Below are 57,671 nucleotides of genomic sequence, written 5' to 3'. Positions count from 1 at the left end.
CCTGATAGAGGCTGTCGCTGCCGTGCACCGGGTCCAGCGGGAAATCCTCGACTCGGCTTTGCGCCAATGCTCGCAGCGCCGATGTCGACTTGGGCGGAACGTCATACGGCATCGGGGGCGTCGCCGTCTCTGGCAGCGCGCTGGCGGTGTGGCCCCAGGGCCATTCGCCGAAAATCTTCATGCCGCCCCGCAGGCCGGGACGCGCGACCGGTTGCCATTTCAGCGCCTCGTTCAGGCGCACTGGCACATTGCGATAAAACGAATGCGGATGAAGCGGATCGACGATGACCCAGCCGCGGATCTGCTCGACGTAACGCACCGCATAGAACCCATCGCTGCCAGCGCGACGCATATAGATGTAATGCTTGCCGGACGCAGTGGTGATGATCTCCTGGAATTTCGGGCTATCGGTCTGGACCATCGTGGCTTCGCCGACCGTGGTCTTGAAGGCCGCGAGAAAGTCCTCCGGGGCAGCCGGGAGCACCTGTTTCGGGGCGATCTCCTGCAGTGTCGGCAGTGGCGTCCGGGCCTGCTCGGCAAACAGCAGATGCTCTTCTTCCTCGATGAGCATCGAGGTCTCGGCGATTTCCGGAAGCTCCGGGCCCTTGAGGAACGTGGCGTTGAACAGCGTGTCGATGGCGGTGAAAATCGCTGCGGTCACCGCCGATTTGCGCGCGCCCGGGGTTTTGCCGTTGACCGCCTGGTCGATCTGCAGGCCAACGTTGGCGATACCCGCACCGACGACCGCCAGAGCGACCGGCCAGCCCACGGCGGCCATGGGACCGAACATTTTGTTGAAGGCGTTGAGGTAGCCGATCCACAGTTTTTTACGCAACTCGCCATTGGAGTGCAGCATGAACTCGGCGTCGCTGATCATGCGCGCATGGGTGGCGCTCGCCAGAAAGGTGAAGGCATCGCCGTCCAGGGCTTCGGCGCTGTGTTCCACCAGTTGGTGATCGTTGCTGTCCCAGGTGCTGACCAGCAGGTCCAGCACGTGATTGAGCCCGACGTTCTCGATGTGCGGCTCACGGAACAACAGGGCGACGAGGTTCACGCCCGGATTCTCCAGGGAGAGCCAGCTGTGCTTGGCACTCTGGCGCGAGGCCGTGTCTTGCATGATGTCGTGGTCGGCGACCTGGAAGTGCGCCATGAAACGTTTGCGGTCCGATGGCTTGCCGATTTTCGACAGGACCCACCAATGCACATGGCGATCGGACTGCAAGGCGTGCACGCCCCAGATTTCGCCAGGGGTGTAGATCATTTTCCGGCCCTGGGCATCGACGATGCACAGGATGTCGGTGGCCACGAACCCGCCGATCTTCAGCAGGCTGACACGCACGCCCTTGGCTGGCGGTGCTTCGTCTTCGAGCATCTGTCGCGTCACCGGCCAACGGATGTTTCCCGCGACGGCGCTGACCACCGTCTTGAAGTTTTGATCGGATAGCCGGCCGCTTTCACGGTCTTCCATGGCCTTGGCGAGGAAGGTGCACTTGGCCAGCGCGCGGAAGGTCTTGCTGTGCTTGTTCCAGAACGACTTGATCTTTTGCCGGTAGTGATCGGCGAAGTCGATCTCCCAGAAAGCCTTCAACACGTCCTTGGCGTGCAGCCGGACTTCATTGCTTTCGTCATAGTTTTGCGCGTCCGGCCCGGCGCTGTAGAAACCGGCGTCGGCGTCGAGCAGGTCGGCGTTGTCCTGGTCATGCACGTTGAAGCGCTGGATCACCAGTTGCGGCAGGGTCATCGATTCGCGCGGGGTTTCGAGCCGGTGTTCCCAGCCGGTAAAGGTGCGCGGGCTGCTTTGGGCGGCGCGAAAGCGGTGGAAATAAACCTGCTCGGGCTCCAGGTGGGCAAGGTCATGTTTGACAAGAATGTCCCGGGCGATGGCGCAGGCCATTTCATACAGGTCGGGGCAGGCTTCGACCATGGTCGGAACCAGCGCCTTGAGTGCCTCTCTGTCAGCGGCGTTGGGCAGTGCGGGGTCTTTTTGAGTGTCCACAGGCTTTCCTTGATCGTGGGTGGGTGAAAACAGCCGCGATCATTTCAGGCCGGAGGGCGATGGGTCTGTCAGACGTCAGGGCACCGTGATGTCGGATCAAGGATGGGGTGCATAGGAAAACGTCGCGCCAGACGAGCGAATCCTGAACCCGCACAGGCCGAACACGGCCCGGCGGGTCATTGAACATCGAGCAGGCTGATCAACTCGGGATACGGTTCTGCAGCACCAGCCCCATGCCATTGAGTGCGTTCGACAGCTGATCGATGCTGGCGAACGGCTTGCCGCTGACCTGGGTCCACGCCGGGCGATTGATGCAGACGTTGCCATCGGCCATGGGCTCCACGGCGGTTCGCACAAGGGAGCCACTGGTACCGCGATGGACGAGGGTGTACGCATCCCCGGCCTTCTCGAACAGGTACATCCCCTTGCGATACAGCAAGCGCTGGAGATACTCGTCGGTGCGTGTCAGCTGAGGCGCTTCCACTTGCAGGCGCAAGTCCGCCTGCAGCGTATCGGCGGTTCCGCGCGTGTTGTCGTCGGTGAAAAAGGGCCCGCGATCGACGTCGATACCAGGATCGATCTCCAGGCGCTGCCCTTGCCCCGGGTTGACGTCTTCGATCCGCACACCGATGCCACCTTCCAGCTCGGCGAGCCCTGCCAGGCCTCTGAAGGTGTTGGTGCTCTCGGCACCGGTCAGTATCAGCCACTTGCCATGGCCGTTCAGTAACTTGTCGGTGAACATGATTTCGTTGGTCAGGTGATTGGCCATCATCTGTTCGTCCACGGCGGTTTGCGGGACCGGTCTGCGATAGTTCGCCGCGCAATCCAGGGCCTGAACGCGAACCCCATTGGCCTGTGCGCTCTTGACCAGTTCCAGCTGGTTGAATCGGCCGGTGGGGTCGGTGCCCAGACGTCGCAGATAGCTCAGCAGGTCCTCGGACATGACACCGCTGGTGAAGTAGTCGTTGAGATCTGCCTGGGCAAAATCGGCCAGCAATCGACGCATGTAAATGGTTTTCAGCCCTTGGGCCGCCATCGAGGGCATGTTCTCGATCACCAGACGCATGCTGGTGAGCCGGTCAAGGGTTTCACCGATGACCAGGCCGGGCGCTTCGATGAACACACGTTCCACCAACGCACTGAACGATGTCGAGGGCTCCAGGGTGGGGATTGTCGGGCGCACAGGCAGGTTTTGCCACTGCAGGTTTGCATAGAAGCGCCTGCTCGACAGCAGCAGTGCCCGCGCTTTCTCGGCAAAGTTCGGGGCATAGCGGTCGGGCACGACCAGTGCGCCGCCGGGGCCGATCTGCACTCGAACGTGGGTTTCGGGAATGCCCAGTGCCCAGCGTTTCAGACGGGGCAAGGCGTGCCTGTCGACATCGTAGGCGGTCGTCACCAGCCGCGGGGCCGAAGCGTCGGATAACTCTGTTTCTTCAGTGCGGGACGGCAGGGTGTCCAGCGAGTTTTCCGTCTGCGAACCTTCCAGCGATGAGTCCAGTTCGAGCACACAGCCTTTGCCAAAGCATTGCCCGCCCGCCGGCAAACGCAGCCTGGGCATCCGTTCCCATTGGCCTTCGGCGTTCAGGTGCACGGGCAGTGAGTGGATGAACTGGTTGGGCCTGGCGGGATCGACGATGGCCCAGTACCCGCCGCCCTGGGCGTCAGGAAAGTAGCGCACGTAGTAGGCGCTGTCGTCGATCAGGATGGCGTGGGGCGGATCGCCGTCGAGCGTGTAGATGCCCTGGAATTTTCCGGGCTCGCTGATCGGGGTTTTGCCGTCCAGCAGTTCGTTGGTTTGAAATTTTTGCGGTATGTCGCGGGGGCGAACCGGTTCTGCGGGCGCGCGGGGGATTTCCCCCGGAATCGGCAAAGCCGCCTCGGTCTGTACCTCAGGCTTGCTGGGAGGCGCGGGTTCTTCCGGTGGTCGCAGCGCTTCGGAATACTCATCCCATTCCGCCGCTTCGGCCGCCTCGACCTCGGCACCGACCTCGGCCATCGGGCCGACCCCTTTGAGAAACGGCAGGTTGAACAGCACGTCGATGGCATTGAAGATCGCCCCGATCACGCCGTCCTTGCGCTCGGCGGCCGTCTTGCCGTTGACCGCCTGGTCGATGTTCAGGCCCATGCTGGCCACCCCGGCGCCGATCACCGGCAGCGCCACCGGCCAGCCGACGGCGGCCATCGGGCCGAACACCTTCAGGCCGGCACTCAGGTAACCGATCCAGAGCTTTTTGCGCAGATCACCATTGGAGGTCAGCGCCAGATCGGCTTCATGGGTCATGGCGCGGCGGGTCGAATCACGCAGCCAGCCGAAGGCGTCCCCGGCGATGGCCTGGTCTTTCTGATTGATCAACTGATGATCGGCATGACCCCAGGTGTTCACCAGGCGATTCATCAGGTCGGCGAGGTGATCGTCGATGGCCTGGCGTTCGGACAGCGGGAAGTGATTCATGAAGGCGCGGCGAAGCGCTTCATCGTTCATTTGAGTCAGGATCCACCCGTGCAGGTCCGAGGGCGTTTCGAACACATGGAACGCCTGGCTTTCGCCCGGCACATAGAGGATCTGCCGGCCCTTGGCGTCGATGATGCGCAGGATGTTGCTGGCGGCATGCCCGGCGATATCCAGTGCCGCGACACGCAGGTGCGGGCCGGGCTCGGCATCGGTTTGCAACAGCTTCAACGTGATGGGCCAGGTGAGGGGGCCGATGACGGCATCGAGTGCGGTTTGCCAATCATCGTCGCTCAACTGCCCGTTGTCCCGGGCCTCGATGGCTTTGCCGAGGAAGGTGCATTTGGCCAGCGTGCGGAAATCGCCGGCCCAGGCGTCCCAGAACGCATGCAGTTGATGGCGGTACAACTGGCTGAAGTCGATGTCCCAGAAGGCCTTCAGCACCTCGTTGCCCCGCAACTGCACCTCGTTGCTGGCATCGAAGTTTTCCGCCTCGGGGCCTGCGGTATAGAACCCGCCGTACAGGTCCAGCAGGTCGGCGTTGTCCTGGTCGGTGGCGCGGAATCGGTGGATCACCAGTTGCGTCAGGGTCAGGGAGTCGTAAGGCTTTTCGCCGTAATGCTGCCAACCGGTGAACGAAGATTCCAGGCTTTGCGCGGACTTGAAACGGTGGAAATACACCTGGTCGGGGTCCAGATGGCTGAGGCCATGCTGGACCAGCAGGTGGGCGGCGACTTCGTGGGCCGCATCGTGCAGGCTCGGACAGGCCTTGACGACATGGGCGGCGAGCACCTTGAGGGCCGCCTTGTCGGCGGCGTTGGGCAAGGGACGGGGTTGTTTCGGGTTCATTGGCTCGATTCCTTGAGAACAGGGACGGCGAGGGTGAACCATTCGATCCGGGGCGGTGCGCTACATATGTACCGCACCCGCGCCTGCGTCCATCCGCCGCGCCGCCCTTACTGTTTCGCAACCGCAGGTGTATCGTATTCGCCTTTTGCAGGCCTGCGGGTTTGCGCTGGAAACGTAAGGTGGTTGAGTTCATGTCCTTTACCCGTCGCCAAATCCTCGGTGGCCTGGCCGGTCTTGTTGTCGTTGGCGTCGGTGCGGGCGGCGCGTCGCGCTACTGGCTGGGCAAGAGGGCCGATGCCGAGGCGGGCCACGACTATGAGCTGATTGCCGCGCCATTGGACGTCGAACTGGTCGCCGGCCACAAAACCCCGGCCTGGGCGTTCGGGCCGTCGGCGCCGGGCACCGAATTGCGGGTGCGTCAGGGCGAATGGCTGCGGGTGCGTTTCATCAATCATCTGCCGGTGGCCACCACCATTCACTGGCACGGCATTCGCCTGCCGCTGGAGATGGACGGCGTGCCCTACGTCTCGCAGCTTCCGGTGTTGCCGGGGGAATATTTCGATTACAAATTCCGCGTACCGGACGCCGGCAGCTACTGGTATCACCCCCACGTGAACAGCAGCGAGGAACTGGGGCGCGGGCTGGTCGGGCCGTTGATAGTCGAGGAACGCGAACCCACCGGTTTCAAATACGAACAGACCCTCAGCCTGAAAAACTGGCACGTCGATGAGCAAGGCAACTTCGTCGAGTTCAGCATTCCCCGGGAAGCCGCCAGGGGCGGTACCGCCGGGCGCCTGTCGACGATCAACGGGGTCCCCACGCCGGTCATCGACCTGCCTGCCGGGCAGATTACCCGGGTGCGCCTGCTCAACCTCGACAACACCCTGACGTACCGCATCAACATCCCCGGTGTCGAAGCGCAGATCTATGCACTGGACGGCAACCCCGTCGAACCTCGGTCGTTGGGCAAGGAGTACTGGCTCGGCCCGGGCATGCGCATCTGCCTGGCGATCAAGGCACCACCGGCCGGCGAGGAATTGTCCCTGCGCAACGGTCCCGTGCGCCTGGGCACCTTGCGCTCGGTGCCCAACAACGACGCCCCGACCGCCTGGCCAGCGGCGCTGCCGGCCAACCCGGTGGCCGAGCCGGACCTGGCCAATGCCGAGAAACTCAACTTCAATTTCGAATGGGTCGGCTCGGTGTCGGTCAACGTCGATAATGGCAAGCCGCCGAGCCTGTGGCAGATCAACGGCAAGGCCTGGGACATCACCGACAAGACCTGCGCCGACCGCCCGATCGCCAAGCTCGAAAAGGGCAAGAGCTACATTTTCGAATTGAAGAACATGACCCAGTACCAGCACCCGATCCACCTGCACGGCATGAGCTTCAAGGTGATCGCCTCGAACCGGCACAAGGTGATTCCGTATTTCACCGACACCTACCTGCTGGGCAAGAACGAGCGGGCGCAAGTCGCGCTGGTGGCGGATAACCCGGGGGTATGGATGTTCCATTGCCATGTGATCGACCACATGGAAACCGGCCTGATGGCCGCCATCGAGGTGGCGTGATGCGGCAGATTCGTCCCGCCGCGATCATCGATCGCAGCCGTGATCGCGAGTTCATGCACGAGGCCCTGGCCCTGGCCGCACAAGGCGCGGCGCTGGGTGAAGTGCCGGTGGGCGCGGTGCTGGTGCAGGACGGCGAAATCATCGGTCGCGGCTTCAACTGCCCGATCAGCGGCAACGACCCGAGCGCCCATGCGGAGATGGTCGCGATCCGCGCCGCCGCGTTGGCGGTGAGCAATTATCGTCTGCCCGGCAGCACGCTCTACGTGACACTGGAACCGTGCAGCATGTGCGCCGGGCTGATCGTGCATTCGCGCATCGCGCGCGTGGTGTACGGTGCGCTGGAGCCCAAGGCCGGGATTGTGCAGAGTCAGGGGCAGTTCTTTACCCAGGGCTTTTTGAATCACCGGGTGCTGTTTGAAGGCGGCGTGCTGGCGCAAGAGTGCGGGACGGTGTTGAGCGAGTTCTTCAAGGCGCGCAGGGCGAAGCCCACAGACTGAACATCGATCAAAGTGTGGGAGCGGGCTTGCTCGCGAATGCGGTGTATCAGCAACCTTTTTGTGGGCTGACACACCGCATTCGCGAGCAAGCCCGCTCCCACAGTTGATCTCCATGGGCGGGAAGATTGATTTACTTCTTCGCCACAATCACCGCCCGCATCGGTGCCGGCAACCCTTCAATCGTCTTGCTGTGATCCTCGGGGTCGAGGAAATCGCTGAGCGACTGGTACTTCATCCACTCCGTCCCGCGTTGTTCCTCGACCGTGGTCACGCTGACGTCCACGCACTTCACCTCACTGAACCCGGCACGGCGCAGCCACAATTCCAGCGCCGGCACGGACGGCAGGAACCACACGTTGCGCATCTGTGCATAGCGGTCTTCCGGCACCAGCACCTGCTGCTGGTCGCCTTCGATCACCAGGGTTTCCAGCACCAGTTCACCGCCCTTGACCAGGCAATCCTTCAGCGCCAGCAAATGTTCGATGGGCGAACGGCGATGGTAGAACACGCCCATGGAAAACACCGTGTCGAAGCCTTCCAGGTTGGGCGGCAGGTCTTCGAAGGGAAACGGCAGGTGCCAGGCGTTCGGTTCCGACAGGTAGCGCTGCACCGCCTGGAACTGGCAGAAGAACAGCCAGTTCGGATCGACGCCGATCACGCTGTCGGCGCCGGCACCGAGCATGCGCCACATGTAGTAGCCGTTGCCGCAACCGACGTCGAGGATGCGTTTGCCTTTCAGGTCCAGGTGCTTCGACACCCGCGACCATTTCCAGTCCGAACGCCACTCGGTGTCGACATGCACGCCAAACAGGTCGAACGGCCCCTTGCGCCACGGCGACAGGCCCATCAGCGCGGTGCGCATCTGCGCGCGGGTGGCCTCGTCGCAGTCGGTGTCCAGCGTCAGGCCGTCGAGCAGATCGACTTGGCTGGGCTGCAGCTTCGGCAGGGCGTCCAGCGCACTCTGCCAGCGCTCCAGGTCGCCGTGACCCTTTTCCATTTTCTTGTCGAGCTGGGCTTGCAGGGTGTTGGCCCAATCGGCCAGCGGCGTGCCGGCCAGACGGCGGGCGAGGGGAGACAGATCGATCATGGCAAGGCAATCAACGAGGCAAAGTTAAGGCACTGGAACCACGGCACGACCTTGGAGAACCCGGCCGCCAGCAGGCGTTCGCGGTGTTCTTCGAGGCTGTCGGGCTTCATGACGTTTTCGATGGCGCTGCGCTTCTGGGCGATTTCCAGTTCGCTGTAGCCGTTGGCGCGTTTGAACGCCACGTGCAGGTCAGTGAGCAGCGCGTGTTCCTGTTCGTCTTCGAAGCGCAGTTTCTCCGACAGGATCAACGCGCCACCGGGCAGCAGCGAGCGACGAATGCGCGAGAGCAGCTCGGTACGCTGCGCCGGGGCAATGAATTGCAGGGTGAAGTTCAGGGCCACCACCGAGGCCGGCTGGAACTCGAGGGCGAGGATGTCGCCCTCGATCACCTCCACCGGCAGCAGTTCCTGGAACATCGAGTCCTGGCCGTTGAGGTATTCGCGGCAGCGCTCGACCATGGCCGCCGAGTTATCCACAGCGATGACGCGGCAGCCGTCGGTGCGCACATGACGGCGCAATGCCTGGGTCACGGCGCCGAGGGACGAGCCCAGGTCGTAGAGCACGCTGTTGGGCTGGGCGAACTGTGCGGCGAGCACGCCGAGGTTTTCCACGATGGTCGGATAACCGGGCACCGAGCGCTTGATCATGTCCGGGAACACCCGCACCACGTCCTCGTTAAAGGCGAAGTCAGGCACCTGGGCCAACGGCTGGGCGAAAAGGCGATCGGGTTCTTTGCTCACGGCGGTTCCGGCAGTGTCGGTGGAAAAGGCCGGCATTTTAGCCAAGTTGGCGCGGGGATGCGCGGGTTGTCTGATAAACCGCCGGGCTGACCTCAGCGGTCTATTTTCTCAGTGAGACCGCTTTCGCGAGCAAGCCCGCTCCCACGGTGGTTCTGAGCTGGCTACAAGAACTGTGTTCTGCCGGGATCAACTGTGGGAGCGGGCTTGCTCGCGATGGATTCAGCGCGATTTCCGACCGAACGCCGACGCCGCAATCCCCCATTGCCCCAGCCAGTAGCTGAGGATGATCACATAAGGCGCGGCATGAAACGGCGCGACGAAACGGTTGATGCCGATCACGCTGTCGGAAAACACGAACGCCACGGCACCGGCAGCGGCGAGCAGCGCCGAGCGTTTGGGCACGTCGGTGCCCAGGCGCGCCAGCGCCCGCCACAGCATCGCGCTGATGGCCGCGCCGTACACGATCACCGGCACCAGCAGCGGGCCCAGGCCATTGGCTATCAAGATCCCCAGCAGCACCGCGCCGACCACCAGCGCGATCAGCAATGGCAGCAGCGCCAGCCGCCGGCAATCGCTCAGATAGGCTTTCAGGTACGCCAGGTGAGCGAGCAGGAACGCCCCGAGGCCGAACACGAACAAATCCCCGGGCCAGGCCAGCAGCACGTCGCCGAGCAGGGAGAACATCAGACCCAGGCTGATCCAGCGCCGGTATTCGCTGGGCGGCGCGTCGTGCAGCCAGCCGAGCAAGGCGAGCACCGGCAACGGTTTGACCAACAGGCACAGCAGCGCCGCATGCACGCTGAGCCCGTAGAGAAACGTCGCCGCGCCCATCAGCGCCAGAATCAGCCAGCCCATGGTCAGTTGACCGAGATCGCGCAGTCGAAGCTGTCCACCGGCAACACTTCCGGCGCCCAGGGTTGTTGCGAAGTCAGGCGCAGACGCCCGCTGCCCGGCGCGAAGGCCTGAAAGCGCCAGGTCGAAACCCCGGCCGCGCCGACCACGCCGGCGTCTTCAGGGTTGCGATAGACCTCCGGTCCCAGCGAGCGCAGCACGCCACCGGCCGAATCCTGGATCGCCCAGCGGTAGCCCGTGGTCGGGTTGCTCGGCAGGGTCAGGATCAGGTTTTGCCCGCTGCTCAGCTTCACCGGGCATTCGCTTTGTTTTTCCACCGTCACGTTGTGTTTCGGTTGCGAGGCGCAGGCGGCCAGCAAGGAGAGGGCGAGGGGGATCAACAGGCGGGTGGGGGACATGGGGGCAGGGGCTCCGGGCATTCACGACGAACGGCGAGCATAACCGAGATGAGACAAATTGTGACAGCGGCGGAAACTGGCGGTGTCAGGGCTGACGCCTTCGCGAGCAGGCTCGCTCCCACAAGGGACTGGGTTGGCACAAAATGTCTGTGTCTCCTCAGATCCCTGTGGGAGCGAGCCTGCTCGCGATGCCGGTGGTGCGGACCTACAGAATCACTTGAACAACACCTTCGCCACATCCGCAAACCGCTTGGCGAAGTGCACGGTGATTCCTTCCTTCAGATAATCCGGCAATTCCTCGAAGCTCCCGCGATTGGCCTCCGGCAGGATCAGTTCGAAGATTTTCTGCCGTCGCGCCGCAATCACCTTCTCGCGCACCCCGCCAATCGGCAGCACATGCCCGGTCAGGGTCAGTTCGCCGGTCATGGCCACGCCCTTTTTCGGCGGCTGGTTGCGGGCGAGCGAGAGCAGGGCGCTGGCCATGGTCACGCCCGCGCTCGGGCCGTCCTTCGGCGTGGCACCTTCCGGCACGTGCAGGTGGACGAAGGCCTCGTCGAAGAACTTCGGATCACCCCCAAACGACTTCAGGTTCGAGCTGACGTAGCTGTAGGCAATTTCTGCAGACTCCTTCATCACGTCACCCAGTTGCCCGGTGAGCTTGAAGCCACGGTTCAGCGTATGGATGCGCGTGGCCTCGATGGGCAGGGTGGCGCCGCCCATGCTGGTCCAGGCCAGGCCGGTGATCACCCCGGTGCCGGACAGTACCTGTTCATTACGGAACACCGGATGGCCAAGTGAGGCTTCGAGGTCTTTCGGACCGAGCTTGATCAGCGCCTTCGGCTCGTCGATCAGCTTCATCACGGCCTTGCGCACCAGTTTGCCCAGGTACTTTTCCAGCTGTCGCACACCGGCTTCACGGGCGTAGCCGTCGATCAGGGCCTTCAAGGCGCTGTCGCTGATGGACAGGCTACCCTTGGACACGCCGGCCTTCTCCAGCAACTTGGGCCACAGGTGGCGCTTGGCGATGGCGACTTTTTCCTCGGTGATGTAACCCGACAGGCGGATCACTTCCATGCGGTCCAGCAACGGGCCGGGAATTGAGTCCAGGGTGTTGGCGGTGCAGACGAACAGCACCTTCGACAGGTCCATTCGCAGGTCGAGGTAGTGGTCGAGGAATTCGACGTTCTGTTCCGGGTCCAGCGTTTCCAGCAACGCCGAGGCCGGGTCGCCCTGGTAGCTTTGGCCCATCTTGTCGATTTCGTCGAGCATGATCACCGGGTTCATCACTTCGACGTCTTTCAGGGCCTGGACCAGCTTGCCCGGTTGCGCGCCGATGTAGGTGCGGCGATGCCCCTTGATCTCGGCTTCGTCGCGCATGCCGCCGAGGCTGAAGCGGTAGAACGGCCGGCCCAGGGTTTCGGCGATGGATTTGCCGACGCTGGTCTTGCCCACGCCTGGCGGGCCGACCAACAGGACGATGGAGCCGCTGATCTCGCCCTTGTAGGCGCCGACTGCGAGGAATTCGAGGATTCGGTCCTTGATGTCATCGAGCCCGGCGTGGTGTTGGTCCAGCACCTTGCGCGCGTGCTTGAGGTCGAGTTTGTCTTCGCCATACACGCCCCACGGCACCGATGTGGCCCAGTCGAGGTAGTTGCGGGTGACCGCATACTCCGGAGAGCCGGTCTCGAGGATCGACAGCTTGTTCATTTCCTCTTCGATGCGCTTTTGCACCGGGGCCGGCAGGACCTTGCCGGTCAGGCGCTGCTCGAACTGCTCGATATCGGCGCTGCGGTCGTCCTTGGTCAGGCCCAGTTCCTGCTGGATGACCTTGAGTTGTTCCTTGAGGAAAAACTCGCGCTGATGCTCGCCGATCTTGCGGTTCACTTCAGCGGAAATTTCCTTTTGCAGGCGCGCGACCTCGACTTCCTTGCGCAGCATCGGCAGGACTTTTTCCATGCGCTTGAGCATCGGTACGCAGTCGAGCACTTCCTGCAGCTCGCTGCCGGTGGCCGAGGTGAGGGCGGCGGCGAAGTCGGTCAGCGGCGAGGGATCGTTGGGGCTGAAGCGGTTGAGGTAGTTCTTCAGCTCCTCGCTGTACAGCGGGTTGAGCGGCAGCAGTTCCTTGATCGCGTTGATCAGCGCCATGCCGTAGGCCTTGACCTCGTCGGTCGGCTCGCTCGGCTGGTGCGGGTATTCGACCTCCACCAGGTACGGCGGGCGGTGGTGCTTGAGCCAGGTCTTGAGGCGTACACGGGTCAGGCCCTGGGCGACGAACTGCAGCTTGCCGTTTTCCCGGCTGGCGTGATGCACCTTGACCAGCGTGCCGTACAGCGGCAGCGCGGAGGTGTCGAAATGACGCGGGTCTTCCTGGGGCGTGTCCATGTAGAACAGGGCCAGGGAGTGATGTTCGGATTTGCTCACCAGGTCCAGGGTTTCAGCCCAGGGTTCTTCGTTGACGATGACCGGCAGCACCTGGGCCGGGAAGAACGGACGGTTGTGGATCGGGATGATGTAGACCTTGTCCGGCAGGTTCTGCCCGGGCAGTGCCAGGCCTTTGCCGGGGGTGTGGTGTTCAACGTTCTCGGGGTCGGCGTATTCGCTCGGGTCTTCGGGGAATGCTTGCTGGTCGCTCATTGGGGTACCTGCGCAATGGGGTATGGGTCTTAGATGGGGCAGGTCGGCGGTGGTTTCAATGATACCTGGGGGTTAATGGATCATTCGAAGGTGTATTCAGCAGGGATTCAGGTTAGCTCCATATCGATGCACTGCAGTGAACCCGTGGGCTCCCATAGACAAAAAAGGCGACACCCGTGAGGGCGTCGCCTTTGTTTTACCGGCGTTGAAACCTAGTCGGCCAGTTTGTAGGCAATCACGTAGTCACCCTGTTTGGTGCCCAGCGAGCCGTGACCGCCCGCAACGACCAGCACGTATTGCTTGCCGTCCTTGCCGGTGTAGGTCATCGGCGTGGTTTGCGCGCCTGCTGGCAGGCGACCTTCCCACAGTTGCTTGCCGTTTTTCACGTCATAGGCACGCAGGTACTGGTCGAGGGTGCCGCTCAGGAAGCCCACGCCACCGGCGGTGGTGAAGGTGCCGCCCAGGCTCGGAACGCCCATGCTCAGCGGGATCGGTACCGGCGAGCTGTCGCGCACGGTGCCGTTCTTGTGTTTCCACAGGACCTTGGCCGTGGTCAGATCGATGGCCGCCACATACCCCCAGGCCGGTGCCTGGCACGGCAGGCCCATCGGCGACAGCAACGCTTCGAGCACCACGCCGTAGGGCGCGCCCTTGTTCGGCTGCACGCCTTCGGTTTCGCTTTTGCGCGGGCCTTGGGCGGCGATTTCGGCGGCCGGGATCATCTTCGATTTGAACGCCATGTAGCTCGGGTTCACGAAGGCGATCTGGCGTACCGGGTCGACCGAGATACCGCCCCAGTCGAACACCCCGAAGTTGCCGGGATAAACGATCGAACCCTGCAGCGACGGCGGCGTGAACGGACCGTCGTAGCGCATGGATTTGAACTCGATCCGGCAGATCAGTTGGTCGAACGGCGTGACACCCCACATGTCACGCTCCTGCAGCGGCGGTGGCATGAGGTTGAGGTCGGATTTCGGCTGGGTTGGCGAGGTATGGTCGCCTTCGACAGCGCCTTGTGGCACCGGCACTTCGTTGATCGGCACGATGGCCTGGCCGGTGCTGCGGTCCAGTACGTAGATGCTGCCTTGCTTGGTGGAGGCCAGGACGGCCGGCTTCACGCCGTCGGCGGTCTTGAGGTCCATCAGGGTCGGCTGGCCACCCACGTCCATGTCCCACAGGTCATGGTGAGTGAACTGGAAGTGCCAGCGCACTTTACCGGTGGCGATGTCGAGGGCCGTCAGGCCGGCGGCATGCAGCTCCGATTCCGGGGTGCGGGCGCCACCGAACTGGTCCGGGGTCTGGTTGCCCATCGGCAGGTAGAGCATGCCGAGTTTTTCATCGACGGCGAACATCGACCACATGTTGGGCGAGTTGCGGGTGTAGGTCTTGCCTTCGGCAATCGGCGTCGTATCGTCCGGGTTGCCGCTGTCCCAGTTCCACACCAGTTTGCCGGTGTGCACGTCGAACGCGCGGATCACGCCGCTCGGCTCGTCAGTGGAAACGTTGTCGGTGACGTGGCCGCCAATCACCACCAGGTCTTTGGTGACCGCCGGTGGAGACGTGGAGTAGTAACCACCGGCGGCGAAACCGCCGATATTGGCGCGCAGGTCGACCTGGCCCTTGTCGCCGAAGTCTTCGCACATCTTGCCGGTGTCGGCGTCGAGGGCGATCAGGCGGGTGTCGGCGGTGGGCAAGAAGATCCGGCGTGGGCAGACCGTGCTGGCCGGCGCAGGGCTGGCGGCGCCGGTCGGGCTTTGCTCGGAGGCATAGGCGGCATCATCGTGATACGACACGCCACGGCAGGTCATGTGCGCCCAACCCTTGAAGTTCGCCGCGTTCTGCGTCGAGAGCTTCGGATCGAACCGCCAGATTTCCTTGCCGGTGTCCGGATCGAGAGCGATCACCTGGCTGTGCGGCGTGCACACGTAAAGCATGCCGTTGACTTTCAGCGGGGTGTTTTCGGCAGTAGTTTCACCCGGATCGTTCGGGCCCGGCAGGTCGCCGGTGCGATAGGTCCAGGCGGGAACCAGCTTGTTCACGTTCTGCGGGGTGATCTGCGCCAGGGGCGAATAGCGGTCGCCGTGGGCGCTGCGGCCGTAGGAGTTCCAGTCACCGTCGGGCATGGCCGGCGCGGTGTTGGTCATGCCCGGGACGCTGTCGCGGTCCAGCTGGCCCTTGATTTCACCGGGGTGAGTGAACTGGCTGGCCAGCGCGGCAACGCCCGCCAATACCACGGCCACGCTCAGCGCGCCGGTGCCCATCGGTGCGGCGCCGTCGCGCAGCAATGGACGACGAAACCACGGCAACAACAGGACGATACCCAAGGCAAACAGCAGCGCCAGGCGCGGTACCAGTTGCCACCAGTCGAGGCCGACTTCCCACAAGGCCCACAGGGTGCTGGCGAACAGCACCACGGCGTACAGGCCCAGCGCCGCGCGACGAGCCGCCATCAGCAGCCCCCCGGTCAGCGCCAGGCCGATACCGGCCAGCAGGTAATACAGCGAGCCGCCGAGCATGCTCAGCTTGATCCCCCCGGCCAGCATGGCCAGGCCCATTAGCAGAAGCAGAAGGCCGAGCAGTGTCGGCAACACTCGGCTTCGACTCAAAGCACCTTCAGTGCTCATAGTGTGGTTCTCCGTGACGTTTCAAATTGTGTCCATCGCAAGTTCACTGTAGATGACGATGCGGCATGGGCATGGTTCAGATAAAAATGTGAAACCGTTTCAGCCATCCTGTGGGGGCGAGCTGTTCGCGACAGCGCTGGCGAGGCTCAACACCGTTCGCAGGCAGGCTCGCTCCCATGGGTCAGAAAGAAGACTGGATCTTGATCCCGCCGATCAGCGCGTCATCGACCTGGTCCACGCCACCGGGGTGGCGGATGTATTGCAGGTTCGGACGCACGGTCAGCCAGTTCGTGACGTGCACGCCGTAGTAGAGCTCGGCGCTGTATTCGGTGTCCTGGGGCGGCAGGTAGGACGGATCGTCGAAGTCGACCGCCGCGCGGGCCTGGTTATGCGCCTCGGCGTTCTTGCGATAGGCCGGGTTGACGTGGACCCGGGCCATGGCGAACCCGATGTCGTCCCGGGCGCGTGCATCGAACAGGCCTTTGTAGACGACGCCCGCCTGGACATAGTTGTCGATGGCGTTGGTCTTCTTGTCGTGCAGCGTGCCGTTGGCAAACACGCTCAGGCCGCGCGAGTGATCGCTGGCGCGGCTGGTGAGTTGCTGCTGCACGCCCAGCCACAGGCCGTGCTTGCTCGACGCGCTGCGGTAGGCCTCGCCGCTCAGGGCGGCCGGCTGGCCGTTGCTGTCCTTGTAGGCATCGGTGGCGTTGGCGTTGCTGTAGTAGTAACCGGCCCGGTATTCGCCCGGCAGGCCGTTGAGTTTGGGCGTCCACACCAGTTCCACGGGCAGGACCGCACCCTGGGTGCCGCTGCCGCTGAGCTTGAAGCCATTGCCGCGATCGAGGTTCGACGGGTTCTGCTCGTACGCGCCGACTTGTGCGTACAGCTCTGGCGTCAGGTGATACTTGACCCGCATCGCCCACTGGCTGACCGGCCAGTTGTACCAGATGCCACCCACCCAGTTGCCGACCTGTGAACCACAGAACGCCAGGTTCTGGAAGTCGCAGGGGAAGCTGTTGAAGTCTTCGCCCTCGCCGAAGCGACCGACCTTGATGTCGAGCTTCTGGTCGAGGAATTTCTGCTGGTACCACATTTGCGTCAGGCGCCAGGTTTGCCCGCGGCCCCACACCTCCTGGGCCGAGGTGAAACCGCCGACCCGTGGATCGTTGATCCGGTCATTGCTGATGTTGTTGCCGCTGCGTTCGGTGATGGTCAGCTGAAATTCAGCGTCGTCCCAGCCGAGGATCTTCTGCAAGTCCAGGTGCGTGCCCAGGCCGAACTGATCGCTATAGCGCGCCGTGCGATCGTGATCGTAGCCGCCATGCAGATTGCTGCCCATTTCACCGGTGTAATCGACTTTGAAGTCGTAGCCTTTTTCCGATAACTCGCTGCGTGTGCCATTCCAGTCGCCGAGCATCCAGGGCGATTCGCTGTCGAACGCCGGTGCGGCTTGGGCGCAGGTGGCCAGGCCAAGGACGGGGATTACGCCGATGAGGCGCCAAGCGTTTCGCGGGTTGACGGATGTAGAGACAGCGCTGTCTCGCAAGGTTCGAAAATAAGGCATGAGGAAAAATTCGGTTTCTTTTTTTGGGGAATGAGCTGCACAACAGCAGGAGTAACGCAGGCGGGTGAAGCGTTTCAGCGTGTTCGGGCGCAAGGATAATGTTCTGTTACAAATAGAGAAAGGCCTTTTCCCGACATGAATTCTTTCGAAATCGGTAACAGTGTCGCGCGGCGATATGTCGCGGCTCACCTACATTTAACCAATGGCGCAGCTGCGCCCCTTCCACGCGACCAGCCCCTCGGCTAAGGTGCGCGCCTTCTCTTTCACTCATCGCTTGAAGGCCCGGCATGACCGAACAGAACAACAACCCGCTGCATGGCGTGACGCTGGAGCAGATCCTCAACGTGCTGGTTGAACATTACGAGTGGTCGGGGTTGGCTGAGCGCATCGACATCCGCTGCTTCAAGAGTGATCCGAGCATCAAGTCGAGCCTGACGTTCCTGCGCAAGACCCCGTGGGCCCGGGAGAAGGTCGAACGCCTGTACGTGAAGTTGATGCGTACCAAGCGACCGCTCTGAACATGTTCAGCCGGCCGGGTTTCGTGAGGATCGCCGCCGTTCTCGGGTGGGCTGGTTTGAGCATCCAGATGTATCTGATTTTTCACTCGCGCTGGACCCTGGGGGCCAGTCTGCTCGGTGGGCTGCTGAGCTTTTTCAGCTACTTCACCGTGATCACCAACACGCTGGTGGCGACGGTGTTGACCTGCCAGCTGACGTCTCGCGAATCAGCCGCCCGGCGCTGGTTCCTGCAACCCTGGGTGAGCAGCGGGATTGCCGTGAGCATCGCCCTGGTCAGCCTGGCGTACAACCTGTTGTTGCGTCACCTGTGGGACCCCGAAGGCTGGCAATGGCTGGCCGATGAGCTGATGCACGACGTCATGCCGCTGCTGTTCCTGGTCTGGTGGTGGATGTACGTGCCCAAGGGCACTTTGCGCCCGCGCCATATGGCGCTGTGGTTGCTGTATCCGCTGCTGTATTTCGCCTACGCACTGTTGCGTGGGCATGTGCTGGCGGCTTATCCGTATCCCTTCATCGATGTGGATAAGTTGGGTTATCCACAGGTGTTGCTGAATGCCGGGGGATTGCTGGTGGGGTTCGTGACGATTGCACTGGTGGTGATGGGGTTGGATCGGTGGCGGGGGAGAACATAAGCGTTGGGGTGAGGCTCAAACAGCAATCGCGAGCAGGCTCGCTCCCACAGAAAAGGGTGACCCCATGTGGGAGCGGGCCTGCTCGCGATGAGGTCCTGAAGGCCTCACTCGTCGTCGCTGTCGTCCTGTTTCCAGTAGCCCACCGCTTTCACGAACTGCTCGTCCAACCGGTGCTCGTCCAGCAGCACCCGGCGAATCTGCCGTGACACTTTGCTTTCGGTGGCGACCCACGCATACAGGCTCCCGGTGGGCACCTGCAGTTGTTTCACGGTGGTCAGCAGGTTGTTTTTGCCACCCTCGCGCAACACCCAGATCACGTTCACCTGCGCCGGGCTTTCCAGCTTCTGCTGTTCGGCGCCGTTCTCCACTTCGACCACCACCAGCGCCCGGCGATTGGCGGCCAGGCCTTCGAGACGGCGGGCGATGGCGGGCAGGGCGGTTTCGTCGCCGATCAGCAGATAGCTGTCGAACATGTCCGGCACGATCATCGAACCCCGTGGCCCGCCGATGTGCAGAAACTGACCCGGTTGAGCCTGTTCCGCCCAGGTCGAGGCGGGGCCATCACCGTGCAGCACGAAGTCGATGTCCAGTTCCAGGGTGTCCAGGTCATAACGCCGTGGCGTGTAGTCGCGCATGGCGGGCAGCGGGCCATTGTCCTTGCCGGCCCCCAGTACCAGAGTCTCCAGCGCGGCCTGTTGCTCGGCGTTCTGCGGGAACATCAGTTTGACGTGGTCATCGCTGCCCAGACTGACAAAGCCTGCCAGCTCGGGCCCGCCGAGGGTAATGCGGCGCATGCGCGGCGTCAGGTCGACCACGCGCAGGACTTGCAGGCGCCGACGTTTGATTTCATGCATGACGCGGTGAATGGACGGCTCGATCACTTCAGTCATTCGGTTTTCTCCCGTGCGGTCGAAACGGCGGGGCCGTCGACGATGGCTTTGGCGGTGTCGTTGAGCAAGGCGGCGACCCGCAGGATTTCTTCGGGACTCCAGCGCCCGTGGTGTAGTTGCAAGGCATGACGCAGGTTATGCACAGCCTCGTGGATCTCGGCGGGCCGATCATGGCCGCGCAGCGAACGCTTGCTGACGTCGATGCGCATGCGCACACCGTCCAATGCAACGGCCTGCTCGCTTAAAGACAGACGTCCGGCGTCGGTCACGCTGTAACGTTTTTTTCCACCTTCGGCATCGCCCTGGATCATTTCGCTTTCTTCCAGGAAGGTCAGCGTCGGGTAGATCACCCCTGGGCTGGGGCTGTAGGCCCCGTCGAACATGCCTTCGATCTGGCGGATCAGGTCATAGCCGTGGCAAGGCTGCTCGGCGATCAGGGCCAGCAGCAGCAACTTCAAGTCACCGGGGGCGAACACCCGTGGGCCGCGACCGCCGCGTTCGCGACCAGGGCGTTTTTCGAAGCCGTCGCGACCGTCGCCGTGCTCGCGATGGGGGGAATGAGGGTCTCTCATTTTTTCCTTTCTCTCTGTCGTTTTTAGATACAACTTAAGATATATCTTAAGCTGGAGCAAGGGCTTTTCCCTGAAGCACAGCGACTCACGACGAGCGGTCCGGCGCAGGCGAAGTGCCTCCACAGGTATCGATCACCTCGCTTGCACATGTGGAAAGTTAAGGCACGCGGTCGCTGTTCACGGCGACCGGTTAAATGAAACTTTCTGAATCAAGTGTGGGCGAGCACAACTCACTGCACGATCTGTTAATAAGAGTTGCATGTAGTACAAGTTCTACGGCGATAAGTGGATATGTCTTTCTTCATATTTTCATCGGGTTAAATGCTGTGTCTTACTACGGTATTCGGTGAAATTTCCTACATACATTTCAGCTTGGATAGTTGAGCATGCGCCGCGTTGAAAGTTGGTCATTGTTGCTCCAGGCCAACAGCCGTACTTGATCTGACTTTTAATGAACCTCTTTTTTCTATCAAACAGGTATTGAGTGTGTTGAAAAAAATTGCAATCGCTACGCCCATGGCCATTCTGGCGCTGACTTCTTCCATGGCGTTTGCCGTCGGTGAAGCGCGTCACTCCATCAACATTGTCGCGTCTGTTCCAACCAATGTGTTCTACGTATTGCCGGTCGACCCGGACTTGATCATCAAGGACCAACGCCTCAGTTACGATCCGTTCAGTGATCAACTGAGCACCTTGCGGGCGCAGTTCGACACCAAGAACTCCAATGGCTCGATCGCAGCGATGCTGGAAAATGACGCGTATCTGTCCAACGGTGTGCCCGCCCAGAATATTCCCCTGGTCGTGAAGTTCAACGGCGTGACGCTGACTAGCACCGCCCCGGTCGAAGTGCTCACTGATGCCGAGTCGACGCCAGGCAAGCGAGTGGAACTTTCGGCCGCACCGACCAAACCGGCCAGTGGCTATGTAGCGGGCGATTACACGGGCACCGTTGCCTTGCGTTTCGACGCCGTACTGCCACCACCACCTCGTTGATATTTGATTGATGCCTGATCAGAGCAAGTTTGATCAGGCACTTTTACTGGTCGGCAGGTCATCGGACCTGTCGATCCGTATGTTGACCGTATCGATCGTTAAAACTTCGAGTAACCCGTTCATGTTCCCGATGACTCCCATCGCGACTGCGCTCGCATTTTTTTTCTGCGCAAGTGCATTGGCTGCGCCAACTAACACTGGCACCACACCCCGCAGTCTTCTGGCCCAGGCCAAAGGTTTGCCGGCGGACTTTGAAGAGCATTTCTTCGACGTACCGCTGGCCGTTCGCGTGGAACTTGATCAACAACTTCTGGGTGAGGCCATGATCGTGTTGTCCCGCGATGATCGTGTCACCCTGCTGGAATTTTCCGATGTCGTCGACAGTCGTGTTTCTGCCAGTGAGCGGGAAACCTGGGCCACTTATCTCAAGCAAGGCGTTGCCCTGGGCGCTTGCGCCGGCAGTTGCCCGGAGCAGATGCTGGCGGTGCATTACAACCTGAACAATTCATTGCTTTCGATTGCCACGGCCAACGCCGAGCGTGATACCCAGGCCAAGCGCTACTACGAACTGCCGGAAGGCGGCAGCAGTGGCTTGATCGTGCGCAACCAATTGAACCTCAACGGAGGCCAGGCGCAAGACCTTGGCGGGCGTTTCGGCCTGGAGGCCAGCAGCAGCCTGGGCCTTTGGACGCAAAGCGTGAATCTGCAGTTGGCCCGGCTGGGCGGCCCGGACGACAAGCTCTACCACGCGGTGCACGAGCTCTACAGCCAGCGAGAACTGGAAGGCAGTTTTCTGCGGTTGGGCTATTTCACCCCCAATTCCCAGGGCCTGACCCGTCAGATCCGCACCTTCGGTGCCAGCCCCGACACGGCGGCCGGCCTGATGTTTGGCAGCTCCGACAGCCTGGTCATCAACAGCCCGAAACCCAGCCTCTATCCCATCTATGTCACCGCCAACCGTCAGGCCTCGGTGGAAATTGTCCGCAATGGGCTGTTGATCAACACCCAATCGGTGGATGCCGGCCTGCAAACCCTCGATACCCGTTCCTTGCCGGGCGGCATCTATGAAGTGGAGGTGCGGCTGGTCGAAGACGGCCATATCACGTCCACCACCCGGGAGCTGGTGTACAAACCCGTCAACTGGCGCAATTCGGACAGTCGCTGGCGCTACAACCTGTTCGCCGGCCGTGAAAGCAAACTGCTCAGCAACTGGGACGAGCAGGACACCGGCGACCTGACTTCTGGGGCCGCTGTCAACTTCCTGCTGCACCCGCGGGTCATTCTGGGGGTGTCGGGGCGGCAGGTGCGAGACAAGATGCAATATGGCTCGTCGGTCGACTGGACGCTAACCAACGACATCAACCTGTTCGCCAACGTCTATCAAACCGAGGATCACGGTACCGGCCTGGACCTGCAAACGATGTACAACTACGGGGAAGGCAGTGTCTTTGTCACCCATACCCGCAGTTGGCTCGACACCACCAAAACCTATGAAACCCTGCCCGATGGCACCCGGGTACGTCAGCGCAACGTTTTCATCGGCCAGACGAGCAACTCGTCGCTGTCGCTCAACCATCGGGTCAGCAGCAAAAGCTCGGTCAATGCGCGGGTGTCGCACAGCACCGGCAACGTCGAAGGCACCGGCGTGGACATGGGGTGGACCCAACGTGGTTCCCTGTCTGGCAGCGACGCCAGCTGGCGCTTCTCGGTTTTCGACCGACCCGGCAGTTTCAGCAGCGGCGACAAACGCAACCGGGGCGTCGACCTGAGCGTGAGTCTGGCGCTGGGTGGCCCGGGGGAGCAGTGGTCCGCGAGTCTTGGCACACGCACCTCCCGCGACGGTGGCCGTGACAACAACGGCACCCTCTCGTACCGCAAGGAGTTGCAGGACCACGTGCTGCAAAGCGTGTCGGCCACGGCGCTCGCCGACACCTATGGCGTTGGTTTTTCCGGTACCGCGAACTTCGCCAATGATGCCGTCAATGGCGATGTCTTCGTTCAGCGTTCTTCCTTCAATGACAAGTTCACCGGTGGCTTGAACCTGGACAGCACCGTGGCCGTGGGCGGCGAGAAAGTCGTCATGACCAGCCAGCACCACGGGACGGGCGCCGGGATGATCGTCGACGTCGAGTCAGACGTCGATGACATTGCCCTGCGCGCCGACGATTCCAGCGGCGGCAGCGCGAGCCTGCGACCGGGGCGCAATTTCATCCCGATCACCGCCTACAAGAACAGCGTCGTGAGCTTCGACTTCGAAGGCAACCACCCTCCGGCCGCGAGCATCCAGCCGGCGCGCAGCCGCTATCACCTGAATAAGGGCGGTGTGGGCTATCGCAAGATCACCGTCAGCAAGACCCTTACCGTCCTCGGGCGTCTGATCGACCCCCAAGGCAGGCCGCTCAAGGGACATCACGTGATCAACCACGCCAGCCGCGGTGTCAGCGAGGTCGATGGCTTTTTCTCGATGGAAATGCAGGCGGGCTCACCGACGCTGGAAGTGCGTCAGGGCAATCAGTTGTTGTGCCAGTTCCGCCTGGATACGGCCAATGCACGCCATGAAGACAACGTGTTGATGATCGGTGATTTGCGCTGCTCGCCGGACACGTTGGCGGAGGCCACTTACAACACTGAAAGTGCGGGTTGAGCGACTCGCGAAACACTCTTCGATGAATCTCATTTTTCAGGTTGAACATGATGAAACGCTTATTGGCAGTCCTTGGCTTTTCCCTGTTGCCGCAGATCGTGCTGGCGGGCCCGCAAATCAATGTCGGCGTGGTCTTCGACTATCTGGACGGTGATAAAACCACCTTTCTGAAACGGGTTTTCAACGGCGGTGACAGCACGGCATTCGTCAAGATCGACATTCTTGAAATTCTCTACAACGCCGACGGCACCTCGCAGGAAGTGCCGCTTGCCAACCAGGCCGACGCCAGCGCCCGGAATGGCCTGATGGCCAGCCCGGCGCGACTGATCGTACCGGCCAATGGCATGCAGGGAACGCGTCTGTTGTATGTCGGCGAGCGGGACAAAGAGCGCTACTTCCGCGTCCGTTTCGTGCCCGTGGTACCCGAAAAGGAAGATGAATTCGCGGTGTCCGCCGAAGAGCGCGAAGACTACAAGAAAGGTCTGTCCGCCGGGGTCAACATACTGGCGGGCTACGGCACGATTTTTTTCGTCCGGCCCAGCCAGACGCGTTATGACAGTGAGATCAAGGACGGTCCGCAGACGTACGAAATCCGCAACAACGGCAACAGTGTCGTGGTCATCGACGAGTTCAAGGATTGTTCGGTGAACAGCGAAAACGATTGCCAGCCCACTACCAAACATCACGTTCTGGCGGGTCGAACGTTCCAATTCGACAAGCAGGCCGGGCGTGAATACCGATTCACCCTGATTGAAGGTTCAGCGACGAAAAAGCTCGAGACGAAGGGCTGAAACCACGCGCGAGTGAACAACATGATCAAAGCCATGAAAAAAGTCACTGCAACCCTGTTGCTGACCCTGGTCAGCAGCGGCGCGTTTGCCCTCCGGACCAGCGAAACCTTCGATGTCTCGGTCACCATTCCTACCGCCGCCTTTCACGTGATACCGGCGGACCCGGGGTGGATTCACCTGGAACAACGGCTCAACTGGAATCCGAACACCAGCGAACTCAGTCGCCTGCGCAAACAGTTTGATGTGAAGAACGAAAACGGTGCGATATCGGCACGGCTGTCGTTCGAGCCATATCTGAATAACGGCAGGGACATCGACGATATACCGCTGATTGTCACATTCAACGACAAGCGGCTGACCCTTGATGCCCAGGAAGTGATTTCCGAGGTGGACGGAAGAACGGGCAAGCGTGTCGCCCTGGAAATTGCGGCGGTAAAGCCGGGTGACGGTTACCGGCCCGGTGACTACTACGGCAGCGTGCACATGCTGTTCGAAGCCATCGTCCCCTGACGCCGGCCTGCTTTATTTGCGGTAACCCAAGTTCGATCAGATAGAGGTAGAAGTGAGCGTAATCAATTGGATACAACGCGGCACCACGTGGTTGCTGACAGGGGCATTGATGGGCGGTGGGTCAGTATCGCTGGCCCATGCCGCCGTGCAGGAAATCACCGCGGTCTTCCGGCCGGATCCGTCCAATCCGTTGAGCAACAAGTTCATCAACACCACGCCGGAAAGCGGCATCTGCCCGTGGCATATTCCTGACAGGTGCAAAGAGTTGGGGATCTTTAGTATCCGCACCAATGACATCAACTTCACGGCCAGCAAGGCCATTCCCGCCGGGCATGCCAGTGAACGGGAAGGCGCCATGTTCAAGGTGCCGTCAGCGTGGCGTAGCGTGGAAGTGACGCATACGGAAACCGGGGAGCGGCAGACGGTGGAAATGCGCATCGCCGGCATCGGCAATCGCTGGGATATCCGTTCGACGGCAACACCGGCCACCCACGCCTGGGGCAATGTCTACAGTATGTGGCAAACGGCGCCCAGCCCTTGCCTGCCGACAGGGTACATTGCCAATGCTCCCAACAGCTACACGCTCTGGTTCTGGCGGGTGCCTGAAAACGCCGGGACCTGCAGCCGCCAGGCAGTGAGCGATATCAGCTCGCTCAAGTACGTGAACTTCGAATACGCCTATGAACTGAAAACGCCCAACCCCCTGACCATGTTCAGCGGCCAATACTCGGGGTCGCTGAGTTACTCGCTCGGGCCCCACCAGGACTTCGATTTTGGCGACGTCATGATCCCGAATGACAGCCTCCTCACCTTCAACATGACGTTGAACGTCGAGCATACGTTGAAGGTGGAGATCCCGCCGGGCGGCCATCGGGTGGAATTGCTGCCGCAAGGTGGCTGGCAAGCCTGGCTGAACCAGGGGCGCAAACCGACGCGGCTGTTTCGTGACCAGACCTTCAATGTCTCGGCGTCGTCGCGCTTCAAGATGAACCTTGAATGCCAGTACCCGGACGGGGGCAACACCTGTGCGTTGCGCGAAGCCACGTCCGGGCATTCGGTGCCGCTGAACGTGAGTGTCAGTTTGCCCAACGGTTTGAGCGATGCGGGCGGGCAACCGGTCAATCGCCGTCCCCTGTTGCTGGATGGCAGCGGCACCGAGTTGTTCCAGCCCGGTTTTTACGTCGATCGCAAGCCCGCCAAGCTGCATTTCGACATTGCCCGGGAGCATGTCGAACAGATGCTCAGCGGTGCTGGAGCACAGTATTCGGGCCAGGTCACGGTGGTTTGGGATTCGGAAGTCTGACGTTGTCCGGCCTGATCAATGCACTGCATGTGGCCTGCCATTGCTCATTCGCGTCGCGCCACTTCAACGGGAAGGCACTGGGTGCTGCTTCCGGGTTGCAGGTAAGGGGTGAGAATCGGTGCCATGCCCTTGAGCACCTGCACGGGCAGTGCCGAGGTGAACTTGAAGTTTTCGGCCGATCGTCCCGGTACGAAAGCGGTCAGGGTGCCGAAATGGTGATCACCGATATAGAACACGAAGGTCGCCGTACGGTTGACGGATTTCGAACTGATGATGCGTCCTCCCGACCCGAACGATTCGATGCGGTTATCCCCGGTTCCGGTTTTGCCGCCCATCGCCAGTGATTTGCCGTCAGGGGTGACGAAACTGCCGGACACCCGCTTGGCCGTACCGGCGTCCACCACTTGTGACAAGGCTTCGCGCATGGCGGTGGCGACTTCCGATGGCATCACCCGTTTGCCCACGTCCGGGTCGTTGATCAGCTTGGTTTCATAGGGGGTATTCGCCGCAAAGTGCAGGCTGTCGATGCGCAGCGTCGGCATGCGCACACCGTCGTTGAGGATGGTGCCGATCAGCTCGGCCAGCGCGGCCGGTCGGTCACCGGAACTGCCAATGGCGGTGGCCAGTGACGGCACCAGGTGATCGAACGGATAGCCGACTTTCTGCCAGCGCTGATGGATGTCGAGGAACGCCTCGATCTCCAGCATGGTGCGGATGCGGCTGTCCCGCGCGCCCTTGTGCCGGCTCTTGAACAGCCAGCTGTAGACTTCCTGGCGCTCGAACTGACTGGCCTTGACCACCTCGCTCCACTTGGCATCCGGGTGGTTCAGCAGATAGCCCATCAGCCACAGGTCCAACGGGTGGACCTTGGCGATGAAGCCCTGATCCGGCAGGTCGTAGAGGCCGGGGCTGTAGTTTTCGTAAAGCCGTTGCAGGCGTTCGTCGGTCAGTTTTTCGGTGAGCTTGGCGCCGCTGAGGTGCGAACGCACGAAGCTGTTGAAACTTTCCTGGCTGGCCTGGGGCAACAGGTAGCGATGCACCGCCGCCATGCGAATCGGCGTTGGCCGCATGCCATCGAGGAAGGTTTCGAGGCGTTCCTGAGTGTCCTTGTTCTTGTACTTTTTCCAGAACCGCAGCAGGAACGACGTGCCCTCGCGGTCGGCGAACGAGGCCAGGTATTCCTGGCGCCGGGGGTCGCGGTCGTCACCGAGCAACTCGGCGCTGCTGCTGGGGCCGGAGTAGGTGGTGTAGCGCACCACATCGCGCATCAGGCGAATGAAGGGCAGGTTGATCGACTCGCGCAGGGCATCTCGCAGGGTCGGGTTGCGGCCGTTGTCTTCCTTGCGAAAGTTGACGAAGGAGTGCAACCCGCCACCGGTGAAAAAAGCTTCGCCGGGGCTGGCGGAATACTTGCGGTCCAGCGCTGCGCCGAGCATGGCGGGCAGGTTGCGGTCCTTGTTCTGGATCAGGTAGTCGACGGCCCAGCGGCTCAGGCGGTCCTGATCCGGAACGTCGACTTTCTTCAGGTCCGCGATGCTCATGCCGGCGTATTTGTCGTGCAGCTCGGCGATGATTTGCAGGTAGGTGGTGAGCACGCGCATCTTGGCGGTGGAGCCCAGTTCCAGCTTGCTGCCTTCGTTGATGTCGAAGGGCTGGTCGGTGCTGTCGGTCTGGATTCGCACACGTGAGCCGTCCGGGGTCAGCTCGAACAGGGTGAAGCTGTAGCGCACCTGAGTGGTGCTGGTGGGGGTGAGCAGGCGTTCGCCGATCAGGCCGATCTGCGCGGCGAAGGCGGGGTCGGAAAGGTGCTTGAGGTACTCGGTGGTCTGAGCCTGGAGATCGCCCTGCAGGGTGCTGGTGGCCGAGAGATCGAGGCGATCGAGGTCGTACAGCGGTCGATTGAGCAACCCGCCCAGGCGACTGCGCGCCACGCTGATGCCCTTGTTGGTTTCGATCGGCTGAATCGTCGGCTGGGTCAGCCAGTCGCGGTAGGTCACCTTGGCGGCCAGCGCGGCGGCGGCAAACGGTGCATCGATGACGTTGTTCAGCGCCAGCAGGCGGATATGGCTGTCGGTGAGGTTGGCCAGTTCGTCACGTCCCTTGGTCAGGTAGTGGGAGGGGCGGCGCTGGGCGATCATCAACGACAGCATTTCGCGCAAGGCCAGGCCCTTTTCCGCCAGGGTCTTGGGATCCGTATCGGCGCTGAACAGCCGTTCGTTCGCCTGGTTGAAGTCGGTGCCGTACCAGACCCGCAACCCTTCGGCCATGCCATGCACCTCGCCGTGGCCAGGGACGGCCGACAGTGGCACGCTGTTGAGGTAGTCACGCACCACGTTTTTACGCGCCTCGAGCGTTTCCGGGCCGGCCTGATAGGCGCGAATGCTGGCGGAAATCATTTGCCGGATTTTCTCCCCGCCCGATACCGTCAGCCCATCGGGCGAATGCCGATACTTCTCGAGCTGGGTCGCCAGGGTACTGCCGCCCGCCGACTGGCCAGGCATGTGCAGCCATTTGGCCACTTGCGACCACGCGGCCATGCCGAATCGCGGCCAGTCCACGGCAGGGTTGGCCCTGGGCAGGTCAGGGTCGAGCAGGAAACGGTTTTCGATGAACAGCAGGCTGTTGACCACCACGGGTGGGATGGCGTCAAAGCTCGCATAGAGCTGCTGTGGGTACTTGTACTGATACAACGGAGCCGCCCGGCAGTCGGTGATCAACAACCCGGCCTGGATTTTTTCCTGATAGGGCACGAAAAGGCCCTTGTCGCTGTAGTCCATCAACGCCTGGGAAAAGCGGGTCTGGGCCGCGATGACGTAGTCACGCTTGATCAACCGGGGCAGGAATTCCCCTAGCGAGCTGTAGCCCAACCGCATGTCGAAAGGCCCGGCGCCGGGGTAGCGAATGGCGTCGCTGGGGCCCGGTTGCAGTTCATAGGTCAGGGTCGCGGCGATTTTGCTGGCTTCCCGGGATTGAAACTTCGACGTGCGCATTTCCCTGACGGCTGCCAACCCCAACGCGACCAGGATAATCAGCAGCAGCAGGAAAAACGCCTTCCAGCCATGTCTGACACGGCTGCGACGGGTTTTTTCAGGTAAAGGCGCTTCATCCACACGTTCAGTCGGAACCACATTTTTACTCGAGTCGGTTTGCCACAACGCGCCCATAGTCGACTGATCCATTCACGCAGATTGATCGGACTTGTCTGAAGCTTAGTCGGTGGTTGGCGAAGACGAAGAAATTGTGGGTGTAGCGCAGAAAGCGGCCCTGCCCCTGGTGGGAGCGAGCCTGCTTGCGATGAAAGGGAGGGCACCGCTTGGCATCAGGCTTGTCGCGTTATCGTTGACGACCATCGCGAGCAGGCTCGCTCCCACACGGCCAGCGTTGCCCGTGTGGGAGTGAGTCTGCCCCTGTCAGGTGTATTTACGCTTGTCCGGCGCCGGTGGGAAGTATTGATACAGCCAGGTTTCGCTCAGCGTCCGATCGTTGGTACGGATAAACAGGCGCAACTCCACCGGGTCGACACGGTCGTTGGTCGGGTACCAATCGAACAGGATCCGGTAGCCCTTGATGTCATCGAGCACCAGCACGCTGAAGTCCTTGACCTCGCCATTGGAGCAGGTCACCACCGGCTCGATGCCGGTGCCGTCGGGCAAGCGCTCTAGTCCGCCGCCGGTGAAGTCCACGGCAAAGCGGCGAGCCCAGACTTCCGGGTAGTGCTCGCCCGGCGCCCAGCCCTCGGTGAAGCCACCCATGCCCGAACGGGTCGCGTGCACCCGTGCCAGCGGCGTGCCGACGGGCGGCAGTGCGCTCCAGTACAGCTTGTAGCCGTAATTCAGCGAATCGCCGGCCGCGACGGGTTTTTTCGGGGTCCAGAATGCGACGATGTTATCCATGGTCTCGCCGGTCGTGGGGATCTCCAGCAAATCGATAGAGCCTTCGCCCCACGCGGTGGTCGGTTCGACCCACAGGCTCGGACGCCGGCTGTACCAGTCGACGGTGTCCTGATAGCTGGCGAACTCATGATCGGTCTGCACCAGGCCGAAACCCTTCGGATCGGTGTCCGCGAAGGCATTGAACTGCAAGGTCGCGGGGTTGTTCAGCGGGCGGCAGATCCATTCGCCGTTGCCGCGCCACATCGCCAGGCGATCGGAGTCATGGATCTGCGGGTGAATGGTGTCGCACATGCGTCGTTCGTGGGTGCCGCAACTGAACATGCTGGTCATCGGGGCGATGCCCAGTTGGTCGATGGCGGTGCGGGCGTTGACGTGCGCATCGACTTCCATCACCACACGCTCGGCCTGGCAGTCGATGTCAAACCGGTAGGCGCCGGTTGCGCTCGGCGAGTCGAGCAACGCGTAGACCACAAAACGGGTGCTGTTCCTGTCCGGGGTCTCGAACCAGAACTTGGTGAAGTCGGGGAATTCCTCGCGTTTTTTGGCGTAGGTATCGACCGCCAGGCCGCGAGCCGACAGCCCGTACTGGCCGGTGGCATCGACCGCACGGAAATAGCTGGCACCGAGGAAGGACACCACGTCGTGGCGGTCCAGTTCCGGCGCCTTGAACAACTTGAAGCCGGAAAAACCCAGGTCTCCCTTGAGCTGCTGGGTGTCGACCGAGGTGTTTTCATAGTTGAATAGCGAGGGACGGAAGTGCACCTCGCGTGCCTGACGCGTCTTCGGGTCGACGCTGTACATGCGCACCGGCTGCTTGAAACCCATGCCCACATGGAAAAACTGCACATCCAGCTGACCTTTCAGATCCTTCCACAGGGAATGATTGGCGTCGTAGCGGATGGCGTTGAAGTTTTGCGGCGTCATGGTCGCCAGTGTCGGCGGCAGCACCTGCTTGGTGTCCTGATAGGCCTTGCCGGCGAGCTGTTTGGCCTGGCTTTTCAGCGTTTCGAAGTCGAAGGCCTGGGCCTCCCCATCTGCCGTCCCGTTACTCGCCCAGGCCTGGGCGGCCAGCAGGCCGGAGGCAGACAAACCGGTGTAGGCAGCGATGGCCATGGACGCTTTGAGCAAATTCCTGCGGTGCATAAATACAACCTGTCGTGAGCAATCCCATGCCGTTCCTGGCAGGTACTGGATCAAAAATGGGGTTCGGACATGCCTTCGGCCAAACGCAACGGACTTAAAACAGATGCCAAATAGCTTAAACGGTTCGCCTTCAGAGCAAAAATGGTTGATGTCAGGGCGATGGCGCAGCAATGAAACAAGACATTTCCGGTTAACGTTTCCCACAGAGACTTCTGAATTAGAGGGCATTTCTGCTTTTTTCGACTAATTACTCTAAAAACCACTTTTCAGCGCCGGGATAGTTTCTATTCTATGGGCATGACCGGTTTCTGCCCTCAGGCCGGTGGGATTCAGTTGGCACGAGGAGGCGGCTGAAAAAGGGAAGGGCGATGCAGTAGTTGCAGGTTTCTTTGACGTTAGAGAAGGACATCGTCCATGTCGAAAGTACAAGGCATCACCGAAATGTTGGGAATCTTCCCCTGCCTGGGTATCGGGCGGCGAAGGCGTCGTCTGAATTCCGAGGAATTGAAGCTGGTGGAGCGCTATCGCGAGTTGTCGGAGAACGACCGGATTGCCATGCGCTATCTGGTGGATGCGATGCGCAGTGTTTCGCGGTTTTGATTGAGCAACGGCGTTCAGTCGCGGCGACGGTGCCGCGGCTGAATATCGATGTCCCGTCGTGCGATCGTTCCGCCCGCGGCTGCAGAACACGCAGGACTTGAATACGGCCAGGCACCCATCGACAGGAGGCGATGAATGGCCATGAACGCCCCGGAGCCCTCCAGGCAACGGGGCGAATAACGTTACCGCCCGACCTTCCAGGCATCCCCGGCCGGCGCCGTACCATGGTCATACGGCTTGCCAATCCACATGTACAGCAACCCCAGACCGATCACGATCGCCGTGCTCAGCACCATGGCGTAGTTGACGTACCACTCGGCATCCGGCGTGCGCGGCCAGGCCATGTTGATGATGGCGCCAATGCCGTAGGCCAGTGCGCCGAGGTTGACCAGCCAGCCCCAGGCACCGAGGGTGAACTTACCGCTGGGTTTCCAGCCTTTGAGGCGCGCGTAGAGGGCGGCGAGCACGATCATCTGGAAGGCCAGGTAGATGCCGATGGCGGCGAAGCTGACGATGGTGGCAACCGCATCCTGGAGAAAGAAGCCGAGAATGATGATCAGCGCCGGCAGCACGCCGGAGACGAACAGTGCGGCAACCGGCACCTGGGTGTTGGGCGAGATTTTCTTCAGTACGCGGCTGCCGATGACCATTTCGTCACGGGCGTAGGAATACAGCAGGCGACTCGCCGCAGCCTGCAGGCTGATGACACAGGAGATGAAGGAAATCATCACCACGCCCATGACCATTTTCGAGCCGACCGGTCCGAACGCGTTGTTGAGAATGGTGCCGACAGGGTCCTTGTCGGTGCCGTTGATCACCGCTTGCATGTCCGGCACGGCCAGAATCAGTGCCAGGCAGGCGAACATCGCGGCGATGCCGCCGATGTAGATGGTCATGCGCATGGCCACCGGAATCTTCTTGCTCGGGTTCGGGGTTTCTTCGGCGACGTCACCGCAGGCTTCGAAGCCGTAGTACAGGAACATCCCCGCCAGGGACGCCGTGAGGAAGGCCGGCAGGTACGAGCCATTGATGCTGATGTCGAAGGTGTTGAACAGCACGCTGATGGGCTGATGACGCTCGAAGATCAGCAGGTACACCCCCACGATCACTGCACCGATCAGTTCGCAGAGAAAGCCGAACATGGCGATGCGCGCCAGCGTCTTGGTGCCGCTGAGGTTGACCAGGGTGGCGAACAGCGTCAGCACCAGGGCGATGACGATGTTGGTGTTGTTGCTCGGTTCAAAGCCCAGCATCGCGGCGAGGTAAGGTCCGGCACCCACGGCGACGGCGGCGATGGTCACGCACAGGGCGATGGAGTAGATCCAGCCGACCATCCACGCCCAGCGCTTGCCGACCAGACGGCGGGCCCAAGGGTACACACCGCCGGAAATCGGGAACTGCGAAACCACTTCACCGAAGATCAGGCACACCAGCAACTGGCCGCAACCGACCAGCAGGTAGGCCCAGAACATCGGTGGCCCGCCGGCGGCCAGGCACAGGCCGAAGAGGGTATAGACCCCGACGACCGGGGAGAGATAGGTGAAGCCCAGGGCGAAGTTTTCCCACAGGCTCATGCTGCGATTGAAGTTGGAGGTGTAACCCAGCTGGCGCAGTTGCTCGGCATCGCTGTCGACCGCTGCTGTGGGGAGTTCGGGGAGTACGCTCATGGTGTGTCAGCTCCGGAAAATCGGCAGATTTCGGATGGCCGAACCCGTGGCGGGGCCGAGAGGGCGCCGCCGGGATCGGTGGTTATTGTTGTGGGTGTGGCCTTGAAACCCGGTGATGCCTAATGCCGGTTTCTACCTTGAAACCGAGGTGACTTCGACGCGAGCAAGTCCGCTCCCCCCTTTGAAAGGTATCGCCCTGTGGGAGCGGGCTTGCTCGCGAAGCTTCGATGCATCAGTGCTTGAACATCACATGGCGAACGACGGTGTAATCCTCCAACCCGTACATCGACATGTCCTTGCCGTACCCGGACAGTTTCTGACCGCCATGGGGCATTTCGCTGACCAGCATGAAGTGGGTGTTGACCCAGGTGCAGCCGTACTGCAAACGGGCAGACAGGCGATGGGCGCGGCCGACATCGGCGGTCCACACCGACGAGGCCAGGCCGTAGTCCGAATCGTTGGCCCAGGCCAGCACCTGCGCTTCATCGTTGAATTTCGTCACCGACACCACCGGCCCGAACACCTCGCGACGCACGATTTCGTCGTCCTGCTGCGCATCCGCCAGCACGGTGGGTTCGAAGAAGAAACCATTGCCTTCCACGGCTTTGCCGCCGGTGACCAGGCGAATGTGCGACTGTGCCACGGCGCGTTCGACAAACCCGGCCACGCGGTCGCGGTGTTGCGCGGTGATCAGCGGGCCCAGTTCGGTGGAGGGGTCATCCTGCACGCCGTACTTGATGCTGCTGACGGCCGCGCCGAGCTTCTCGACGAACTTTTCGTAGATGCCGGCCTGCGCATAGATGCGGCACGCGGCGGTGCAGTCCTGGCCGGCGTTGTAGAAGCCGAAGGTGCGAATGCCTTCCACGGCGGCGTCGATGTCGGCGTCGTCGAAGATGATCACCGGCGCCTTGCCGCCCAGTTCCATGTGCATCCGTTTGACGCTGTCGGCGGTGCTGGAAATGATGTTCGAACCGGTGGCAATGGAGCCGGTCAGCGACACCATGCGCACTTTCGGGTGGGTCACCAGTGGGTGGCCCACGGTGGGGCCGCGACCGAACACCAGGTTGAGCACGCCGGCCGGGAAAATTTCCGACGCCAATTGCGCCAGGCGCAGCGCGGTCAGCGGGGTTTGTTCCGACGGCTTGAGCACCACGGTATTACCGGCGGCCAGGGCCGGGGCGATTTTCCAGGCGACCATCATCAGCGGGTAGTTCCACGGTGCGATAGAAGCGATCACACCCACCGGGTCGCGACGGATCATCGAGGTGTGGCCGGGCAGGTATTCGCCACCGGCCGAACCGCTCATGCAACGGCAGGCGCCGGCAAAGAAGCGAAACACATCGGCAATGGCCGGGATCTCGTCGTTCAGTGCTGCGCTATAGGGCTTGCCGCAGTTGTCCGATTCCAGCTTGGCCAGTTCCTCGCCGTGGGCTTCGATGGCATCGGCGAGTTTGAGCAGCAGCAGCGAACGGTCTTTCGGCGGGGTTTGTGACCAGCTGTCGAACGCCGCATCGGCGGCGCGCACGGCGGCGTCCACCTGGGCTTCGCTGGCTTCGTTGATTTCCACCAGCACGCGGCCCAGCGCCGGGTTGAACACCGGTTGGGCGGGGCCTTCGCCGTTGACGAGCTGGCCGTTGATCAGGAGTTGGGTTTGCATGGCATTGTCCTCTTCACAATTTTTGTTTTCCTGAAGTAACACCTACCCCCCTGTGGGAGCGGGCTTGCTCGCGAATGCGGTTAAACATTCAGCATCACTGTTGGCTGACACACTGCATTCGCGAGCAAGCCCGCTCCCACATCTGGATCCGGTTCCTCCAGTTGAAATCGAGTTACTTCCCGCCACTGCCCGCGACACTCTCGCCGCCACGGGTCAGGTAATAGGCGCCGAGAATCGGCAGCATGGTCACGATCATCACCAGCATCGCCACGACGTTGGTCACCGGTACGTCCCGGGGGCGGCTGAGCTGGTTGAGCAGCCACAGCGGCAGGGTGCGTTCATGGCCGGCGGTGAAGGTGGTGACGATGATTTCGTCGAACGACAGCGCGAACGCCAACATGCCGCCCGCCAGCAGGGCCGAGCCGAGATTGGGCAGCATGATGTAGCGGAAGGTCTGCCAGCCGTCGGCGCCCAGGTCCATCGAAGCCTCGATCAGGCTGTGCGAGGTACGGCGCAGCCGGGCGATGACGTTGTTGTAGACGATCACCACGCAGAAGGTCGCGTGGCCGACGATGATGGTGAACATCCCCGGCTCGATCCCCAACGATTTGAAGGTCGCCAGCAGCGCGATCCCGGTGATGATCCCCGGCAGCGCAATCGGCAGGATCAGCATCAGCGAGATGCCTTGCTTGCCGAAGAAGTCCCGGCGGTACAACGCGGCGGACGCGAGGGTGCCGAGGACCATGGCAATCAGGGTGGCGATGGCGGCGATCTGCAGCGACAGCTTGATCGCCTCCAGCACGTCCGGACGGGAGAACGCAATGCTGATCCACTTCAGGGTGAAGCCCTTGGGTGGAAAGCTGAACGCCGCGTCTTCGGTGTTGAAGGCGTAGAGGAAGATGATCAGGATCGGGAAGTGCAGGAACACCAACCCGCCCCAGGCGGCGATGCGCAGACCCAGGGAAGCTCGTTCAGAGTGCATCGAAGGCCCCCAGTCGTTTGACGATGGTCAGGTAGATGGCGATCAGCACGATCGGCACCAGGGTGAATGCGGCGGCCATGGGCATGTTGCCGATCGCGCCTTGTTGGGCGTACACCATGCTGCCGACGAAATAGCCGGGCGGTCCCACCAGTTGCGGCACGATGAAGTCGCCCAGGGTCAGGGAAAAGGTAAAGATCGAACCGGCGGCGATGCCCGGGATCGACAGCGGCAGAATCACCTGCATGAAGGTCTGGCGCGGCTTGGCCCCGAGGTCGGCGGAGGCTTGCAGCAGCGACGGCGGCAAGCGTTCCAGCGACGCCTGGATCGGCAGGATCATGAACGGCAGCCAGATGTAGACGAACACCATGAAACGTCCCAGGTGGGAGGTCGACAGGGTGCTGCCGCCCACGCCCGGAATGCCCAGCACGAACTGCAGCAGCGGCTCCAGCCCCAGGTGCTGGACGAACCACTGCGCCACGCCGCCCTTGGCCAGCAGCAGCGTCCAGGCGTAGGCCTTGACGATGTAGCTGGCCCACATCGGCATCATCACTGCGATGTAGAAAAACGCCTTGGTCTTGCCGGTTGTGTAGCGCGCCATGTAGTAGGCGATCGGGAACGCGACGATGGCGCTGGCGATCGACACCACGATGGCCATGCTCAGGGTGCGCAGGATGATGTCGAAGTTCGACGGCTGGAACAGTGCGGCAAGGTTGGCCAGGGTCAGGTCAGGGGTGACCGCCATGGTGAAGTCGTCGAAGGTATAGAAGCCTTGCCACAACAGCACCAGCAGCGAACCCAGGTAGATCGCGCCAAACCACAGCAGCGGGGGCACCAGCAACAGCGACAGGTAAAAGTTCGGGCGCCGGTACAGCAGGTTGGAGAACCTGCGCAACGGCGAGCCGCTGACCGGGGTCGGGGTGATTGCCACGCTGTTCATGTCACACCCCGCCTGCGGTGTCGTGCAGCGCGATCATCGCTTCCCGTGCCCAGCGGGCGCTGAGGCGTTGCCCGGTCTGGTGCTGGGCGCTGACGTCCAGCCACTGATTGTTGGCCTGACTGATGTTCAGGGTCTGGCCGTTTTCCAGCTTCAGTTCATAGCGGGTGGCGCTGCCCTGGTACTGGATGTCGTGGAGCAGGCCGCTGACTTCGATTTCATGGCTGGCCAGCGGGCCTTCGGCAAAGCGCACGTGTTCCGGGCGAATCGAAAACGGTTGCGGGTTGCCGCTGAGCTGCTTCGCCAGATCGCCGCGGATCACGTTGGAGGTGCCGACGAATTCCGCGACAAAGGTGGTCGCCGGTTTCATGTAGAGGTTGCGCGGGGTGTCCACTTGCTCGATGCGACCTTTGTTGAACACGGCGACCCGGTCGGACATCGACAGCGCCTCGGTCTGGTCGTGGGTGACGAAAATGAAGGTGATGCCGAGCTGGCGTTGCAGTTTCTTCAGCTCGCTTTGCATTTGCTCGCGCAGCTTCAGGTCGAGTGCGCCGAGCGGCTCGTCGAGCAGCAGCACCCGAGGGCGATTGACCAGCGCGCGGGCCAGGGCCACGCGTTGGCGTTGACCGCCAGACAGCTGCACCGGTTTGCGCCCGCCGTAGCCGCCGAGGGCGACCATGTCGAGGGCTTCTTCAGCGCGGGCGAGGCGTTCGCTTTTGCCGACGCCTTTGACTTTCAGGCCGTAGGCCACGTTGTCGAGCACGTTCATGTGCGGGAACAGGGCGTAGTCCTGAAACACGGTGTTGACGTCACGCTCGTACGGCGGGAGCCCGGCGGCTTCTTCGCCGTGAATCCGGATGGAGCCGGCGCTCGGTTGTTCGAAACCGGCGATCAGGCGCAAACAGGTGGTTTTGCCCGAGCCCGAAGGGCCCAGCATGGAAAAGAACTCGCCGTCCTGGATGTCGATGGAAACCCGGTCTACGGCTTTCACTTCGCCGAACAGACGGGAAACGTTGGTGAATTGGACTGCAAGCGTCATGGTGCGGTGCTCCAAAAAGGCGGAGGCCGTCGCAGCGGCCCTGCCTGGACTTCTGAAAAACAAAACGGTTATCTGCCCGCCGAACACATTTGTGGGAGCGAGCCTGCTCGCGATGGCGGTGTGTCAGTCAGCAATGATGTTGACTGTGATGCCCACATCGCGAGCAGGCTCGCTCCCACACGGGAGGACGGATTAACGGCCGCCCATGATCGCGATGTAGTCCTGGGTCCAGCGGCTGTACGGCACGAACTTGCCGCCTTCAGCCTGCGGGGTTTTCCAGAAGGCAATCTTGTCGAATTGATCGAAACCGTTGGTTTTGCAGCCCTCGGCGCCGAGCAGTTCGCTCTCCTTGCACGCCGCCGGGACCGCCGGCAACGAACCGAACCAGGCTGCCACGTCACCCTGGACCTTCGGTTGCAGCGACCAGTCCATCCACTTGTAGGCACAGTTCGGGTGCTTGGCCTCGGTATGCAGCATGGTGGTGTCGGCCCAACCGGTGGCGCCTTCTTTCGGAATGGTCGACGCGATCGGCTGCTTCTCGTTCACCAGGCCGTTGACCTGATACGGCCAGGCGCCGGAAGCGACCACGCCTTCGTTCTTGAAGTCGCTCATTTGCACGGTGGTGTCGTGCCAGTAGCGGTGGATCAGCGGCTGCTGGGCGCGCAACAAGTCGAGCACGGCCTTGTACTGCGCTTCGGTCAGTTCGTAAGGGCTCTGGATGCCCAGTTCCGGTTTGGCGGTTTTCAGGTACAGCGCTGCATCGGCGATATAGATCGGGCCGTCATAGGCTTGTACGCGACCCTTGTTCGGCTTGCCGTCCGGCAGGTTTTGCGCATTGAACAGCACGCCCCAGCTATCCGGCGCGGTCTTGAACACGTTGGTGTTGTACATCAGCACGTTCGGGCCCCACTGGTACGGGGTGCCGTAGGTCTGCTTGTTGACCACGTACCATGGCGCATCGTTGAGGCGTGGGTCGAGGTTCTTCCAGTTCGGGATCAACGCGGTGTTGATCGGTTGCACACGCTTGCCGACGATCAGGCGCAGGGAAGCGTCCCCGGATGCCGTGACCAGGTCGTAGCCGCCCTTGGCCATCAGGCTGACCATTTCATCGGAGGTGGCGGCAGTCTTCACGTTGACCTTGCAGCCGGTTTCTTTCTCGAAACCGCTCACCCAGTCATAGGCCTTGTCGCTTTCGCCCCGTTCGATGTAACCGGGCCACGCCACGATATCCAGCTGGCCTTCGCCAGCGCCGACGGACTTCAGCGGCTCGGCAGCCTGGACGCTGGCGCTGGCCAGCAGCGCGGTAGTGATTGCACTGAGCAGTGCGGTCTTGTGCACGAACATTGGGTTTCCCTCTTCTTTAATTATGGTCGGGGCAGTGTTGAACGTGGTGAAGCCAATGCCTTTACGGCTAATTGTCAGCGTAGTGCGCTTTTTATAAATGCTGTCCGTGGCGGGCCATGATGTGCCGCACCACGCTGTAGTCCTGAAGCGAATCGCTGGACAGGTCCTTGCCGTAGCCCGAGCGTTTCAGGCCGCCGTGGGGCATTTCGCTGACCAGCATGAAATGGCTGTTGATCCAGGTGCAGCCGTACTGCAGGCGCGCCGCGACCTGCATTGCCTTGTCCAGGTTCTGGGTCCAGACCGAGGACGCCAGGCCGTATTCCGAATCGTTGGCCCAGTCCACCGCTTGCTCGAGCCCTTCGAAACGGGTCACGGTCACCACCGGGCCGAACACCTCCCGCTGGACGATTTCATCGCTCTGCTTGCAGCCGGCCAACAGGGTCGGCTGGTAATAGAAGCCGGCACCGGAATGCACCGCGGCCCCGGTGACCCGTTCGATGTGGGGTTGGCCGAGGGCGCGTTCGACGAAACTGGCCACCCGGTCGCGCTGGCGAGTACTGATCAGCGGGCCGATTTCGTTGTCGGCGTCACGTTTGCCGGCAAAGCGCAGGCTGCCGACCGCCGCGCCGAGTTCGGCCACCAGCCGGTCGTGGATCCCGGCCTGTGCATAGAGGCGGCACGCCGCCGTGCAGTCCTGGCCGGCGTTGTAGTACCCGTAGGTGCGTATGCCTTCGACCACTGCCTGAATATCGGCATCGTTACAGACGATCACCGGCGCCTTGCCGCCGAGTTCGAGGTGCGTGCGCTTCAGGGTTTTCGCCGCGGCCTGCAAGATTTTCTGCCCGGTGACGATGTCGCCGGTCAGCGACACCATGCGGATTTTCGGGTGACTGACCAGGTGGCTGCCCACCCCTTCGCCACCGCCACAAATGATGTTGATCACCCCGCGCGGCAGGATCTCGGCCAGGGCGGGCGCCAAGGCCAGAATCGACAACGGCGTGTGCTCGGAGGGCTTGAACACCAGCGTGTTGCCAGCGGCCAGGGCCGGGGCGATTTTCCACGCGGCCATCATGATCGGGTAGTTCCAGGGCGCAATGGAGGCGACCACGCCGATGGGATCGCGGCGCACCATGCTGGTGTAGCCCGGCACGTACTCGCCGCTGAGCTGCCCGGTCTGGCAACGCACGGCGCCAGCGAAGAAGCGGAACACATCGACCGTTGCGTTCAGGTCGTCCTGTCGAGCCAGGTGCAATGGCTTGCCGCAGTTCAGGGACTCCAGGCGAGCCAGCAGGTCGGCTTGTTTCTCGATGGCGTTGGCGATTTCCAGCAGCAGGTTGGAGCGTTGCTGGGGCGTGGTTCGGGACCAACTGGCGAAGGCGTGGTGAGCGGCCAGGATCGCGGCTTCGACTTGTTCGGTGCTGGCCTCGGCGATGTGCGTCAACACTTCACCGGTGGCCGGATTGAGGATCGGCTCGACAAAACCCTGACCCGCGACCAGTTCGCCATCGATCAACAACGCGGTGAACAACGGAGTCTGCGCGCCAGCCATTTTTCGGGTTCTCTTTTCTTGTGTGGCCATGGTGCTCCCTGTGACTGGGACCGGCCGTCTTATAGATGAATCAAGACTAGTGCCCGGACCCGAGGTCGACAAATACTAAATACTGAAGGTGGCATTCGATTAAATAGATGGCTTGCGTCCGCCGTGCGGTTGTTCCCGGGCGACGGTCAGGAAGGGGTCTACCAGCGCCGGGCGGGCCGTGCCCCGGCGCCAGGCCAGGCCGACGTCGAGGGTCTGGCTCAGGTCGGCGATGGGGCGGGCTTCGATGATGTCGCCCTCCAGCGACCAGGGGCGGTAGGTCATGTCCGGCTGGATCGAAACCCCCAGGCCGGCGGCCACCAGGCTACGCACCGCTTCGGTCGAAGCGGTCTTCAGGGTGATGCGCGGTTGCAGCGACGCCGCCGACCACATGCGCTGGGCGTTGCGGTCCATTTCGTCGACGTTCAGTTGAATCAGGGGTTCGCGGGCCACGTCGGCGAGGTTGATGCTGTCGTGCTCCAGCAGCGGATGCTGCGCCGGCAGCCACAGGCGATGGGGCGAGTGGGTCAGGACTTCGGTCTGCAGGGCATGGCGGTCCTCGAGGTTGGACAGGATCAACACGCCGACGTCGATTTCGCCGCTGACCAGCAAATGCTCGATGTAGGGGCGCTCATCCTCCATCACGCGGATTTCCACATTCGGGTAGGCGCGCTGGAAGCGGGTGAGCAGGTCGGCGAGGTAGTAACCGGCAACCAGACTGGTCACGCCGATGATCAACTGCCCGGCCACCTGATCGGTGCTTTGCTGCAGGCTGCGCTTGGCGTTATCCACCGTCGCCAGGATCAGGTGTGCCTGGCGCAGGAACTGATGCCCCTGGTGCGTGAGGGTCATGCCCTTGGCGTGACGATTGAACAGACTGACGCCGATCTCCTGCTCCAGTTGCTGGATGGCCAGGGTCAATGTCGACTGGGAAATGAAAGCGGTCTGTGCGGCGGCGGAGATCGAGCCGGTCTCGGCCACGGCGATAAAATGACGAATCTGACGCAGGGTCATCATGAGCAGGCACCCGGTGGGCGGTTTTTATCGATTCACTGGAGTGTATATCTTTTTAATCGAATGGCTTGGGTGACGTCGACAGATCTGGGCAACATCCGGAAGCACTCTCGTCGGCCGTCGCCGCCGCGTTTCGATCTAGGCTGGTGGCCTTGAAAAGTCCTTGATGGAGACGACAGACATGAATACCCGTGGATTGCTCGATCAGTTGCTCAAGTCCGGCCAGGACCTGCTGCAGAACAAGGCCGGTGGCACACAGAACAAGGGCCCCGGTGGTGCATTGGGCGGGCTGCTCGGCGGCAGCGGCGGTTCAAGCGGCCTGGGCGGTCTGTTGTCGGGCGCCGGTGGTGGCGCGCTGGCGGCGGGTGCCATGGGCCTGTTGATGGGCAACAAGAAGGTGCGCAAGGTCGGCGGCAAAGTGGCCCTTTATGGTGGCCTCGCGGCGTTGGGCGTGATTGCCTACAAGGCCTACGGCAACTGGCAGGCGCAGCAGGGGGCAGCGCCGGGTCGTGAGCCGCAAACCGTGGACCGTCTGCCGGCGGCCCAGGCCGAGCAGCACAGCCAGGCGATTCTCACCGCGCTGGTGGCGGCCGCAAAGGCCGACGGGCATGTCGATGAGCGCGAACGCACGCTGATCGAGGGCGAGTTCACCCGGCTCGACAACGACCGGGAGCTGCAACACTGGCTGCACGCCGAACTGAACAAGCCACTGGACCCTGCCGACGTGGCGCGCACCGCCAGCACCCCGGAAATGGCCGCCGAGATGTACATCGCCAGCGTGATGATGGTGGACGAGGAGAGCTTCATGGAGAAATCCTACCTGGAGGAACTCGCCCGCCAGTTGAACCTGGCGCCGGGCCTGAAGGCCGAGCTGGAGAAACAGGTGCGCCAGGCCTCCGTGTAACGCTATCCACTGTGGGAGCGGGCTCGCTCCCACCTCGGTTTTCGGGAATGGCCACTACCTATGCCCACTCCACATCCCCCTTGTGCGAGCGGGCTTGCCCGCGAAGGCGTCATCACCCACTGCGCATCATCCAAGGCAGATCCATGTTCCTTTGCGCCAGGATGAGAAGTGCTGCGCAACTGTCTTATAAATGACACACCGCCCTCGGCTATACTCCCCGCATTTGAAACGGCCCCGAGGACTGACTGTGAAGAACTGGACGTTGCGCCAACGCATCTTGGCGAGCTTTGCGGTAATCATCGCCATCATGCTGCTGATGGTGGTCGTCTCGTATTCGCGGCTGCTGAAGATCGAAGACAGCGAAGCCAGCGTCCGTGAAGACGCGCTTCCCGGGGTCTATTACAGTTCGACGATCCGTGGCGCCTGGGTCGACAGTTATCTGCGGATTCAGGAAATGCTGGGCCTGAAAGAGGGGCAGGGCATCAGTGGCGAAGATGTCGCCGACTTCAAGGGCTATGAAGCGCGTGTTCAGGCAGCCATGGCCGACTATCGCGCCACTGTCACGACGGAAGAAGACAAGGTCGAATACGCGGCTTTCGAAAAACTCCATGCCGAATACGTCGAGATACTCGGCGCCGTGCTCGATTTGCACAAGCGCAGTCAGGAGGCGCAAGCCATCGCGTTGTTCAACGAGCAACTGACGCCGGCGTGGACCGCCGGTCGCATGAAACTCAATGACATCCTGCGCCAGAACAAGGCGGTGGCCGACAAGGATATCGAGATCATCGACAACGCCGTGGTCTCGGCGAAAATCGTCATGGGCATCTCACTGTTGGTGGCCGTGCTGGCTGCCGCTCTGTGTGGCCTGTTGCTGATGCGCGCGATCATGGCGCCGATGAACCGCATCGTGCAGATTCTTGAAGTCATGCGCACTGGCGATCTCAGCGGCCGCTTGAACCTGGAGCGCAAGGACGAGTTCGGTGCGGTGGAAACCGGCTTCAACGACATGATGGTCGAACTCACGTCACTGGTGTCCCAGGCCCAGCGCTCTTCGGTGCAGGTCACCACCTCGGTGACCGAGATTGCCGCCACCTCCAAGCAACAGCAGGCCACTGCCACGGAAACGGCGGCCACGACCACGGAAATCGGGGCGACGTCCCGGGAAATCGCCGCCACCTCCCGCGACCTGGTGCGCACCATGACCGAGGTTTCTACCGCTGCCGACCAGGCCTCGGTGGCCGCCGGCTCCGGGCAGCAGGGCCTGGCGCGCATGGAAGAAACCATGCATTCGGTGATGGGGGCTGCGGATCTGGTCAACGCCAAGCTGGCGATCCTCAACGAGAAGGCCGGCAACATCAATCAGGTGGTCGTGACCATCGTCAAGGTGGCCGACCAGACCAACCTGCTGTCGTTGAACGCGGCCATCGAGGCGGAAAAGGCCGGGGAATACGGCCGGGGGTTTGCCGTGGTCGCCACCGAGGTCCGTCGCCTGGCGGACCAGACGGCCGTGGCCACCTACGATATCGAGCAGATGGTGCGCGAGATCCAGTCGGCGGTCTCGGCCGGGGTCATGGGCATGGACAAGTTCTCCGAGGAAGTGCGCCGTGGCATGTTCGAGGTGCAGCAGGTCGGCGAGCAACTGTCGCAGATCATTCATCAGGTGCAGGCGCTGGCGCCGCGGGTGCTGATGGTCAATGAGGGCATGCAGGCCCAGGCCACCGGCGCCGAGCAGATCAACCATGCATTGGTGCAGTTGGGGGATGCCAGCAGCCAGACCGTCGAATCCTTGCGCCAGGCCAGCTTTGCCATCGACGAACTGAGCCAGGTGGCCGTCGGGCTGCGCAGCGGCGTTTCGCGATTCAAAGTCTGATGAGCGAACTCACGGCCAGACGCAGCGCTGTGAAACCGGCGGCGCAGGCGTTGTTCCTGGTGTTTCGCATCGGCAGCGAACGTTACGCCCTGCGTGCGACCGACGTCGCCGAAGTGCTGCCACGCCTGCCCTTGAAGCCGATTCCACAGGTGCCGGCCTGGGTGGCCGGGGTGTTCGCCTACCGTGGCGCGGTGGTGCCGGTCATCGACCTCAGTGCATTGGCCTTCGGTGTCGCGGCGCAGGCGCGCACCAGCACCCGGCTGGTGCTGGTCAATTACCGACCGGACGAGCGCAGCGAAGCGCAACGGCTCGGTCTGATCCTGGAGCAGGCCACCGACACCTTGCGTTGCGACCCCACGGATTTCCAGCCCTATGGCCTCGATAACCGCCAGTCGCCGTACCTCGGGCCCGTGCGTGAAGATGCGCAAGGTTTGTTGCAGTGGGTGCGTGTCGCCGATCTGCTGGATGCGCGGGTTCGCGCACTGTTGTTCCCGTCGCCGCCACTGGATCCGGCGCTGCTGGAGGAGCCGGCATGAACAACGACCAACGGTTTTTCGATTTTCTCAAGGAGCGCATCGGCCTCGACGTGACGTCGGTGGGCCCGGCGATCATCGAGCGCGCGGTGCGCCAGCGCAGCAGCGCGTCGCGTTCGCAGACCGCCGATGAGTATTGGCAGACCCTGCAGGGGTCGCGGGAGGAGCAGCAAGCGCTGATCGAAGCGGTGATCGTGCCCGAGACCTGGTTCTTCCGTTACCCGGAATCCTTTGCCACCCTGGCCAGGCTGGCGATCAGGCGGCTGGACGAACTCAACAACCTGCGTGCACTGCGCATTCTCAGCCTGCCGTGCTCGACCGGCGAAGAGCCGTACTCCATTGCCATGGCCTTGTTGGACGCCGGACTCAAACCCCATCAATTCAAGGTCCAAGGCATGGACGTCAGCCCGCTGTCAGTGGAAAAAGCCAGGTGCGCGCGGTACGGCAGGAACTCGTTTCGCGGCCAGGACCTGACGTTTCGCGAACGGCATTTTGTCGCTGACGGCGACAGCTATCGCCTCGAGACGCGGGTGCTGGAGCAAGTGCATTTGCAGGTCGGCAATCTGCTGGATCCGGCGTTGCTGGCCAACGAAGCGCCCTATGACTTCGTTTTCTGTCGCAACCTGCTGATCTATTTCGATCAACCCACCCAGCAGCAAGTGTTCGAAGTGCTCAAGCGCCTGACCCACGTCGACGGCGTGCTGTTCATCGGTCCGGCAGAGGGCAGCCTGCTCGGACGATTCGGCATGCGCTCGATCGGCATCCCGCAGTCGTTTGCATTCAGTCGCCAGGCGGCCCCCGCGCCTGAACCGGCGCCGGCTTTCGCGCCGACCCCGCTGCCGGTGCGTCAACCGCTGCGCAATGTGGCGCCACCGCCCGTGCGCAACCGGCCCTTCGCTATCCCGACGCCGCTGCCGGTGACGGGTAAAGCCGTCAATACGGAGGCGGCGGCGCTGTTGGCCAGCATCGCCAACCTGGCCAACGAAGGCAAAGGTGCCGAGGCCCGAGCGGTGTGCGAACAATATTTGCGCAACCATGAACCGGTGGCGCAGGTGTTCTACTGGCTGGGGCTGCTCAGCGATGTCGCTGGCAGTGCCCTCGAAGCCCAGGGGTTTTATCGCAAGGCCTTGTACCTCGACCCGCAGCATCCCGACGCCTTGATGCACCTGGCCGCCTTGTTGCAATCCCAGGGCGACACTGCCGGTGCCCGACGATTGCAGGCCCGTGCCGCCCGCAGCGAGCGCGTAGACAGTGAGCGCAAACGATGAATGCCACCGACGGCTTTAGCCTGACCCATGACGACGCCCAGGCCATTGACGACTGCTGGAACCGTATCGGTATCCATGGCGACAAGTCCTGCCCGCTGCTGATCGAACACATTCACTGCCGCAACTGTGCGGTGTATTCGGCGGCGGCCACGCGCCTGCTGGACCGCTACGCGTTACAGCAGGAAGATCGCGGACACGTCAGTACCCTGGTCGAAAGCGAAGTCAGGACCCGCTCGCTGCTGATGTTCCGGCTCGGCGAAGAGTGGCTGGGGCTGGCCACGCGCAGCCTGGTGGAAGTGGCACCGTTGCAGGCCATTCATTCACTGCCGCACCAGCGCTCACGGGCCTTGCTCGGCGTGGCGAACGTGCGCGGTGCATTGGTGGCGTGCCTGTCGCTGGTCGAGTTGCTGGGGCTGGATGGCACGAGCAGCGTGGCAAGCGGCGCGCGCGTGATGCCGCGCATGCTGATCATCGCCGCCCACGGCGGGCCGGTGGTGGTGCCGGTGGACGAAGTCGACGGCATCCATGCCATCGACGAACGCACCCTCGAAGCCGCGTCCCGTTCAGAGGCTCACGCCAATGCCAGGTACACCCGTGGCGTGTTGCAGTACAAAGGTCGCAGCCTGCGATGGCTGGATGAAGAACAGCTGCTGTCCGCCGTGACCCGGAGCCTGACATGACCCCCGAGCAGATGCGCGACGCCTCGTTGCTGGAACTGTTCGGCCTGGAAGCCGAAGCCCAGACCCAGGTGCTGAGCGCCGGCCTGCTGGCGCTCGAGCGCGATCCGACCCAGGCCGATCAGCTTGAGTCGTGCATGCGCGCTGCCCACTCGCTCAAGGGGGCGGCCCGCATCGTCGGCGTCGATGCGGGGGTCAGCGTTGCCCACGTGATGGAAGATTGCCTGGTCAGCGCACAGGAAGGTCGCCTGTACCTGCGCCCCGAACACATTGACGCACTGTTGCAAGGCACCGATTTGCTGATGCGCATCGCCACGCCTAACCATGCCCCGACGCCCGCCGATATCGACGGGTATGTGGCGCTGATGGCGCGGTTGCTCGACCCGCTGGCCGCCTTCGCGCCCCTCGGCACGCCGGCTGTGCCGCCCATGGCCGAACCGCAGACGCCCGTCGTCGAACCGGTCGAGCCGGTCGAGCCGGTCGTGCCGGTCGTGCCGGAGGTCGAGCCGGTCAGCGCCACGCCGACCGAGCCCGTTCCCGCACCGCGTAAAAGCAAGCGCACCACTGAAAACGGTGAGCGGGTCCTGCGGGTCACGGCCGAGCGCCTGAACAGCCTGCTCGACCTGTCGAGTAAATCCCTGGTGGAAACCCTGCGTCTCAAACCGCATCTGGCGACCATGCAGCGCGTCAAGCGCATACAGAACAACGGCCTGCGGGCGCTGGATAACCTCAATATCCACCTCAAGGACCAGGACCTGAGCCTGGAGGCCCGAGAAGCGCTTGAGGATGCCCGCCGCCTGTTGGCTGAGTCCCAGCAGTTGCTGGTGGAGAAAAATGCCGAGCTGGACGAGTTCGCCTGGCAAGCCAGTCAACGGGCACAAGTGTTGTACGACACGGCGCTGGCCTGCCGCATGCGTCCGTTCGCCGATGTGTTGAGCGGTCAGGCGCGCATGGTCCGCGACCTCGGTCGCAGTCTTGGCAAGCAAGTGCGGCTGGAGATCGAAGGCGAGAAAACCCAGGTCGACCGCGACGTGCTGGAAAAGCTCGAGGCGCCGCTGACGCACCTGCTGCGCAACGCCGTCGATCACGGCATCGAAACCCCGGAACAACGGCGGTTGGCAGGCAAGCCGGAAGAAGGCCTGATCCGTCTGCGCGCGACCCATCAGGCCGGGTTGCTGGTGCTGGAACTGAGCGATGACGGTCACGGCGTCGACCTGGAAAAGGTTCGTCGCAACGTCATCGAACGTCAATTGTCGCCGGCCGACACTGCGGCGCAACTGAGCGAAGAAGAGTTGCTGACGTTCCTGTTCCTGCCGGGCTTCAGCCTGCGGGACAAGGTGACCGAAGTGTCCGGGCGCGGCGTCGGCCTGGACGCGGTCCAGCACATGGTCCGCCAGTTGCGAGGCGCGGTGGTGCTGGAGCAGACGGCGGGCGAGGGCAGCCGCTTCCACCTTGAAGTGCCGCTGACGCTGTCGGTGGTGCGCAGCCTGGTGGTGGAAGTCGGCGACGAGGCCTACGCGTTTCCGCTGGCCCACATCGAGCGCATGTGCGACCTGGAGCCTTCGGACATCGTGCAGGTCGAGGGGCGCCAGCATTTCTGGCATGAAGGCCGGCATGTCGGTCTGGTGGCGGCCAGCCAGTTGCTCCAGCGTCCGGCGAGCCAGCACAGCCAGCAGACGCTCAAGGTCGTGGTGATCCGCGAGCGCGATGCGGTCTATGGCGTGGCGGTCGAGCGTTTCATCGGCGAGCGCACCCTGGTGGTCCTGCCCCTGGATGAGCGGCTGGGCAAGGTGCAGGACATTTCCGCCGGCGCCCTGCTCGACGACGGTTCGGTGGTGCTGATCGTCGATGTCGAAGACATGCTGCGTTCGGTGGACAAGCTGCTCAATACCGGGCGCCTGGAGCGTATTGCCCGTCAAGGCAGCCAGGCGGTCGAGGCGGCGCGCAAGCGAATCCTGGTGGTCGACGACTCGCTGACGGTGCGCGAGCTGCAGCGCAAGTTGCTGATCAATCGCGGCTACGACGTGGCCGTGGCGGTAGATGGGATGGATGGCTGGAACGCCCTGCGCTCGGAAGCCTTCGACCTGTTGATCACCGACATCGACATGCCGCGCATGGACGGCATCGAGCTGGTGTCTTTGCTGCGCCGGGACAATCGATTGCAATCGCTGCCGGTCATGGTGGTGTCCTACAAGGATCGAGAGGAAGATCGACGTCGTGGACTGGATGCTGGAGCCGACTATTATCTAGCCAAAGCCAGTTTTCATGACGATGCCCTGCTCGACGCAGTGGTTGAGCTCATCGGAGGAGCAAGGGCATGAGGATCGCAATCGTCAACGATATGCCCATGGCGGTTGAGGCGCTGCGCCGTGCCCTGGCGTTCGAGCCCGGGCATGAAGTGGTCTGGGTGGCGGCCAACGGTGCCGAAGCGGTGCAGCGTTGCGCGGAAAATACCCCGGACCTGATTCTGATGGACCTGATCATGCCGGTGATGGACGGTGTCGAGGCGACCCGGCGCATCATGGCCGAGACGCCGTGCGCCATCGTGATTGTCACCGTCGATCGCCAGCAGAACGTGCACCGGGTGTTCGAAGCCATGGGCCATGGCGCCCTGGATGTGGTGGACACCCCCGCGCTCGGCGCCGGCAATCCCCAGGACGCGGCCGCACCGTTGCTGCGCAAGATCATGAACATCGGCTGGCTGATTGGCGATCGCGGCAACCGCGAGCGGCAGGCACCGAGCCCGTTGCGCAGCAGTGCCCCGCGCCAGCGCCTGATTGCCATCGGCTCCTCGGCGGGCGGGCCGGCGGCCCTGGAAGTGCTGCTCAAGGGCTTGCCGCGGAATTTTCCGGTGGCCATCGTGCTCGTCCAGCACGTGGATCAGGTGTTCGCCGCCGGCATGGCCGAATGGCTGGCCAGCGCCAGCGGCCTGAACGTGCGCCTGGCCTGCGAAGGCGAGCCGCCCCAGCCCGGCACGGTGCTGCTGGCAGGCACCAACCATCACATCCGCTTGTTGAAAAACGGCACGCTGGCGTACACCGCCGAGCCGGTCAACGAGATCTATCGACCGTCGATCGATGTTTTTTTCGAGAGCGTGGCCAGTTACTGGAATGGCGACGCCGTCGGGGTTTTATTGACCGGTATGGGGCGCGATGGCGCCCAGGGGCTTAAACTCATGCGTCAACAGGGTTACCTGACCATCGCTCAGGACCAACAAAGCAGCGCGGTGTATGGCATGCCCAAAGCGGCTGCGGCTATCGATGCCGCCACAGAGATTCGCGCTTTGGACAAGATAGCGCCACGATTGCTGGAGATTTTTGCCAAATGACTAGGTTTCGCTGCAATTCCGGTCCAGGTGATCAGGTGACCGCACATGAATGACCTACAGCTCGACGACTTCAAGACCGACGAGGAAAAGGGCGCGATGGTCCTGCTGGTGGACGATCAGGCCATGATCGGCGAAGCCGTGCGCCGCGGGTTGGCGAACGAAGAGAACATCGATTTCCACTTTTGCGCCGACCCGCACCAGGCCATTGCCCAGGCGGTGCGCATCAAGCCGACCGTGATACTCCAGGACCTGGTCATGCCCGGTCTCGATGGCCTGAGCCTGGTGCGCGAATACCGTAACCACCCGGCCACCAGGGACATCCCGATCATTGTCCTGTCGACCAAGGAAGATCCGCTGATCAAGAGCGCGGCGTTCGCGGCCGGGGCCAACGATTACCTGGTCAAGTTGCCGGACAACATCGAGCTGGTGGCGCGTATCCGCTATCACTCGCGTTCCTACCTGACCCTGTTGCAACGGGACGCCGCCTACCGGGCGCTGCGGGTCAGTCAACAGCAATTGCTCGACACCAACCTGGTGCTGCAACGCCTGATGAACTCGGACGGCCTGACCGGCCTGTCGAATCGCCGTCACTTCGATGAATACCTGGAGCTGGAGTGGCGCCGCTCACTGCGTGACCAGAGCCAGTTGTCGCTGCTGATGATCGATGTGGATTACTTCAAGTCCTACAACGACAGCTTCGGCCATCTGGAGGGCGACGAAGCCCTGCGCAAGGTCGCCACGGCCATCCGTGACGCCAGCGCCCGACCTTCGGACCTGCCGGCCCGTTACGGCGGCGAAGAGTTTGCGCTGGTGCTGCCCAACACCTCGCAGGGCGGTGCCCGCCTGGTGGCGGAAAAACTGCGCCAGACCGTCGCCGCGCTGAAGATCCCGCACATTGCACCGGCCGAAGGCTCGAGCCTGACCATCAGCATCGGCCTGTCGACCATCACCCCGCAACCCGGCAGCGATTGCCGGCAGTTGATCCTGGCGGCGGACAAGGGGCTGTACCTGGCGAAGAACAACGGGCGTAACCAGGTGGGGATTGCCTGACCCCGGCGGCTCCGGCCGCCTGCCCGCAGGAGCGAAGGTCGTCGGCGATGACGTCGGCAACTGGACGCCCCGTGGTGCGCTGTCGACTCTCGGGAGCAAGCTCGCTCCTGCCGGCGGCGATCAGTATCGGCATGGCTTTTCAGCCAGGCGGGCTGCCGTGACAGTCTGATTACGTTATACTCGCCGGCTTTCAAAAGTTCGCCTACGAGTGCTGCCCGCCATGGAAATCAATCCGATCCTGAACACTATCAAGGACTTGTCCGAGCGCTCCGAAACCATTCGGGGGTATCTTTGACTACGATCAAAAGCATGAGCGTCTGACCGAGGTCAATCGCGAGCTTGAAGATCCGAGTGTCTGGAACAAACCTGAGTACGCCCAGGAGCTGGGCCGCGAGCGCTCTGCGCTGGCGCAGATCGTCGAGACCCTGGACGAATTGTCCGGTGGCCTGGCCGATTGCCGCGACCTGCTCGACATGGCCGTCGAAGAGAACGACGAAGGCGCCGTGAGCGACGTGGTCGCCGAGTTGGCCCGCCTGGAGGAAAACCTCGCCAAGCTGGAATTCCGTCGCATGTTCAGCGGCGAGATGGATGCGAACAACGCCTACCTGGACATCCAGGCCGGCTCCGGTGGTACCGAAGCCCAGGACTGGGCCAACATCCTGCTGCGCATGTACCTGCGCTGGGCGGACAAGCGCGGCTTCGATGCGACCATCATGGAGCTGTCGGCCGGTGAAGTCGCCGGTATCAAGGGTGCCACCGTGCACATCAAGGGCGAATACGCCTTCGGCTGGCTGCGCACCGAGATCGGCGTGCACCGTCTGGTGCGCAAGAGCCCGTTCGACTCCGGCAACCGTCGCCATACGTCGTTCTCCGCGGTGTTCGTCTCCCCGGAAATCGACGACAAGGTGGAAATCGAGATCAACCCGGCGGACCTGCGCATCGATACCTATCGCTCGTCCGGTGCCGGTGGTCAGCACGTCAACACCACCGACTCGGCCGTACGGATCACCCACGTACCGACCAACACCGTGGTCAGCTGCCAGAACGAACGTTCCCAGCACGCCAACAAGGACACCGCCATGAAAATGCTGCGGGCCCGGTTGTACGAGCAGGAAATCCAGAAGCGCAACGCCGCTTCCCAGGCCCTGGAAGACAGCAAGTCCGACATCGGCTGGGGTCATCAGATTCGCTCTTACGTACTCGATGCCTCGCGGATCAAGGATCTGCGCACTAACATCGAACGCAGCGACTGTGACAAGGTGCTCGACGGCGACATCGACGAATACCTGGAAGCCAGCCTGAAGTCCGGACTGTAAAAAACATGCAACGCCGGATCGCCTGAAACATCGCGATCCTCTGTGGGAGCGGCCTTGCCCGCGATCCCCAGGCCGCAGGCCTGGGGACAACGAACCTGTGATGGAATTTTTAAAGACATGAGCGACCTAGAACTCGACCCGCAAGCCCTGCAACAGGAAGAAAACTCCCTGATCGCCCTGCGCAAGGAAAAGCTGGCTGCCGAGCGCGCCAAGGGCAACGCCTTCCCGAACGACTTCCGCCGTGACAACTACTGCGAAGACTTGCAGAAACAGTACGCGGACAAGACCAAGGAAGAGCTCGCAGAGGCTGCAATCCCGGTCAAGGTTGCCGGTCGCATCATGCTCAACCGTGGCTCGTTCATGGTGATCCAGGACATGTCCGGTCGCATCCAGGTCTACGTCAACCGCAAGACCCTGTCCGAAGAAACCCTGGCTGCGGTGAAAACCTGGGACCTGGGCGACATCATCGCCGCCGAAGGCACCCTGGCCCGTTCCGGCAAGGGTGACCTGTACGTTGAAATGACCAACGTGCGCCTGCTGACCAAATCCCTGCGCCCGCTGCCGGACAAGCACCACGGCCTGTCCGACACCGAACAGCGTTATCGCCAGCGTTACGTTGACCTGATCGTCAACGAAGACGTGCGTCAGACCTTCCGCGTGCGCTCGCAAGTGATCGCGCACATCCGCAGCTTCCTGATGAAGCGCGACTTCCTCGAAGTCGAGACGCCGATGCTGCAGACCATTCCCGGCGGTGCCGCGGCCAAGCCGTTCGAAACCCACCACAACGCGCTGGACATGGAAATGTTCCTGCGTATCGCCCCGGAGCTGTACCTCAAGCGCCTGGTGGTCGGTGGTTTTGAAAAGGTCTTCGAGATCAACCGCAACTTCCGCAACGAAGGCGTTTCGACGCGTCACAACCCTGAATTCACCATGTTGGAGTTCTACCAGGCGTACGCCGACTACGAAGACAACATGGACCTGACCGAAGAACTGTTCCGCGAGCTGGCGCAGCTGGTGCTCGGGACGACCGACGTGCCGTACGGCGACAAGGTGTTCCACTTCGGCGAGCCGTTTGCGCGTCTGTCGGTGTTCGACTCGATCCTCAAGTACAACCCCGAGCTGACCGCTGACGACCTCAACGACATCGACAAGGCCCGTGCCATCGCCAAGAAGGCCGGTGCCAAGGTGCTGGGTTTCGAAGGCCTGGGCAAGCTGCAGGTGATGATTTTCGAAGAGCTGGTCGAGCACAAGCTGGAGCAGCCGCACTTCATCACCCAGTACCCGTTCGAAGTGTCGCCGCTGGCCCGCCGCAACGACGACAACCCGAACGTCACCGACCGTTTCGAGCTGTTCATCGGTGGTCGTGAAATCGCCAACGCCTACTCCGAGTTGAATGACGCGGAAGACCAGGCCGAGCGTTTCATGGCACAGGTGGCCGACAAGGACGCCGGCGACGACGAAGCCATGCACTACGACGCCGACTTCGTTCGCGCGCTGGAGTACGGCATGCCGCCAACGGCCGGCGAAGGCATCGGCATCGACCGTCTGGTGATGCTGCTGACCAACTCCCCGTCGATCCGCGACGTGATCCTGTTCCCGCACATGCGGCCGCAAGCGTAAATGTTTCAACTAAAAAGCCGCCTGAAATGGGCGGCTTTTTATTGCCTGTCTGGTACAAACGTATCAATTGGTTACTTTTGAAGTAGAGAGGAATTCCGGTTGTGAATGGCGCAAGGGCTCAAGAAGGTGCAGCGGATATCGCCACTGCGGTCGCTGAAAGTGTTCAGTACCAAGGGCGCAAGGCCAGCCGCCAGGGCAGCGAGCAGCGTCGGCAGGAGATTCTCGATGCGGCCATGCGCATTGTCGTGCGCGAGGGCGTACGGGCGGTGCGCCATCGTGCGGTCGCTGCCGAGGCCGGTGTGCCGCTGTCGGCCACCACCTACTATTTCAAGGACATCGACGACCTGCTCACCGACACGTTCGCCCAGTACGTGGAGCGCAGCGCGGCGTTCATGGCCAAGTTGTGGGTGAACAACGAAGGTCTGTTGCGCGAGATGGTGGTCAGTGGCGACGGCAGCCCTGCATCACGCTCGCAACTGGCGGACGATATAGCGCGGTTGATGGCCGATTATGTTCACCGTCAGTTGATCAACCGTCGCGAGCATCTGATGGCCGAGCAGGCGTTCCGTCAGGAGGCGCTGCTGAACCCGCGCCTCGCCGAGCTGGTGCGCTCGCACCAGCAGATTCTCCTGCAGGGTTCGTGTCAGTTGTTCCAGGTGCTGGGCTCGCGTGAGCCCCTGCAGGATGCCAAAGTGTTGACGGCGATTATCGGACGGATGGAATATCAGGGCCTGCTCAACGACGCCGGGCCTGAGGCCGAAACCGAGATGCTCGGCATACTTACACGTTATATGCATTTGGTGCTGGCTTCGGTTTAATCCCGGATCCATGTGGGAGCGAGCCTGCTCGCGATAGCGTTCTCATGTTCGACTATCGTTGCCTGACACTCATCGCGAGCAGGCTCGCTCCCACAGGTGCTCGATGTTCGCTTGGGCGAAAAGGGTTTTATAGGGAGTATTGGATGAAAGCCTGGCGTGTGGTCGTGATTGCCTTGTCGTTCCTGCTGCTCAGTGGCTGCCTGGTGACTTTCAAGCAGCCGCTGCCCACGAACGACCCCGCGCCCAAGGGTTTGCTCGGCCAGTGGACCAGCACCAATGCCTGGGGCGAGCCGATGAGCCTGGAGCTGACGCGCACGGGCGACAATCGCTACCAGGCCGTCAGCTACTTCAAGTCCCGGCCCAGGGAGCGCGAAGCCTATCCCTTCACCGTTTCGCGCCACGGCAGCCGCTGGTACCTGTCGGCGAAGGTGCCGGCGCAGTTCGGCGGGCATTTCACCATTGCCGGGTTCGAGATTACCGACAAGCATGAGCTGGTGGTGTACAACCTCGACCTCGAACAGATCAAGCAGGCCATGGCGCAGAAGGTCCTCAGCGGCGAAGGGTTCCAGACCGACGATGGCGACGGGGTGCTGATCGACACCGGCATGGACCAGGTCTTCGCCTACCTCGACGATCCGGCCAACAGCGATGTGTTCGTCGAGGCGGTGCGCTACCAGCGTCAGGCCAAGACCCATTAAACCCAGCACGCAACGGTTTTTCTACAGGAGTTTCGGGTGGACGATTACCAGCAGACGATCCGTGTTTTGTCCGATCGCATAGTCCTGGCACAGACGCCGATCCGCGTCCTCGATGCGGTGAAGTGGGACGAGAACATTCGCAAGGGTTTCCTCAAGGCCAAGGGCAAGGAAATGCCGGCGGTGGACCGCGATTACTACCTCAATCGGCCGCTGTCCTTCGATTCCAGCAAGGTGAAACTGGAATTCCAGAACATCGAGCGCGACATCACCCGTCAGCTCGGCCAGTTCAACCCGGTCGGCCAGATCATGCGGCGCATGTGCAAGGAGTACCGCATGGTCGTGCGCATGCTCGAGGCCCGGGGCACCGAGGATTTCGGACTGATTTCCCAGGAGCTGTACGGTGCGGCGTCCGATGCGTTTCACGCCGGCGACCCGACCCTGTCCGACCTGGGCCTGATGCTTTCCGATTACCTCAACAACATCGATGGCCGGGGCGACCTCAAGGACGAACCGAAAATCCTCACCGCCAAGGACGCCGTGCATCTGTTGCAAACCCGCTTGAGCAAGGTGTTTGGCGAGGCCGAGGAAACCATCCGGGTATTCGAATCCGACGGGATTGTCGCGGATGCGGCGGCGGGTGCGGACTACATCAAGATCCGCACCGACGCGATGTTCAACGAACGTGACGTGCGCGCCCTGGAAGTCCACGAAGGGTTGGTGCACGTAGGGACGACGCTCAATGGGTTGAACCAGCCGATCTGCACCTTCCTGTCCAAGGGCCCGCCCTCGTCGACGGTGACCCAGGAAGGCCTGGCGATCCTCATGGAAATCATCACCTTCGCCTCCTACCCCAGCCGCCTGCGCAAGCTGACCAATCGCACCCGGGCGATTCACATGGTGGAGGAGGGCGCGGACTTCCTGCAGATCTTCGAGTTCTTCCGTGAGCAGGGCTTCGAAATGGCGGAAAGCTATGGCAACGCCAGTCGGGTGTTCCGTGGCTCGGTGCCCAACGGCCTGCCATTTACCAAAGACTTGTCCTACCTCAAGGGCTTTATCATGGTTTACAACTACATTCAGTTGGCCGTGCGCAAAGGCAAGCTCGAGCAGGTGCCGCTGCTGTTCTGCGGCAAGACCACGCTGGAGGACATGCGAACCTTGCGCCAGTTGGTCGATGAAGGCCTGGTGGTGCCGCCCAAGTATTTGCCGGAACAGTTCCGCGACATGAACGCGTTGTCGGCGTGGATGTGCTTCTCCAACTTCCTCAACCACCTGAGTCTGGACCGGATCGAAGCGGATTACTCCAACATCCTATGAGCCGGGTCATATGCCCTCTGTGGGAGCGAGCCTGCTCGCGATAGCGGTTCAACGCTCGACAAGAGTGTTGCCTGACACACGGCTATCGCGAGCAGGCTCGCTCCCACAGTTGATCCTGTTTCAACTCACATTTCTGCGAGGTTCCAAACGGATGAGAATCCTCGGCATCATCTGCCTCCTCCTGACCCTGAACGGTTGCAGCTCGCTGCTGTTCTACCCCGAGCCCGGCCAGTTGTTCACCCCGGAAAAGGCCCATCTCGAATACCGCGATGTCACGCTTGCCACCGCCGACGGCGTGAAGCTGCACGGCTGGTG

At 62.1% G+C, this 57,671-nt stretch carries 44 protein-coding genes and 2 pseudogenes (2 of these 46 cut by a window edge); 25 read left to right on the top strand and 21 right to left on the bottom strand.

Translation table 11 applies throughout. The features are described 5' to 3' along the window. Positions 1–1,996, bottom strand: partial view of a membrane-targeted effector domain-containing toxin gene (locus tag ACM6IM_RS25995; RefSeq protein ID WP_414866685.1) — the start only. The gene continues 2,291 nt to the left of window position 1, outside the view; the window shows 1,996 of its 4,287 coding nt (coding positions 1–1,996); its start codon is at positions 1,994–1,996; its stop codon lies beyond the left edge, outside the window. A 199-nt stretch (positions 1,997–2,195) separates the two neighbouring features. Then, positions 2,196–5,294: a dermonecrotic toxin domain-containing protein gene (locus ACM6IM_RS25990; RefSeq protein WP_414866684.1), complete on the bottom strand. Its 3,099-nt coding sequence runs from the start codon at positions 5,292–5,294 to the stop codon at positions 2,196–2,198. Positions 5,295–5,485: 191 nt separating this feature from the next. On the opposite strand from ACM6IM_RS25990, the gene ACM6IM_RS25985 reads away from it, so the two are divergent. After that, on the top strand, positions 5,486–6,862 hold the full coding sequence (locus ACM6IM_RS25985; protein ID WP_414866683.1) for a multicopper oxidase family protein: 1,377 nt from the start codon (positions 5,486–5,488) through the stop codon (positions 6,860–6,862). Then, entirely contained in the window at positions 6,862–7,359 is a 498-nt protein-coding gene (gene tadA, locus ACM6IM_RS25980) for a tRNA adenosine(34) deaminase TadA (RefSeq protein WP_414866682.1), read from the top strand. Before ACM6IM_RS25985 ends, tadA begins: the two co-directional genes overlap by 1 nt. Before the next feature lie 130 nt (positions 7,360–7,489). On the opposite strand, the gene cmoB is transcribed toward tadA, so the two are convergent. From cmoB to ACM6IM_RS25945, 7 genes are all read right to left on the bottom strand, one after another. Next, positions 7,490–8,446: a tRNA 5-methoxyuridine(34)/uridine 5-oxyacetic acid(34) synthase CmoB gene (cmoB, locus tag ACM6IM_RS25975; protein ID WP_201195311.1), complete on the bottom strand. Its 957-nt coding sequence runs from the start codon at positions 8,444–8,446 to the stop codon at positions 7,490–7,492. Continuing rightward, entirely contained in the window at positions 8,443–9,222 is a 780-nt protein-coding gene (gene cmoA, locus ACM6IM_RS25970) for a carboxy-S-adenosyl-L-methionine synthase CmoA (RefSeq protein ID WP_414866768.1), read from the bottom strand. The genes cmoB and cmoA overlap by 4 nt, the downstream gene beginning before the upstream one ends. 183 nt (positions 9,223–9,405) lie before the next feature. Beyond that, positions 9,406–10,041, bottom strand: coding sequence for a lysoplasmalogenase (locus tag ACM6IM_RS25965; RefSeq protein ID WP_414866681.1), 636 nt, complete (start codon positions 10,039–10,041; stop codon positions 9,406–9,408). Positions 10,042–10,043: 2 nt separating this feature from the next. Beyond that, complete coding sequence (locus ACM6IM_RS25960; protein WP_192302590.1) at positions 10,044–10,436, bottom strand: protease inhibitor I42 family protein; 393 nt, start codon at positions 10,434–10,436, stop codon at positions 10,044–10,046. A gap of 213 nt (positions 10,437–10,649) precedes the next feature. After that, a complete protein-coding gene (gene lon / locus ACM6IM_RS25955) occupies positions 10,650–13,070 on the bottom strand; it encodes an endopeptidase La (RefSeq protein WP_414866680.1) in 2,421 nt (806 codons plus the stop codon). A 212-nt stretch (positions 13,071–13,282) separates the two neighbouring features. After that, positions 13,283–15,694 carry a glucose/quinate/shikimate family membrane-bound PQQ-dependent dehydrogenase gene (locus ACM6IM_RS25950; RefSeq protein ID WP_414866679.1) on the bottom strand — a complete coding sequence of 804 codons (2,412 nt, stop codon included), beginning with the start codon at positions 15,692–15,694 and terminating at the stop codon, positions 13,283–13,285. Between the two features lie 181 nt (positions 15,695–15,875). Further along, entirely contained in the window at positions 15,876–17,258 is a 1,383-nt protein-coding gene (locus ACM6IM_RS25945; RefSeq protein ID WP_414866678.1) for a carbohydrate porin, read from the bottom strand. 287 nt (positions 17,259–17,545) lie between these two features. On the opposite strand from ACM6IM_RS25945, the gene ACM6IM_RS25940 reads away from it, so the two are divergent. Together ACM6IM_RS25940 and ACM6IM_RS25935 are read left to right on the top strand one after the other, a co-directional pair. Beyond that, positions 17,546–17,776: a VF530 family DNA-binding protein gene (locus tag ACM6IM_RS25940; protein WP_059406114.1), complete on the top strand. Its 231-nt coding sequence runs from the start codon at positions 17,546–17,548 to the stop codon at positions 17,774–17,776. A 2-nt stretch (positions 17,777–17,778) separates the two neighbouring features. Then, complete coding sequence (locus tag ACM6IM_RS25935) at positions 17,779–18,408, top strand: Pr6Pr family membrane protein (protein WP_414866677.1); 630 nt, start codon at positions 17,779–17,781, stop codon at positions 18,406–18,408. A 104-nt stretch (positions 18,409–18,512) separates the two neighbouring features. On the opposite strand, the gene ACM6IM_RS25930 is transcribed toward ACM6IM_RS25935, so the two are convergent. Next, positions 18,513–19,298 carry a siderophore-interacting protein gene (locus ACM6IM_RS25930; RefSeq protein WP_414866676.1) on the bottom strand — a complete coding sequence of 262 codons (786 nt, stop codon included), beginning with the start codon at positions 19,296–19,298 and terminating at the stop codon, positions 18,513–18,515. Continuing rightward, positions 19,295–19,870: a PadR family transcriptional regulator gene (locus ACM6IM_RS25925; RefSeq protein WP_201195325.1), complete on the bottom strand. Its 576-nt coding sequence runs from the start codon at positions 19,868–19,870 to the stop codon at positions 19,295–19,297. Before ACM6IM_RS25925 ends, ACM6IM_RS25930 begins: the two co-directional genes overlap by 4 nt. Before the next feature lie 486 nt (positions 19,871–20,356). Between ACM6IM_RS25925 and ACM6IM_RS25920 the strand changes: the two genes are divergently transcribed. The 5 genes from ACM6IM_RS25920 (at position 20,357) to ACM6IM_RS25900 (ending at position 26,111) form a co-directional block, all read left to right on the top strand. Beyond that, positions 20,357–20,863, top strand: a complete 507-nt coding sequence (locus ACM6IM_RS25920; RefSeq protein WP_414866675.1) for a CS1 type fimbrial major subunit — start codon at positions 20,357–20,359, stop codon at positions 20,861–20,863. A gap of 121 nt (positions 20,864–20,984) precedes the next feature. After that, positions 20,985–23,507: a CS1-pili formation C-terminal domain-containing protein gene (locus tag ACM6IM_RS25915; protein WP_414866674.1), complete on the top strand. Its 2,523-nt coding sequence runs from the start codon at positions 20,985–20,987 to the stop codon at positions 23,505–23,507. Positions 23,508–23,557: 50 nt separating this feature from the next. Beyond that, positions 23,558–24,298 (top strand): molecular chaperone, encoded by a 741-nt coding sequence (locus ACM6IM_RS25910; protein ID WP_414866673.1) that lies wholly within the window; start codon positions 23,558–23,560, stop codon positions 24,296–24,298. 33 nt (positions 24,299–24,331) lie between these two features. Further along, the gene (locus tag ACM6IM_RS25905) at positions 24,332–24,808 is read left to right on the top strand and encodes a CS1 type fimbrial major subunit (protein WP_414866672.1); all 477 of its coding nucleotides are present in this window, start codon (positions 24,332–24,334) and stop codon (positions 24,806–24,808) included. A gap of 109 nt (positions 24,809–24,917) precedes the next feature. Then, complete coding sequence (locus ACM6IM_RS25900) at positions 24,918–26,111, top strand: hypothetical protein (protein WP_414866767.1); 1,194 nt, start codon at positions 24,918–24,920, stop codon at positions 26,109–26,111. Between the two features lie 44 nt (positions 26,112–26,155). Here ACM6IM_RS25900 and ACM6IM_RS25895 read toward each other — a convergent pair whose 3' ends face one another. Together ACM6IM_RS25895 and ACM6IM_RS25890 are read right to left on the bottom strand one after the other, a co-directional pair. Then, positions 26,156–29,275: a transglycosylase domain-containing protein gene (locus ACM6IM_RS25895; RefSeq protein ID WP_414866766.1), complete on the bottom strand. Its 3,120-nt coding sequence runs from the start codon at positions 29,273–29,275 to the stop codon at positions 26,156–26,158. A gap of 246 nt (positions 29,276–29,521) precedes the next feature. Then, a complete protein-coding gene (locus ACM6IM_RS25890) occupies positions 29,522–31,147 on the bottom strand; it encodes a glucan biosynthesis protein D (RefSeq protein WP_414866671.1) in 1,626 nt (541 codons plus the stop codon). A 414-nt stretch (positions 31,148–31,561) separates the two neighbouring features. Here ACM6IM_RS25890 and ACM6IM_RS25885 point away from each other — a divergent pair, with 414 nt between their 5' ends. Beyond that, positions 31,562–31,747, top strand: coding sequence for a hypothetical protein (locus tag ACM6IM_RS25885; protein ID WP_192302578.1), 186 nt, complete (start codon positions 31,562–31,564; stop codon positions 31,745–31,747). Between the two features lie 182 nt (positions 31,748–31,929). Here the strand turns inward: ACM6IM_RS25885 and ACM6IM_RS25880 are convergent, their stop codons facing one another. The 8 genes from ACM6IM_RS25880 to ACM6IM_RS25845 all read right to left on the bottom strand — a co-directional run bounded on the left by ACM6IM_RS25880 (position 31,930) and on the right by ACM6IM_RS25845 (position 41,963). Beyond that, complete coding sequence (locus tag ACM6IM_RS25880) at positions 31,930–33,414, bottom strand: APC family permease (protein WP_201195330.1); 1,485 nt, start codon at positions 33,412–33,414, stop codon at positions 31,930–31,932. A 232-nt stretch (positions 33,415–33,646) separates the two neighbouring features. After that, on the bottom strand, positions 33,647–35,071 hold the full coding sequence (locus ACM6IM_RS25875; protein ID WP_414866670.1) for a gamma-aminobutyraldehyde dehydrogenase: 1,425 nt from the start codon (positions 35,069–35,071) through the stop codon (positions 33,647–33,649). Between the two features lie 172 nt (positions 35,072–35,243). Then, positions 35,244–36,053 (bottom strand): ABC transporter permease, encoded by an 810-nt coding sequence (locus tag ACM6IM_RS25870; protein ID WP_192302575.1) that lies wholly within the window; start codon positions 36,051–36,053, stop codon positions 35,244–35,246. Further along, complete coding sequence (locus tag ACM6IM_RS25865; RefSeq protein ID WP_192302574.1) at positions 36,043–36,990, bottom strand: ABC transporter permease; 948 nt, start codon at positions 36,988–36,990, stop codon at positions 36,043–36,045. The genes ACM6IM_RS25870 and ACM6IM_RS25865 overlap by 11 nt, the downstream gene beginning before the upstream one ends. A gap of 1 nt (position 36,991) precedes the next feature. After that, positions 36,992–38,026, bottom strand: a complete 1,035-nt coding sequence (locus ACM6IM_RS25860) for an ABC transporter ATP-binding protein (protein WP_414866669.1) — start codon at positions 38,024–38,026, stop codon at positions 36,992–36,994. A 192-nt stretch (positions 38,027–38,218) separates the two neighbouring features. Continuing rightward, a complete protein-coding gene (gene ydcS, locus ACM6IM_RS25855) occupies positions 38,219–39,370 on the bottom strand; it encodes a putative ABC transporter substrate-binding protein YdcS (protein WP_192302572.1) in 1,152 nt (383 codons plus the stop codon). A gap of 91 nt (positions 39,371–39,461) precedes the next feature. Continuing rightward, positions 39,462–40,949, bottom strand: coding sequence for a gamma-aminobutyraldehyde dehydrogenase (locus tag ACM6IM_RS25850; protein ID WP_192302571.1), 1,488 nt, complete (start codon positions 40,947–40,949; stop codon positions 39,462–39,464). A 99-nt stretch (positions 40,950–41,048) separates the two neighbouring features. Beyond that, complete coding sequence (locus tag ACM6IM_RS25845) at positions 41,049–41,963, bottom strand: LysR family transcriptional regulator (protein WP_192302570.1); 915 nt, start codon at positions 41,961–41,963, stop codon at positions 41,049–41,051. A gap of 178 nt (positions 41,964–42,141) precedes the next feature. On the opposite strand from ACM6IM_RS25845, the gene ACM6IM_RS25840 reads away from it, so the two are divergent. The 15 genes and pseudogenes from ACM6IM_RS25840 to ACM6IM_RS25770 all read left to right on the top strand — a co-directional run. Next, positions 42,142–42,864 (top strand): tellurite resistance TerB family protein, encoded by a 723-nt coding sequence (locus ACM6IM_RS25840; RefSeq protein ID WP_414866668.1) that lies wholly within the window; start codon positions 42,142–42,144, stop codon positions 42,862–42,864. Positions 42,865–43,054: 190 nt separating this feature from the next. After that, positions 43,055–43,579: pseudogene (locus tag ACM6IM_RS25835) on the top strand (MCP four helix bundle domain-containing protein); the annotation flags it as partial. Beyond that, positions 43,559–44,734 (top strand): annotated as a pseudogene (locus tag ACM6IM_RS25830) (methyl-accepting chemotaxis protein); the annotation flags it as partial. The pseudogenes ACM6IM_RS25835 and ACM6IM_RS25830, both read left to right, overlap by 21 nt. Then, the gene (locus tag ACM6IM_RS25825; RefSeq protein ID WP_414866667.1) at positions 44,734–45,270 is read left to right on the top strand and encodes a chemotaxis protein CheW; all 537 of its coding nucleotides are present in this window, start codon (positions 44,734–44,736) and stop codon (positions 45,268–45,270) included. The pseudogene ACM6IM_RS25830 and the gene ACM6IM_RS25825, both read left to right, overlap by 1 nt. Continuing rightward, positions 45,267–46,535 (top strand): CheR family methyltransferase, encoded by a 1,269-nt coding sequence (locus tag ACM6IM_RS25820; protein WP_414866666.1) that lies wholly within the window; start codon positions 45,267–45,269, stop codon positions 46,533–46,535. The genes ACM6IM_RS25825 and ACM6IM_RS25820 overlap by 4 nt, the downstream gene beginning before the upstream one ends. Beyond that, positions 46,532–47,215, top strand: coding sequence for a chemotaxis protein CheW (locus tag ACM6IM_RS25815; protein WP_192302565.1), 684 nt, complete (start codon positions 46,532–46,534; stop codon positions 47,213–47,215). The genes ACM6IM_RS25820 and ACM6IM_RS25815 overlap by 4 nt, the downstream gene beginning before the upstream one ends. Further along, positions 47,212–49,533 (top strand): hybrid sensor histidine kinase/response regulator, encoded by a 2,322-nt coding sequence (locus ACM6IM_RS25810; protein WP_414866665.1) that lies wholly within the window; start codon positions 47,212–47,214, stop codon positions 49,531–49,533. Before ACM6IM_RS25815 ends, ACM6IM_RS25810 begins: the two co-directional genes overlap by 4 nt. Beyond that, entirely contained in the window at positions 49,530–50,540 is a 1,011-nt protein-coding gene (locus ACM6IM_RS25805) for a chemotaxis response regulator protein-glutamate methylesterase (RefSeq protein ID WP_201195350.1), read from the top strand. Before ACM6IM_RS25810 ends, ACM6IM_RS25805 begins: the two co-directional genes overlap by 4 nt. A 45-nt stretch (positions 50,541–50,585) precedes the next feature. Further along, positions 50,586–51,590, top strand: coding sequence for a diguanylate cyclase domain-containing protein (locus ACM6IM_RS25800; RefSeq protein WP_414866664.1), 1,005 nt, complete (start codon positions 50,586–50,588; stop codon positions 51,588–51,590). A 220-nt stretch (positions 51,591–51,810) separates the two neighbouring features. Then, positions 51,811–52,906, top strand: a protein-coding gene (gene prfB / locus ACM6IM_RS25795) for a peptide chain release factor 2 (protein ID WP_192302561.1) whose coding sequence is annotated in 2 segments (ribosomal slippage) — positions 51,811–51,882 and positions 51,884–52,906 — 1,095 coding nt in all. Because the reading frame shifts where the segments join, the coding sequence is not laid out codon by codon here. Positions 52,907–53,023: 117 nt separating this feature from the next. Then, positions 53,024–54,526: a lysine--tRNA ligase gene (lysS, locus tag ACM6IM_RS25790; RefSeq protein ID WP_192302560.1), complete on the top strand. Its 1,503-nt coding sequence runs from the start codon at positions 53,024–53,026 to the stop codon at positions 54,524–54,526. A 101-nt stretch (positions 54,527–54,627) separates the two neighbouring features. Continuing rightward, a complete protein-coding gene (locus tag ACM6IM_RS25785) occupies positions 54,628–55,344 on the top strand; it encodes a TetR family transcriptional regulator (protein WP_201195356.1) in 717 nt (238 codons plus the stop codon). 143 nt (positions 55,345–55,487) lie between these two features. Beyond that, positions 55,488–56,042, top strand: coding sequence for a hypothetical protein (locus tag ACM6IM_RS25780; protein WP_414866663.1), 555 nt, complete (start codon positions 55,488–55,490; stop codon positions 56,040–56,042). 36 nt (positions 56,043–56,078) lie between these two features. After that, positions 56,079–57,356 carry a flavohemoglobin expression-modulating QEGLA motif protein gene (locus ACM6IM_RS25775; protein ID WP_192302557.1) on the top strand — a complete coding sequence of 426 codons (1,278 nt, stop codon included), beginning with the start codon at positions 56,079–56,081 and terminating at the stop codon, positions 57,354–57,356. 151 nt (positions 57,357–57,507) lie between these two features. Continuing rightward, a protein-coding gene (locus tag ACM6IM_RS25770) for an alpha/beta hydrolase (protein ID WP_414866662.1) crosses the window boundary here: on the top strand, positions 57,508–57,671 show its beginning. The gene runs 745 nt beyond the window's last position; the window shows 164 of its 909 coding nt (coding positions 1–164); its start codon is at positions 57,508–57,510; its stop codon lies off the right edge, out of view.

Source organism: Pseudomonas sp. IT-P12 (genome assembly GCF_949767465.1).
Lineage (GTDB): Bacteria > Pseudomonadota > Gammaproteobacteria > Pseudomonadales > Pseudomonadaceae > Aquipseudomonas.
This window is presented reverse-complemented; position numbering and strand designations above follow the sequence as displayed.

Bases quoted from the DNA above. Each gene is read 5' to 3' on its own strand.
- ACM6IM_RS25990 (WP_414866684.1), bottom strand. From the start codon at position 5,294: ATGAACCCGAAACAACCCCGTCCCTTGCCCAACGCCGCCGACAAGGCG.
- ACM6IM_RS25985 (WP_414866683.1), top strand. From the start codon at position 5,486: ATGTCCTTTACCCGTCGCCAAATCCTCGGTGGCCTGGCCGGTCTTGTT.
- tadA (WP_414866682.1), top strand. From the start codon at position 6,862: ATGCGGCAGATTCGTCCCGCCGCGATCATCGATCGCAGCCGTGATCGC.
- cmoB (WP_201195311.1), bottom strand. From the start codon at position 8,446: ATGATCGATCTGTCTCCCCTCGCCCGCCGTCTGGCCGGCACGCCGCTG.
- cmoA (WP_414866768.1), bottom strand. From the start codon at position 9,222: ATGCCGGCCTTTTCCACCGACACTGCCGGAACCGCCGTGAGCAAAGAA.
- ACM6IM_RS25965 (WP_414866681.1), bottom strand. From the start codon at position 10,041: ATGGGCTGGCTGATTCTGGCGCTGATGGGCGCGGCGACGTTTCTCTAC.
- ACM6IM_RS25960 (WP_192302590.1), bottom strand. From the start codon at position 10,436: ATGTCCCCCACCCGCCTGTTGATCCCCCTCGCCCTCTCCTTGCTGGCC.
- lon (WP_414866680.1), bottom strand. From the start codon at position 13,070: ATGAGCGACCAGCAAGCATTCCCCGAAGACCCGAGCGAATACGCCGAC.
- ACM6IM_RS25950 (WP_414866679.1), bottom strand. From the start codon at position 15,694: ATGAGCACTGAAGGTGCTTTGAGTCGAAGCCGAGTGTTGCCGACACTG.
- ACM6IM_RS25945 (WP_414866678.1), bottom strand. From the start codon at position 17,258: ATGCCTTATTTTCGAACCTTGCGAGACAGCGCTGTCTCTACATCCGTC.
- ACM6IM_RS25940 (WP_059406114.1), top strand. From the start codon at position 17,546: ATGACCGAACAGAACAACAACCCGCTGCATGGCGTGACGCTGGAGCAG.
- ACM6IM_RS25935 (WP_414866677.1), top strand. From the start codon at position 17,779: ATGTTCAGCCGGCCGGGTTTCGTGAGGATCGCCGCCGTTCTCGGGTGG.
- ACM6IM_RS25930 (WP_414866676.1), bottom strand. From the start codon at position 19,298: ATGACTGAAGTGATCGAGCCGTCCATTCACCGCGTCATGCATGAAATC.
- ACM6IM_RS25925 (WP_201195325.1), bottom strand. From the start codon at position 19,870: ATGAGAGACCCTCATTCCCCCCATCGCGAGCACGGCGACGGTCGCGAC.
- ACM6IM_RS25915 (WP_414866674.1), top strand. From the start codon at position 20,985: ATGTTCCCGATGACTCCCATCGCGACTGCGCTCGCATTTTTTTTCTGC.
- ACM6IM_RS25910 (WP_414866673.1), top strand. From the start codon at position 23,558: ATGAAACGCTTATTGGCAGTCCTTGGCTTTTCCCTGTTGCCGCAGATC.
- ACM6IM_RS25905 (WP_414866672.1), top strand. From the start codon at position 24,332: ATGAAAAAAGTCACTGCAACCCTGTTGCTGACCCTGGTCAGCAGCGGC.
- ACM6IM_RS25900 (WP_414866767.1), top strand. From the start codon at position 24,918: ATGGGCGGTGGGTCAGTATCGCTGGCCCATGCCGCCGTGCAGGAAATC.
- ACM6IM_RS25895 (WP_414866766.1), bottom strand. From the start codon at position 29,275: ATGGGCGCGTTGTGGCAAACCGACTCGAGTAAAAATGTGGTTCCGACT.
- ACM6IM_RS25890 (WP_414866671.1), bottom strand. From the start codon at position 31,147: ATGCACCGCAGGAATTTGCTCAAAGCGTCCATGGCCATCGCTGCCTAC.
- ACM6IM_RS25885 (WP_192302578.1), top strand. From the start codon at position 31,562: ATGTCGAAAGTACAAGGCATCACCGAAATGTTGGGAATCTTCCCCTGC.
- ACM6IM_RS25880 (WP_201195330.1), bottom strand. From the start codon at position 33,414: ATGAGCGTACTCCCCGAACTCCCCACAGCAGCGGTCGACAGCGATGCC.
- ACM6IM_RS25875 (WP_414866670.1), bottom strand. From the start codon at position 35,071: ATGCAAACCCAACTCCTGATCAACGGCCAGCTCGTCAACGGCGAAGGC.
- ACM6IM_RS25870 (WP_192302575.1), bottom strand. From the start codon at position 36,053: ATGCACTCTGAACGAGCTTCCCTGGGTCTGCGCATCGCCGCCTGGGGC.
- ACM6IM_RS25865 (WP_192302574.1), bottom strand. From the start codon at position 36,990: ATGAACAGCGTGGCAATCACCCCGACCCCGGTCAGCGGCTCGCCGTTG.
- ACM6IM_RS25860 (WP_414866669.1), bottom strand. From the start codon at position 38,026: ATGACGCTTGCAGTCCAATTCACCAACGTTTCCCGTCTGTTCGGCGAA.
- ydcS (WP_192302572.1), bottom strand. From the start codon at position 39,370: ATGTTCGTGCACAAGACCGCACTGCTCAGTGCAATCACTACCGCGCTG.
- ACM6IM_RS25850 (WP_192302571.1), bottom strand. From the start codon at position 40,949: ATGGCCACACAAGAAAAGAGAACCCGAAAAATGGCTGGCGCGCAGACT.
- ACM6IM_RS25845 (WP_192302570.1), bottom strand. From the start codon at position 41,963: ATGATGACCCTGCGTCAGATTCGTCATTTTATCGCCGTGGCCGAGACC.
- ACM6IM_RS25840 (WP_414866668.1), top strand. From the start codon at position 42,142: ATGAATACCCGTGGATTGCTCGATCAGTTGCTCAAGTCCGGCCAGGAC.
- ACM6IM_RS25825 (WP_414866667.1), top strand. From the start codon at position 44,734: ATGAGCGAACTCACGGCCAGACGCAGCGCTGTGAAACCGGCGGCGCAG.
- ACM6IM_RS25820 (WP_414866666.1), top strand. From the start codon at position 45,267: ATGAACAACGACCAACGGTTTTTCGATTTTCTCAAGGAGCGCATCGGC.
- ACM6IM_RS25815 (WP_192302565.1), top strand. From the start codon at position 46,532: ATGAATGCCACCGACGGCTTTAGCCTGACCCATGACGACGCCCAGGCC.
- ACM6IM_RS25810 (WP_414866665.1), top strand. From the start codon at position 47,212: ATGACCCCCGAGCAGATGCGCGACGCCTCGTTGCTGGAACTGTTCGGC.
- ACM6IM_RS25805 (WP_201195350.1), top strand. From the start codon at position 49,530: ATGAGGATCGCAATCGTCAACGATATGCCCATGGCGGTTGAGGCGCTG.
- ACM6IM_RS25800 (WP_414866664.1), top strand. From the start codon at position 50,586: ATGAATGACCTACAGCTCGACGACTTCAAGACCGACGAGGAAAAGGGC.
- lysS (WP_192302560.1), top strand. From the start codon at position 53,024: ATGAGCGACCTAGAACTCGACCCGCAAGCCCTGCAACAGGAAGAAAAC.
- ACM6IM_RS25780 (WP_414866663.1), top strand. From the start codon at position 55,488: ATGAAAGCCTGGCGTGTGGTCGTGATTGCCTTGTCGTTCCTGCTGCTC.